Annotated in this window: 54 protein-coding genes and 3 tRNA genes (1 of these 57 cut by a window edge); 37 read left to right on the top strand and 20 right to left on the bottom strand. The window is 58.0% G+C overall.

Annotation, left to right across the window (positions count from 1 at the left end):
- Window positions 1-727: DNA-3-methyladenine glycosylase family protein (locus tag VNZ60_RS09235; protein ID WP_325658362.1), on the top strand; the 727-nt coding region annotated here is incomplete at its 5' end.
- 131 nt (window positions 728-858) lie between these two features.
- The gene (locus tag VNZ60_RS09240) at window positions 859-1,074 is read left to right on the top strand and encodes a DUF6434 domain-containing protein (RefSeq protein ID WP_325658364.1); all 216 of its coding nucleotides are present in this window, start codon (window positions 859-861) and stop codon (window positions 1,072-1,074) included.
- Between the two features lie 39 nt (window positions 1,075-1,113).
- Here VNZ60_RS09240 and VNZ60_RS09245 read toward each other — a convergent pair.
- Window positions 1,114-1,189: transfer RNA gene (locus VNZ60_RS09245), tRNA-Arg, on the bottom strand.
- A gap of 200 nt (window positions 1,190-1,389) precedes the next feature.
- Here VNZ60_RS09245 and VNZ60_RS09250 point away from each other — a divergent pair.
- Window positions 1,390-1,992 carry a c-type cytochrome gene (locus tag VNZ60_RS09250; protein WP_325658366.1) on the top strand — a complete coding sequence of 201 codons (603 nt, stop codon included), beginning with the start codon at window positions 1,390-1,392 and terminating at the stop codon, window positions 1,990-1,992.
- Between the two features lie 77 nt (window positions 1,993-2,069).
- On the opposite strand, the gene VNZ60_RS09255 is transcribed toward VNZ60_RS09250, so the two are convergent.
- The 7 genes from VNZ60_RS09255 to VNZ60_RS09285 form a co-directional block, all read right to left on the bottom strand.
- Entirely contained in the window at window positions 2,070-2,759 is a 690-nt protein-coding gene (locus tag VNZ60_RS09255) for a YiaD family glycine zipper/OmpA-like lipoprotein (protein WP_325658368.1), read from the bottom strand.
- Between the two features lie 60 nt (window positions 2,760-2,819).
- Window positions 2,820-3,203, bottom strand: coding sequence for a hypothetical protein (locus VNZ60_RS09260; protein WP_325658370.1), 384 nt, complete (start codon window positions 3,201-3,203; stop codon window positions 2,820-2,822).
- Window positions 3,204-3,217: 14 nt separating this feature from the next.
- On the bottom strand, window positions 3,218-3,604 hold the full coding sequence (locus VNZ60_RS09265; RefSeq protein WP_325658372.1) for a phage holin family protein: 387 nt from the start codon (window positions 3,602-3,604) through the stop codon (window positions 3,218-3,220).
- 24 nt (window positions 3,605-3,628) lie between these two features.
- A complete protein-coding gene (locus VNZ60_RS09270; RefSeq protein WP_061945473.1) occupies window positions 3,629-3,928 on the bottom strand; it encodes an ElaB/YgaM/YqjD family protein in 300 nt (99 codons plus the stop codon).
- Between the two features lie 202 nt (window positions 3,929-4,130).
- The gene (locus VNZ60_RS09275; RefSeq protein WP_325658375.1) at window positions 4,131-4,640 is read right to left on the bottom strand and encodes a hypothetical protein; all 510 of its coding nucleotides are present in this window, start codon (window positions 4,638-4,640) and stop codon (window positions 4,131-4,133) included.
- Window positions 4,641-4,745: 105 nt separating this feature from the next.
- Window positions 4,746-5,156, bottom strand: a complete 411-nt coding sequence (gene rnk / locus VNZ60_RS09280) for a nucleoside diphosphate kinase regulator (protein WP_325658377.1) — start codon at window positions 5,154-5,156, stop codon at window positions 4,746-4,748.
- Between the two features lie 163 nt (window positions 5,157-5,319).
- Complete coding sequence (locus VNZ60_RS09285) at window positions 5,320-5,790, bottom strand: energy transducer TonB family protein (protein WP_325658379.1); 471 nt, start codon at window positions 5,788-5,790, stop codon at window positions 5,320-5,322.
- A gap of 386 nt (window positions 5,791-6,176) precedes the next feature.
- Here VNZ60_RS09285 and VNZ60_RS09290 point away from each other — a divergent pair.
- A tRNA-Val gene (locus tag VNZ60_RS09290) sits at window positions 6,177-6,252 on the top strand.
- Between the two features lie 34 nt (window positions 6,253-6,286).
- Window positions 6,287-6,363 (top strand) — tRNA-Asp (locus VNZ60_RS09295).
- Between the two features lie 344 nt (window positions 6,364-6,707).
- Here the strand turns inward: VNZ60_RS09295 and VNZ60_RS09300 are convergent.
- Window positions 6,708-7,220 carry a hypothetical protein gene (locus VNZ60_RS09300; protein WP_325658381.1) on the bottom strand — a complete coding sequence of 171 codons (513 nt, stop codon included), beginning with the start codon at window positions 7,218-7,220 and terminating at the stop codon, window positions 6,708-6,710.
- A gap of 354 nt (window positions 7,221-7,574) precedes the next feature.
- Between VNZ60_RS09300 and VNZ60_RS09305 the strand changes: the two genes are divergently transcribed.
- Window positions 7,575-8,681 carry a GGDEF domain-containing protein gene (locus VNZ60_RS09305; protein WP_325658383.1) on the top strand — a complete coding sequence of 369 codons (1,107 nt, stop codon included), beginning with the start codon at window positions 7,575-7,577 and terminating at the stop codon, window positions 8,679-8,681.
- 55 nt (window positions 8,682-8,736) lie between these two features.
- On the opposite strand, the gene VNZ60_RS09310 is transcribed toward VNZ60_RS09305, so the two are convergent.
- The 3 genes from VNZ60_RS09310 to VNZ60_RS09320 all read right to left on the bottom strand — a co-directional run bounded on the left by VNZ60_RS09310 (window position 8,737) and on the right by VNZ60_RS09320 (window position 12,240).
- The gene (locus VNZ60_RS09310; protein ID WP_325658385.1) at window positions 8,737-9,636 is read right to left on the bottom strand and encodes a recombination-associated protein RdgC; all 900 of its coding nucleotides are present in this window, start codon (window positions 9,634-9,636) and stop codon (window positions 8,737-8,739) included.
- A 210-nt stretch (window positions 9,637-9,846) separates the two neighbouring features.
- Complete coding sequence (locus VNZ60_RS09315; RefSeq protein WP_325658387.1) at window positions 9,847-10,134, bottom strand: DUF4404 family protein; 288 nt, start codon at window positions 10,132-10,134, stop codon at window positions 9,847-9,849.
- Between the two features lie 42 nt (window positions 10,135-10,176).
- Window positions 10,177-12,240 (bottom strand): UvrD-helicase domain-containing protein, encoded by a 2,064-nt coding sequence (locus tag VNZ60_RS09320; protein WP_325658388.1) that lies wholly within the window; start codon window positions 12,238-12,240, stop codon window positions 10,177-10,179.
- Window positions 12,241-12,514: 274 nt separating this feature from the next.
- Between VNZ60_RS09320 and VNZ60_RS09325 the strand changes: the two genes are divergently transcribed.
- From VNZ60_RS09325 to VNZ60_RS09345, 5 genes are all read left to right on the top strand, one after another.
- Window positions 12,515-15,946 (top strand): non-ribosomal peptide synthetase, encoded by a 3,432-nt coding sequence (locus VNZ60_RS09325; protein WP_325658390.1) that lies wholly within the window; start codon window positions 12,515-12,517, stop codon window positions 15,944-15,946.
- Window positions 15,947-16,048: 102 nt separating this feature from the next.
- On the top strand, window positions 16,049-19,021 hold the full coding sequence (locus tag VNZ60_RS09330) for a beta-ketoacyl synthase N-terminal-like domain-containing protein (RefSeq protein ID WP_325658392.1): 2,973 nt from the start codon (window positions 16,049-16,051) through the stop codon (window positions 19,019-19,021).
- Entirely contained in the window at window positions 19,008-19,130 is a 123-nt protein-coding gene (locus tag VNZ60_RS09335) for a hypothetical protein (RefSeq protein WP_325658394.1), read from the top strand. The genes VNZ60_RS09330 and VNZ60_RS09335 overlap by 14 nt, the downstream gene beginning before the upstream one ends.
- A gap of 47 nt (window positions 19,131-19,177) precedes the next feature.
- Window positions 19,178-20,788, top strand: a complete 1,611-nt coding sequence (locus VNZ60_RS09340; protein ID WP_325658396.1) for a GMC oxidoreductase — start codon at window positions 19,178-19,180, stop codon at window positions 20,786-20,788.
- Between the two features lie 55 nt (window positions 20,789-20,843).
- Entirely contained in the window at window positions 20,844-21,323 is a 480-nt protein-coding gene (locus tag VNZ60_RS09345) for an SRPBCC family protein (RefSeq protein ID WP_325658398.1), read from the top strand.
- 58 nt (window positions 21,324-21,381) lie between these two features.
- On the opposite strand, the gene VNZ60_RS09350 is transcribed toward VNZ60_RS09345, so the two are convergent.
- Both VNZ60_RS09350 and VNZ60_RS09355 read right to left on the bottom strand, forming a co-directional pair.
- Entirely contained in the window at window positions 21,382-22,008 is a 627-nt protein-coding gene (locus VNZ60_RS09350) for a response regulator transcription factor (protein WP_325658400.1), read from the bottom strand.
- Complete coding sequence (locus tag VNZ60_RS09355) at window positions 22,001-23,365, bottom strand: cache domain-containing protein (protein WP_325658402.1); 1,365 nt, start codon at window positions 23,363-23,365, stop codon at window positions 22,001-22,003. Before VNZ60_RS09355 ends, VNZ60_RS09350 begins: the two co-directional genes overlap by 8 nt.
- Before the next feature lie 401 nt (window positions 23,366-23,766).
- Between VNZ60_RS09355 and VNZ60_RS09360 the strand changes: the two genes are divergently transcribed.
- The 5 genes from VNZ60_RS09360 to VNZ60_RS09380 all read left to right on the top strand — a co-directional run bounded on the left by VNZ60_RS09360 (window position 23,767) and on the right by VNZ60_RS09380 (window position 28,969).
- Complete coding sequence (locus tag VNZ60_RS09360) at window positions 23,767-24,168, top strand: carboxymuconolactone decarboxylase family protein (protein ID WP_325397140.1); 402 nt, start codon at window positions 23,767-23,769, stop codon at window positions 24,166-24,168.
- Window positions 24,165-25,463, top strand: a complete 1,299-nt coding sequence (locus VNZ60_RS09365; RefSeq protein WP_325658404.1) for an MFS transporter — start codon at window positions 24,165-24,167, stop codon at window positions 25,461-25,463. Before VNZ60_RS09360 ends, VNZ60_RS09365 begins: the two co-directional genes overlap by 4 nt.
- A 2-nt stretch (window positions 25,464-25,465) precedes the next feature.
- Window positions 25,466-26,461: an aKG-HExxH-type peptide beta-hydroxylase gene (locus tag VNZ60_RS09370; RefSeq protein ID WP_325658406.1), complete on the top strand. Its 996-nt coding sequence runs from the start codon at window positions 25,466-25,468 to the stop codon at window positions 26,459-26,461.
- A 224-nt stretch (window positions 26,462-26,685) separates the two neighbouring features.
- Window positions 26,686-28,758, top strand: a complete 2,073-nt coding sequence (locus VNZ60_RS09375; protein WP_325658407.1) for a carbon starvation CstA family protein — start codon at window positions 26,686-26,688, stop codon at window positions 28,756-28,758.
- A gap of 10 nt (window positions 28,759-28,768) precedes the next feature.
- Window positions 28,769-28,969, top strand: a complete 201-nt coding sequence (locus tag VNZ60_RS09380; protein ID WP_041742732.1) for a YbdD/YjiX family protein — start codon at window positions 28,769-28,771, stop codon at window positions 28,967-28,969.
- 69 nt (window positions 28,970-29,038) lie between these two features.
- On the opposite strand, the gene VNZ60_RS09385 is transcribed toward VNZ60_RS09380, so the two are convergent.
- The 4 genes from VNZ60_RS09385 to VNZ60_RS09400 form a co-directional block, all read right to left on the bottom strand.
- Window positions 29,039-29,569 carry a DUF6622 family protein gene (locus VNZ60_RS09385; RefSeq protein WP_414648804.1) on the bottom strand — a complete coding sequence of 177 codons (531 nt, stop codon included), beginning with the start codon at window positions 29,567-29,569 and terminating at the stop codon, window positions 29,039-29,041.
- Between the two features lie 152 nt (window positions 29,570-29,721).
- Entirely contained in the window at window positions 29,722-30,423 is a 702-nt protein-coding gene (locus VNZ60_RS09390; protein WP_325658414.1) for a GntR family transcriptional regulator, read from the bottom strand.
- Between the two features lie 279 nt (window positions 30,424-30,702).
- Complete coding sequence (locus VNZ60_RS09395; RefSeq protein ID WP_325658416.1) at window positions 30,703-31,209, bottom strand: hypothetical protein; 507 nt, start codon at window positions 31,207-31,209, stop codon at window positions 30,703-30,705.
- Complete coding sequence (locus VNZ60_RS09400; RefSeq protein WP_325658705.1) at window positions 31,206-32,333, bottom strand: MGDG synthase family glycosyltransferase; 1,128 nt, start codon at window positions 32,331-32,333, stop codon at window positions 31,206-31,208. The genes VNZ60_RS09395 and VNZ60_RS09400 overlap by 4 nt, the downstream gene beginning before the upstream one ends.
- Before the next feature lie 287 nt (window positions 32,334-32,620).
- Between VNZ60_RS09400 and VNZ60_RS09405 the strand changes: the two genes are divergently transcribed.
- Window positions 32,621-33,520 carry a DMT family transporter gene (locus VNZ60_RS09405; protein ID WP_325658418.1) on the top strand — a complete coding sequence of 300 codons (900 nt, stop codon included), beginning with the start codon at window positions 32,621-32,623 and terminating at the stop codon, window positions 33,518-33,520.
- A 60-nt stretch (window positions 33,521-33,580) separates the two neighbouring features.
- On the opposite strand, the gene VNZ60_RS09410 is transcribed toward VNZ60_RS09405, so the two are convergent.
- A complete protein-coding gene (locus tag VNZ60_RS09410) occupies window positions 33,581-34,177 on the bottom strand; it encodes a nitroreductase family protein (RefSeq protein WP_325658420.1) in 597 nt (198 codons plus the stop codon).
- 338 nt (window positions 34,178-34,515) lie between these two features.
- Between VNZ60_RS09410 and argS the strand changes: the two genes are divergently transcribed.
- The 5 genes from argS (at window position 34,516) to VNZ60_RS09435 (ending at window position 39,461) form a co-directional block, all read left to right on the top strand.
- Window positions 34,516-36,267 (top strand): arginine--tRNA ligase, encoded by a 1,752-nt coding sequence (gene argS, locus VNZ60_RS09415; protein ID WP_325658422.1) that lies wholly within the window; start codon window positions 34,516-34,518, stop codon window positions 36,265-36,267.
- A 101-nt stretch (window positions 36,268-36,368) separates the two neighbouring features.
- Complete coding sequence (locus VNZ60_RS09420; RefSeq protein ID WP_325658424.1) at window positions 36,369-37,076, top strand: SPOR domain-containing protein; 708 nt, start codon at window positions 36,369-36,371, stop codon at window positions 37,074-37,076.
- A 70-nt stretch (window positions 37,077-37,146) separates the two neighbouring features.
- Window positions 37,147-37,905 carry a thiol:disulfide interchange protein DsbA/DsbL gene (locus VNZ60_RS09425; RefSeq protein WP_325658426.1) on the top strand — a complete coding sequence of 253 codons (759 nt, stop codon included), beginning with the start codon at window positions 37,147-37,149 and terminating at the stop codon, window positions 37,903-37,905.
- 137 nt (window positions 37,906-38,042) lie between these two features.
- Window positions 38,043-38,828 carry an SDR family oxidoreductase gene (locus tag VNZ60_RS09430; protein ID WP_325658428.1) on the top strand — a complete coding sequence of 262 codons (786 nt, stop codon included), beginning with the start codon at window positions 38,043-38,045 and terminating at the stop codon, window positions 38,826-38,828.
- A 9-nt stretch (window positions 38,829-38,837) separates the two neighbouring features.
- Window positions 38,838-39,461, top strand: coding sequence for a LysE family translocator (locus tag VNZ60_RS09435; protein ID WP_325658430.1), 624 nt, complete (start codon window positions 38,838-38,840; stop codon window positions 39,459-39,461).
- 22 nt (window positions 39,462-39,483) lie between these two features.
- On the opposite strand, the gene VNZ60_RS09440 is transcribed toward VNZ60_RS09435, so the two are convergent.
- A complete protein-coding gene (locus tag VNZ60_RS09440) occupies window positions 39,484-40,548 on the bottom strand; it encodes an MBL fold metallo-hydrolase (RefSeq protein WP_325658432.1) in 1,065 nt (354 codons plus the stop codon).
- Between the two features lie 140 nt (window positions 40,549-40,688).
- Between VNZ60_RS09440 and VNZ60_RS09445 the strand changes: the two genes are divergently transcribed.
- From VNZ60_RS09445 to bioB, 15 genes are all read left to right on the top strand, one after another.
- On the top strand, window positions 40,689-41,093 hold the full coding sequence (locus VNZ60_RS09445; protein ID WP_325658706.1) for a MerR family transcriptional regulator: 405 nt from the start codon (window positions 40,689-40,691) through the stop codon (window positions 41,091-41,093).
- Between the two features lie 72 nt (window positions 41,094-41,165).
- On the top strand, window positions 41,166-42,350 hold the full coding sequence (locus tag VNZ60_RS09450) for an isovaleryl-CoA dehydrogenase (RefSeq protein ID WP_325658434.1): 1,185 nt from the start codon (window positions 41,166-41,168) through the stop codon (window positions 42,348-42,350).
- A gap of 65 nt (window positions 42,351-42,415) precedes the next feature.
- Entirely contained in the window at window positions 42,416-43,357 is a 942-nt protein-coding gene (locus tag VNZ60_RS09455; protein WP_325658436.1) for a pyridoxal-phosphate dependent enzyme, read from the top strand.
- Window positions 43,357-45,144 carry a bifunctional isocitrate dehydrogenase kinase/phosphatase gene (aceK, locus tag VNZ60_RS09460; RefSeq protein WP_325658708.1) on the top strand — a complete coding sequence of 596 codons (1,788 nt, stop codon included), beginning with the start codon at window positions 43,357-43,359 and terminating at the stop codon, window positions 45,142-45,144. Before VNZ60_RS09455 ends, aceK begins: the two co-directional genes overlap by 1 nt.
- A gap of 131 nt (window positions 45,145-45,275) precedes the next feature.
- Window positions 45,276-46,472, top strand: a complete 1,197-nt coding sequence (locus VNZ60_RS09465; protein ID WP_325658438.1) for an acetyl-CoA C-acetyltransferase — start codon at window positions 45,276-45,278, stop codon at window positions 46,470-46,472.
- A 155-nt stretch (window positions 46,473-46,627) separates the two neighbouring features.
- Window positions 46,628-47,233 (top strand): 2-hydroxychromene-2-carboxylate isomerase, encoded by a 606-nt coding sequence (locus tag VNZ60_RS09470; RefSeq protein ID WP_325658440.1) that lies wholly within the window; start codon window positions 46,628-46,630, stop codon window positions 47,231-47,233.
- 8 nt (window positions 47,234-47,241) lie between these two features.
- Window positions 47,242-47,637 (top strand): YchJ family protein, encoded by a 396-nt coding sequence (locus tag VNZ60_RS09475; protein ID WP_325658442.1) that lies wholly within the window; start codon window positions 47,242-47,244, stop codon window positions 47,635-47,637.
- 69 nt (window positions 47,638-47,706) lie between these two features.
- On the top strand, window positions 47,707-49,401 hold the full coding sequence (locus tag VNZ60_RS09480) for an AMP-binding protein (RefSeq protein ID WP_325658444.1): 1,695 nt from the start codon (window positions 47,707-47,709) through the stop codon (window positions 49,399-49,401).
- Window positions 49,402-49,466: 65 nt separating this feature from the next.
- On the top strand, window positions 49,467-51,089 hold the full coding sequence (locus VNZ60_RS09485) for a carboxyl transferase domain-containing protein (RefSeq protein ID WP_325658446.1): 1,623 nt from the start codon (window positions 49,467-49,469) through the stop codon (window positions 51,087-51,089).
- A gap of 199 nt (window positions 51,090-51,288) precedes the next feature.
- Window positions 51,289-52,074, top strand: coding sequence for an enoyl-CoA hydratase/isomerase family protein (locus tag VNZ60_RS09490; RefSeq protein ID WP_325658448.1), 786 nt, complete (start codon window positions 51,289-51,291; stop codon window positions 52,072-52,074).
- A 63-nt stretch (window positions 52,075-52,137) separates the two neighbouring features.
- On the top strand, window positions 52,138-53,412 hold the full coding sequence (locus VNZ60_RS09495) for a cytochrome P450 (RefSeq protein ID WP_325658450.1): 1,275 nt from the start codon (window positions 52,138-52,140) through the stop codon (window positions 53,410-53,412).
- Window positions 53,405-54,613, top strand: a complete 1,209-nt coding sequence (gene bioF / locus VNZ60_RS09500; protein WP_325658451.1) for an 8-amino-7-oxononanoate synthase — start codon at window positions 53,405-53,407, stop codon at window positions 54,611-54,613. The genes VNZ60_RS09495 and bioF overlap by 8 nt, the downstream gene beginning before the upstream one ends.
- On the top strand, window positions 54,606-55,979 hold the full coding sequence (gene bioA, locus VNZ60_RS09505) for an adenosylmethionine--8-amino-7-oxononanoate transaminase (RefSeq protein ID WP_414648805.1): 1,374 nt from the start codon (window positions 54,606-54,608) through the stop codon (window positions 55,977-55,979). The genes bioF and bioA overlap by 8 nt, the downstream gene beginning before the upstream one ends.
- Window positions 55,972-56,742 (top strand): dethiobiotin synthase, encoded by a 771-nt coding sequence (gene bioD, locus VNZ60_RS09510; RefSeq protein ID WP_325658453.1) that lies wholly within the window; start codon window positions 55,972-55,974, stop codon window positions 56,740-56,742. Before bioA ends, bioD begins: the two co-directional genes overlap by 8 nt.
- Window positions 56,743-56,774: 32 nt before the next feature.
- On the top strand, window positions 56,775-57,193 hold the 5' end (the start) of the coding sequence (gene bioB / locus VNZ60_RS09515; protein WP_325658455.1) for a biotin synthase BioB. It continues 640 nt past the right edge of the window; the window shows 419 of its 1,059 coding nt (coding positions 1-419); it begins with the start codon at window positions 56,775-56,777; the stop codon falls past the right edge of the window.

The following is a 57,193-nucleotide window of genomic DNA, read 5'->3' on the forward strand; positions in this document are numbered from 1 at the left end:
GCTGGTGCGGCAAGGCGCCGGCCACGCCTTGCAAGTCACCATCCGTTTCCCGCGCCTGGCATCGCTGGCGGCCATCATCGCCCGTCTGAGAAGAATGTTCGATCTCGCCGCCGACCCGCAAATCATCAACAGCCAGCTCGGGGAAGATCCGCTGATGGCGCGGCTGACGGCCGCCAGGCCTGGATTGCGCATACCGGGCGCCTGGGACGGCTTCGAACAAGCCATGCGGGCAGTGCTGGGGCAGCAGATTACGGTAAGCGGCGCCATCAGACTGGCCGGCAAGCTGGCGGCGCAGCATGGCGTCGCCTTGAAAGAAACCTGCGCGGATCGTCCCGGACTAAGCCATGTGTTTCCCGAGCCGGCAAGCGTAGCTGCAGCCGACCTGGCGGCGCTCGGCATGCCGAAGTCGCGCGCAGCCACGCTGTCAGCGCTGGCCGCCGCGCTGGTGGCGGATCCGCACTTGCTGGACAGCCGCGCCAGCCTAGTCGAAGTCGTGCAGAAATTGTGCGAGTTGCCTGGCATTGGCGACTGGACCGCGCAATACTTCGCGCTGCGCCATCTGCGCGAACCGGATGCCTTTCCGGCGGCCGATGTGGCTTTGATGAATGCGCTTGCGCTGCATGAAGGAGGGCCGCGACCAAACGCCAAAGAGCTCAGCGCGCGGGCGGAAGCGTGGCGGCCTTGGCGCGCTTATGCGGCGCAGCATCTTTGGACATCGCTAGTCTGATCTGTCTTCCGGCCGTCTTACAAACCTGGCCTGGGCCACTGTGCCAGGTCAGAGCCAATTTGTCCTGCGCTATCTCATGCAGGGATTGGCTTGGACTGGTCATTCGTATCGTAACTTGAAGGAGAGCATAGATGGATTTTGACTGGCACAGTAGTCGCATCATGCGCACGACTACCGTCGACGCCAATTATAGGAATACGCAAAACGTACGTCGCTTCATGGTTGAGCAGTGCGGCGACGGCTTCAAGTTCGACAGCGATTTCATGGCGTGGATACGCAATGGTGCAAGCAAGAACATGGGCGAGGTGGTCGACGAGTGGCGCAGACGGCGCTACGGCGAGAGCTAACCAGGAATCCGGTAACTCTCTGATTTGAAAAGAATTTTATGGTGCGGCTGGCTGGAATCGAACCAGCGACCCTTGGCTTCGGAGGCCAATACTCTATCCACTGAGCTACAGCCGCATAAGAGGAACGGTGAAGAGGCATGAAGGATACCGTTTTTCTGCGTGCGCGTCCATTTAAAGCAACTGTTGTTCGTTCCAAATAGTATTTATTGCGACTATAATCAAGGGTTTGGCGAGGGATCGTGAGCTGTTCAGGCAGTGTGAACGGTTTTTTGGCGCGTATCCGGCTATGGCTTTGAAAATTGCACTGAGGGAATTATGAGCGACGCACAAAACGAAGAACATCAATCCGCGATCAAGACGCCTAAGCAACTGATCATTGCTATTGCAGCCGGTTTTCTAGTACCTATCATCTGTATCGTATTGCTTGTGCAATATGTCACCGCCGGCAAGAAAGTCGGCGCCGGTTCGGAAGGACAGACGCCGGAAGCGATTGCGGCCCGTATCCAGCCGGTCGCCGATGCCGGTTTCACCTTCAAGGACGTCAACGCGCCGAAGCAGCTGCTGTCGGGCGAAGAAGTCTTCAAGTCCACCTGTGCCGCATGCCATGCAACTGGTGCTGCCGGCGCTCCCAAGGTCGGCGATGCCGGCGCCTGGGGCCCGCGTCTGGCTGACGGCTACGACAAGGTCGTCGGCTATGCGCTGCACGGTTTGCGGGCGATGCCGGCCAAGGGCGGCAATCCTGATCTCGACGATATCGAAGTGGCGCGCGCGGTGGTCTACATGGCCAATCAGTCGGGCGGCAAGTTCAAGGAACCTGAAGTGCCGGCGCCAGCTGCACCGGCTGCTGCCGCTGATGCTTCGGCAAGCGCGGCGGCCTCTGCTGCAGCCAGCGCTGCTTCGGAGCCTGCAGCAAAGTAATGCAGCGCGGCCAGTCGTAAAAAAAGCCAGTCAAGAAATTGACTGGCTTTTTTTTGCCCAAGACTTCGGGTCAGAGATCAATAAGCCTGTGCCTGAGGCTGGCCTTGGGCAGGAGCCGGTTCGCGGACATAGATTTCAGCACGGCGGTTGATCGCACGGTTGGCAGCCGTATCATTGGCGACCAGTGGCTGCGTCGAGCCGAGGCCATCCATGGTGATGCGGTTCGGTGCAACGCCGCGGCTGGTCAGGTAGCTGCTGACATTCTGTGCGCGTTGGCGCGACAGCGGGCCATTGATGGCATCCGTGCCGGTGTTATCCGTATGGCCGTAGACTTCCACCAGGGACGTCGGGCTTTGCACCAGCGTGGTTGCCAGCTGGTCCAGGATCGGACGCAGGGCCGGATTGAGGTCGGCACGGCCGGTAGCAAAACCGGTATCGGCCGGAACGTTGACCTTCAGGCGGTTGTCGGCGGTCTGGGTAACCTGGACGTTGGTGCCGGCAGTTGCCCGTTCCATCGCCATTTTCTGGTCTTGCTGACGCTTGCCCCAGATATTGCCGCCAACCGCGCCGATTGCAGCGCCGATGGCCGCACCGGCGGCTGTCCGTCCGGCGCCGCCAGGGCCGGCAATGCCGCCCACCAGGCCGCCGAGAACCGCGCCCGCGCCTGCGCCATAGGCGGTGCCTTTTTGCGTTTCCGACATGTCGGCACAACCTGCAGTGGCCATGGTCACTGCCAGAACCAGGGCGCCTAATTTGAATGTATTCATGGTCTTTCCTCTCGAAGGTTGAGACAGCATCAGCAAAAAAACCGCAATCCCGGATGGGGATTACGGTAATTCGTCATCCGTTGTTTCTCTACTGTTTCTACTGCTGACAAAAACGGCGCCGCCGATCGCTGCGATCACGGCCGCACCGATTAAAAGGGGTTTGCGGGAACAACGCTTGGAGAGCCAGGAGACGCCGGTCACCAGCAGCGGCAGCATGGCCGGCAGGTTGCTGCCCTTGAGGCCGCTGGAAGTGCTGAACAGCGACGAAGCGATGCCGCTGGCGCGCCCCAGCAGCACGGTGGCCAGCGATTTGCTGTTCAGGTTGGCGCGCACGATATCGCGCGAATGCAGCATTTCAGCGCGAAACAGCGCGCCTTCGGCCAGCAGTTTCTGCTTGCGCTCGGCGGGTGATAATTGGCTGTCCAGTCCTGCGTGTCGGCTCATCTCGGGTTTCCTGCTCAAAGTAAGGCGTCGCGATCTTTGCGCAGCTCGGCCATCGTGACCGGCAGGCCGAGCCGGCCCTGGCGCAAGACGCTGCGTACATACAGGGCCGAGCCGAGCGCCAGCAAGGTGAAGAAAGCGCCCAGGATCACCAGTATCTTCCAGCCCATGCTTTCCCATGCCAGCACTACCACCAGCGCGCTCCAGAAGGCCAGCGCAAACCACAGCGCGACAATGCTGAGGGCGCACACCAGGAACAGTTTCAGCAGATGGGCGCCGATTTCGGAGAATTCCAGGGCGGCCAGTTCGATGCGGCTGATCACCAGCGCAAACATGTTCTTGGCAGTGCTGACCAGGCCGGACACCAGACCCGGACTGCTGTGCTTGGGTTGTTGTGGGTTCATGCGTGCCTGACGGTTATGCTGCGTTTACTTGCGGGAAATGGCCAGGCCGAGCAGCAAGCCGACGCCGGCGGAAATGGCGATTGCGCGCCATGGATTTTCCTGGACATAGTCATCGGCGGTGGCGGCGATATCCTTGCCGGCTTCGATCGCTGCTGCCTGCACGTCTTGTGCTTTAGATACAGCGGCGTCAAGTAGTTCCAAACCTTTTTGACGCAGATCCTCGGCTTTTTCGCCGGTCGTGGCTGCGGCCTCGCGGAACAGCTCCTGCGCATCTTCGACCATGCTACGCATATCGCTGCGGGTTCTCAGGGTGGATCTGTGCATTGTGTGACTCCTAGATTCGTGATTTTTTCAGTATAGCCAATACAAGCCATGACGATTGTGGCCGAGCCAGCTTAGGCAATATCGCCGATGATACAGGCTACTATGCCAATCTGCCAACATGGTGTTTTTGTCCGCAAATGTGCACCGGCTGCCGCCGGTAACAGGCAAATTGCCGCTTCGCCGCCGCTGGCGCAGTTCGCGCTTATTTGCGGTCGCGCAGTTCCGCGATCTTTTCCAGATTGCCGATCTGGATCACGATCGGCCGCAGTCCGATGGTCGCTTGCGCAGGGCGCCAGGCAAACAGCCATTCGTGCTGGGCGGCGTCGCGCTTGGGTTTGGTAAACGTGGCGCCGAGCGGACTCGGCTGGCCGTAGCAGATGGCGGCGTCGATGCCAGCCCAGTTGGGCAGCACGCGCTGCACCGCGCGATGGACCATTTCGCCGAAATGTTCGGTGTCGTGGATCACCAGGCAGCAGTCGGACGGCGCAAAGGCGCTGAACAGGCTGGCGTCGTCGCTGCTGCTCAGGCTCAGGGTCAGCAGCTGCGGCAAGGTCTTGGCGCCAGAGCTGCGCGGATGGTGGAGGTTGCTGATCTGCAGGCTTTCCGCCGGCGGACGCAGGCGGAATTCGCCGAGCGCCAGGGAGCGCTCCAGCCATTGCCGCTCCGAATAGCGGTACAGCTTGGGAGGGCGTTGATAATCTGCGCTTAACATGATGATCTGTCTTTACTTTTCTGTGTAACGGACGCGATGGTTCTGCGTCTTGAAAACGTGCAGCAGCATGGCCGCTGCTGCATACGATGGCGATTGCGGAAGCGCTTAAAGGTGAAAAGCGCCGTTGGCTTCCGGCTGGTAAGTCACGTCCAGGATGCGCAGCTGCAGCGGACGGCCGCCCGGACCTTGCCAGGAAATCGATTGTCCCACCGACAGGCCGAGCAGGGCGCTGCCGACCGGCGCCAGGATCGATACCGCATCCGGCGGATTGGACGGGCCGGGGTAGGCCAGCGTCATGTCGTATTCGACCTTGCTGACGTCGTCGATGAAGCGCACCGCCGAGTTCATGGTGATCAGGCCGGGCGGGATCTGTTCCGGGTCGACTACCGTGGCGCGCGCCAGTTCCTGTTCCAGGGCATCGATGCCCGGCAGGTTGCGGTAGGCGGCCGATGCCAGCAATTGTTCAATGCGTTCCAGGTCGAAGCTGGAAATGGTGATTGGCGGCTTGATATCCATTACTGTGCGTCTCGTATAAAAAGGGGGGTAGGTGCGGACGCGGCGCGATGAAGAGTCGCGCGGGTGCTTCCTGGCGTCCTGGCTGGTAGCTCGATGGTAGGCGAGAAGCGCGCGCGAAGCAAGTTTCGCCGGCCATGCCGGGAGCATGCGCTGCGGCCTGCCGTTACTGGTCCATCTGTTGTTCGGCGATCGAGCGCAGCTGGTAGCGGCCGTCGTCATTGAACAGCCAGCTTTCCGCGATCTCGACTTCGCCACGGCGCAGGAATTTGCTGTCCGGCTTGGGGAAGGGCGCGGCACGGCGTACCGCCGCCAGGGCGCTGGCCTCGGCCTTGCGGTCCTTGTTGGTGCGCAGGATTTCGGCGCGCAGCAGCTGGCCGTCGGCGTTCACATAATATTTCACCACAATCACTGCGCGCAGCAGCGCCTGCGGCCGGCCGACATACACCTCGGTAGAGTTGACGGCGACGATTCTTTGCGCCAGTCCGCGCTTGTAATCGTCCAAGGTGGTGGCGGTCGAAGTCGCATCGGGCGTGGTGGCCGGCACCGGCACCGGCGGCACGGCCGGCTTGAGATTGCAGGCTGCCAGCAGTAATGCCGCCGCGCAATACAAGCCTGAGTTAATCCTAGCGTTCATCGCATTCTCCGGACTGGACAGCTTAAGGCAAGCTATAAACCATTTTAGGGCGAGAGCGGGCGCCGCGACAAACAAAAAAGCGATTGGCCGCTGCAGATGGCTTTTGCGCGGGCAAACGGACGCCAGGTCGCTTGCTTTGCGGTAGCCTACGCCGCAGCCATTTTCGTGGCAAAAATCATAATGAAAATCATGTTTATTGACGGCACTAGTTATATTTCTGCGAGTGATATCCACCGTATTTGCAGAGGGAATGACGGGGCTGCCAAAAACTTTTTAAACAATTTTTGGCGAAGCGCTGGTTTTTTTAAAAAAACCGTTGTACAATCTGCCCCCTTCAGGCGTAGTGACATACGCACCGAAAGATAGTCTGACTAAGTGTGCAATTCGGGTGCTTAGCTCAGTTGGTAGAGCGGCGCCCTTACAAGGCGTAGGTCGGGAGTTCGAGCCTCTCAGCACCCACCAAGCAGATTATCTGGCGGCAATGAAGAGCGGTTTAGGAGTGGTAGTTCAGTTGGTTAGAATACCGGCCTGTCACGCCGGGGGTCGCGGGTTCGAGTCCCGTCCACTCCGCCAAGAATACAAATGCCCGCGCAAGCGGGCGTTTTTATTTGTACTTCCAATTTCATATCCCCGCTTGCGGGGATATCGCTATGCGGAGTGGAGGAAGCCGCCTGCGCGGCTTCCGGCGGGAATCGAAGGGCTGCGCCTGCAGGCGCAGCAGCGGCCTGCAGCATGTAGGCGAGTCCCGTCCACTCCGCCAAGAATACAAATGCCCGCGCAAGCGGGCGTTTTTATTTGTAAGTCCAGTTTGCTTGAAAAAAGACGACGTAGGGTGGGCAGATTTTCTGCCCACGCTGCATTCGCTCCTCGAACGATCGAGGTGGGCACAGGTGCCCACCCTACATTTCCTGTTGGTCCTAGAAGCGATCGCCGATAGTCCTGGTAATCGCCGTCCCCTCGGATTTCTGCAGCATTACCTTGCCATTGCGTATCACCAGCGTCTCCACGCTTTTATCCCGGGTCTCGGCCACCCTGCCGATCGGCCCGATCGCCATGCTGACATTGGTCGCCAGTTTCACCTCGGCGCTGCGCTTGTCCTTGCTCAGCTCGATATGCTCGATGTAGACCTGGTAATTGGTCGACATCATGCCGCCGGTGCGGGCCATGGAATCGAACATCTTGCTGTATTTGTCGCAGGTTTCCTGTTTGTCGGCGTTTTCCTGGATCCGTCCCTGGCTGGTCGAGTTGATCCCGCTGCGCGTAAAATCCTTGGTCAGCATGGCGCACAGTTCCTGGCCGCGGCCGTTCAGGACATGTTCGGTGGCGGTGTCGTAAAAGCGCGTGACGCTGGCTTCATCGATAGTATTTTGACGATTCCAGTACCAACCGCCTATCCCGACGGCAACTAATAGCAAAATAATGACTCTCATACTCCCCTGACCCCTTTAAAACATTCAAGACATTCCATTTTTACGGTCCCATTTGCGCCGATCTGCTTCTACACCTTTGCCAGGATTGACAGATGCGGCTTAAATTTCCGATAAGCTATAGAATATCTGTTGTGCAACAATTTTGATACATTACTCAATCCCGCATCCGTGCGAAAGCCAAAACATGGCATTATTGTTCCCCTTTAGTGTCATGTCCTGCATCCATTTCTCCCAAAAAAATGAATTGCTGTCTGTCATGCGTGGCTGCTTGTTGCCAATCGGGCTGAAGAAACCAGTGGCAACCAAGGCGTGCAAAGGGAATTCGGGGACATGAAAGCGCAACGACGGAAAAAAATGAATGCGATGGCACTGGGCATGCTGGGACGCGTCGCCCTGAGCGGCGTGCTGGATGCCTTGCTGCTATGGGGATTCGTCCATGCCGGCGTGATTCAGTCCGATATTGCACTGTTTTATGGCATGGCAGTGGTCGTGGTGACCCTGGTCTTCTACCTGCTGATCAGAAGCGGCTACCAGCGCCGCTCCAAGGATCCCGGCCTGACTTTTCCGCAAGTAGTGACGGCATTGCTGATGCAGACTGGATTCCTGATCCTGGCGCCGCAGGTCGGCTACCTGTTCCTGATCAATTTCTTCGTGATCTACGCCTTCGGCGCGCTCGGCCTGAGTACCTTCTGGAATGCAGTGAGCTGGCTGATCGGTTCGCTCGCCCTGGTGCTGGCCTTCAGCCTCTCCAGCGCACACTTGCAGTTCCCCGTGGGAAATAATCTGAGCCAGCTGCTGGTCTGCCTGTCCTTCATCATGACCCTGGGCCGCTGCATCTACCTGGCCAACATGATGAGCCGCATGCAGCGCAAAATCACCGAACAGAACCAGCAACTGGTGAAAGCCATGAAACGGGTGCAGGAGCTGGCCACCCGCGACGAGCTCACCAATATCGAAAACCGCCGTTCGCTGATGGAAATCCTGGCGGTCGAGCAGAAACGCTTCCAGCGCGGCGGCACGCCGTTCTGCATCGCCATCCTGGACCTGGACGGCTTCAAGGCGGTCAACGACAACTTCGGCCATGCCGCCGGCGACCTGGTGCTCAAGACCTTCGTCGAGATCGTCCGCAACGAGATGCGCCTGAGCGACCATTTCGCCCGCTACGGCGGCGACGAGTTCGTGCTGGTGCTGACCGGCACCACGGTGCAGGAAGGCGTGACGGCGCTCGACCGCATCTGCGCCGAGACGGAAATGTACGACTGGAGCAAGTTCGGCAAGGATATTATCCTGACGGCGTCGATCGGGATTACCGACTTCCGCCCCGGCGAAAGCATCGATGAAGCCTTCCAGCGCGCCGACATGGCCCTCTACGGCGCCAAGGCCGCCGGCCGCAACCGCGTCATGATCAGCCCGGATACCTTCGAGTCTTCCGACGGCGGCACTACCATCCGGGCGTTTTAAGAGTAGACGCGCTGCTTCAGCATGCGTGAAGCAGCGCCATTCGCAGTGTTAAGCCTTAGACCGCGGGTTCGCCGCCCAGTGCAAACACCAGGTCGTTGAGCAGCTTGTTGAGCTCGCCGGTCATCAGCATCATGTCGGAATCGAAACGTTCGTCGTCGTTCTTGCTGCTGGTGTCGTTGCCTTCCTTCAGAACGTCGAGCGGCGCGATGCGCTTGATCGCCAGCGATTCGGTCAGCACGAAGGAGATATGGTCGGCCCAAGTCATCGCCAGCCGTGTGCATTGCTTGCCGGAAGCGATATGGCGGCGCACGTCGTCGGCTTCGATGGTATGGCGCACATAGCGCACGGTGGCCTTGCTTTCGCCGGCGGCGCGCAGTTCGGTGTCCTGGTCGACGGTGAAGCCGTGCGGCGCTTCATCCGAGGCCAGCCAGTTGGTCATCGAAGTCAGCGGCGAATGCGCCGTGCGCAGGCCGGAAATCTGCAGTTTGTCGACCGAACCCAGCAGCAGCTTGAGGATTTCCTCGGCCTTGGTCGGGCTGGCCGCATCGATCACCAGCCAGCCGTTGACCGGATCGATCCAGACCCAGGTATTGCGCTGGATGCTGAAAGCGCGCGGCAGCAGCTCGTCGGTGACTTGTTCCTTGAGATCTTTCAATTGCTTGCGGCCGGGCGCGTAACCTTGCTGTTCTTCGATTTCAGCCGCGCGCGCCTTGGTAACCTGGTTGACTACCGTGGCCGGCAATAATTTCTTTTCCGTGCCCAGCAAAATCATCATCTGGCGATTCACGCTATGCACCAGCATGCCGTTCTCGCGCGGCGACAGCCAGCCCTGGCTTTGCAATTCCAGGCTGCTGCACTTGGCAAATGCCTGCGGCGCCAGAAACGCTTCTAGTTGTTCGGCCGAAATGGCCCATGGTGCGGGGATACGGTAGATCTGCAGATTTTTAAACCACATGGCGTTCCAATAAAAAAAATAACAATCGCTGCATTCCCAAGCGGTTACGCAGGGGAGTTCGAAGCAATTACATAAGAGGGGTAAGACAAGCAGGACGGATGAGCGCAGCGATATGTCTTGCAGCTGTCGCCAAACTTGCCAAAGAGGTGTGCAGGATGGGAGGCGCTATCCTTTCTGTCCTGCCAAGCGATACTTTTGATCAAATCCCGATCAAATACCCATATTGGTCAGGGTATCGGCAATTTCACGCAATACAGGTTGCAGATGCGGATGACGTACTGCCAGCCGGGCTGAAATGACTTGGGCGCGTTCCACCAGCGCGGAGCGGAGGTCGGAAGCAGGTGCTGCAGCCGTCGTCGCCTCGGACGATTTCAGCAGGTCCTGGATATCGGTATCCAGCGATTGCAGCAAGGTTTTCAGCTCGGGATCGACCGTGCCGCTGCTTTCCAGCGTGTTGCGGAGTTTTTCCAGCGATGTCTTGATGTTGTCTATGCTCATGGTGTTACTCCTGGATAGGGGGTTACTCTAACGCTCATCATCTCACGCAGCTCTCGGCTTCTGCAACAAAGCCTTCAAACTGGCCAGGCGATTTTGCGGGGTGATCTGTTCAGCCTCAGTCGGCACGGCGTCGCCTTCGTCGAGCCGCATTTCCTTGACGAAGCGGGATATTTCACAAACGACAGACTCGCCGGCGCGCTTGCGCTTCTTGCACCAGCTGACGTGCAAACTGCGCTGGGCGCGGGTGATGCCGACATACATCAGGCGCCGTTCTTCCTCGATACGGGCGGCGATGGTCTCGGGCGGCGCATCCGGATCGCCCTTGTGCGGCAAGATGCCTTCCTCGACCCCGATCAGGAACACATGCGGATATTCCAAGCCTTTGGAGGCGTGCAAGGTCGACATGCGCACCGCATCGGGCTCTTCGTCGCGGCCTTCCAGCATCGACATCAACGCCACCATCTGGGTCAGTTCCAGCAGGTTTCTTTCATCGCCGGCGCCATCTTTGCCGCCAGTACCTTTTTCCTTCAGCCAGTTGGTGAAGTCCAGCACGTTCTGCCATTTGCCTTGCGCTGCGCGGTCGTCGAAGCTGTCGTACAGATAATGTTCGTAGTTGATTTCCTTCATCATGTCGTCCAGCACGGCGGCCGCATTCTCGCCGCTGCCGGCAGGGCCGACACGGCTGGCGCGGGCTTCCAGCTGGTTGATGAAATGGCAGAATTCGCGCAGCGGGTACAGCTGGCGGTCGGTCAGCTTGGCTTCGATGCCGCCCTTGAATACCGCCTCGAACAGCGAACATTGCCATTGCCCAGCCACCGTGCCCAGCACTTCCAGCGTCGCCTGGCCGACGCCGCGCTTGGGGGTGGTGATGGCGCGGATGAAAGCCGGATCGTCGTCTTCGTTGGCGATCAGGCGCAGGTAGCTGATGATGTCCTTGATTTCGGCGCGATCGAAAAAACTTTGGCCGCCCGACATCGAATACGGGATGCGCTCGCGGCGCAGGGCTTTTTCAAAAATCCGCGCCTGGTGATTGCCGCGGTACAGGATGGCGTAATCGGAAAACTTGGCGCGCCGCTCGAAACGATGGGCCGACAGCATGATGGCCACCTGTTCGGCTTCTTTCTCGTCATCCTCCATGCCCATCACCTTGATCGGATCGCCCAAGCCGTGTTCCGACCACAGTTTTTTGTCGAACAGCTTGGGATTGTTGCCGATCACTGCGTTGGCGGCTTGCAGGATACGAGTTGAAGAGCGGTAATTCTGTTCCAGCTTGATGACTTTCAAGTCCGGGAAATCGACCTGCAGCGTTTTCAGGTTTTCGATGGTGGCGCCGCGCCAGGCGTAGATCGCCTGGTCGTCGTCGCCGACCGCGGTGAACATCGGTTTCTTGCCCAGTCCGGTGACCAGCAGCTTGACCAGTTCGTACTGGCAGGTATTGGTATCCTGATATTCGTCGACCAGCAGATAACGCAGCCGCCGCTGCCACTTGTCGCGCACCGTCTCGTTGCTGCGGAACAGCTCCACCGGCAGGCGGATCAGATCGTCGAAATCGACCGCCTGGTAAGCCGCCAGCGTCGCCACATAACTGCGGTAAATCCGCGCTGCCTGCGCTTCATCCTCGGTGACGGCTTGCTTGATGGCTTGTTCGGGATCGATCAGGCCGTTTTTCCAGAGCGACATGGCGGTCTGGATACGGCGGATCAGTTGCTTGTCGGTGGTGATCGCCAGATCTTGCACAATCGAGAAGCAGTCATCGCTATCCATGATCGAGAAGCGATCTTTCAAGCCCAGTTCGCGCGCTTCCTGGCGCAGGATCTTGACGCCCAGCGAGTGAAAAGTACTGACGGTGATGTGCTTGGCTTGCTTCGGATCTTTCAGCAGCTTGGCGATCCGTTCCTGCATTTCGGTCGCCGCCTTGTTGGTAAAGGTCAGCGCCGCGATATGTTTGGCGTCATAACCGCAGTCCTCGATCAGATGCTGGATTTTCTGCGTAATCACGCGCGTCTTGCCCGAGCCGGCGCCGGCCAGCACCAGGCAGGGGCCGTCAAGATATTTGACGGCTTCCCGTTGGGGAGCATTGAGACCGAAGTTGGGAGTGGACGACATAAGTTACAGCGCAGCGACTGACTGGAAAGGAGCAAAGCGCTGTATTTTAACAGTGCGGGGGAGTGCGCATGGCAGCAGCTTGTCCGTTTGGGAAAAATGGCGTGGGTTTTTGTAGCCGCCATCCGCCTGCCGTCCAGGAAGTTGTAGTGCGGCATGCAAACATTGTCTTTATTGCCACAAATTACCATGTTGTACAACTGTCATCTTTGCCACTTGATAGTTATCAAAAATACCATATAGTAGGGGCCGCCAGCTCGGCTTCAAAAGTATTTTCTTGTTCCGCGGGGCCTGGGGATGGGGCTTTCTCGAGCTTTTAACGACGAACCTTAATCAAGAAGGTGAAACAACGATGACTATGATGGGTGCTGCTGCGCAAAAGAGGCCGATGGCGGTGGCTTGTGAACAAAAAATGAAGCATGGCCTTCACGACGGCGAATTTGATTGCTTTCCACTGACTGCTGCGCAGCGCAGCCTTTATCTGTTTCAAAAACTTCACCCGGAAAACCCGGCGTTCAATTTGGGCTTTGCTTGTGAAATCAAGGGTAACGTTGACATCGCGCGCTTGCAGCGGGCGATAAAGTCGGTTCTGGATGCCACGCCCGCATTCCGCACGGTCTTTATCGATCCGAATCAGAAAAACGTTGCACGCACCGATTCCAGCATCCCTGGCATCAATGCTTATGCCCAGGTCTACAGGCATGCACAGCATGTGGTCCCGCTGCGCAGGATTTCGGCTGCAAGCGCTGAGGAAGAGCGCACACTCGTAGCGCAGGCATTTGAGCCGGCAATAGAAACTGCTTTGGTGCCCGATACTTGGCCGCAGGGAGAAGTGGTCTTGTATCAAGGGACGCACGGCAATTACCTGATTTGTACATGCTCGCATCTGATTGCCGATGCCTATTCAATGAATCTGTTATTTGATACCTTTGCGCGGGTGTATGCCGATGACCAGTTGCCAGCGCAGTTGCGTTCACAATTGGCCTTGCATCCTGCATTACTGGTCAAGGACACGCGGGTTGAACAGCGTGCCTATGATTGGTACGCAGAATTGTTTGACGGCTTTGGCGCCAATGCGCATGCCGCAGGGGTATTGACGGCACAGGCGTCGGATCAGGCGGCGACTATCACCGAAGCGCTACCACCATCGCTAGTGAGCGGCGCGAACGCCGGACAGGGTGCGGCCCGCCATGGCGTTTTTCCGCTTTTCCTGGCCGCGTACCTGCTGACGCTGTCCGCTTTGACGGGCACTGACGAACTGGTCGTGGGCATTCCCGTGGCCGGACGGGTTGGACGGGAGGCGAAACAGTCGTTGGGCTATTTTGTGCATACCAACCCGCTGCCGGTCAATCTTGCAAAATTCGCTAGCCTTGATGCCTTATGCAATTGGCTGGCCCGCACGGTCTTTGGCATGGTCAGACATCAGGACTTCGATTTCTGGAACCATGCATCAAGCCTGGCGCCAAGCCTGATGCAGTGCCCGCCAGTACTGACCAATACATTCACTTATTACGACCGAAATGTTGCATTTACCTTGCCTGATGCACAGGTATCTCTTTTCCCGTCAGCCCGGCGCAATCTGAAATATCCGTTTTCGGCCAATGTGGCAATGAGTGAAGAGGGTTTTGTCCTGACGATCGAATGCGCTGAGCGATTTTTCGCGGGGCAGCCGGGCCGAATTTATCAGAACGCCGTACATGCCCTGCTCCATCAACCTGCCTGCAGACCGGTCGATGTGCGTCTGTTTGCCGGCCAGTTGACAGATATTGCTCATTCGATCATTGAGGCTCAAGTTGCTTCTCCGGTGCAGGGTACGCTAACCGAGGAGCTGCAACGCGTTGCCCGCCAATATCCCGCCAGCATTGCGCTCGAAGACGACCAGCACAGCCTCAGTTACCAAGCCCTGTATCAACGGGTCGACGCCTTGGCGGAACACCTTGTCAGCAAGGTGCCCGGTGGGTTTGTCGGCGTCTCGTTCCAGCCGGGTATCGATGCCATTGTGGTGATTCTTGCCGTCTTGCAGGCTGGCAAAGCTTATGTGCCGCTTGATCCCAATGCGCCGCAAGCTCGTCTAGCCCATATCTTGAGCGTGGTACAGGAATCCGCCTCCGCGCCGCTATGTATCCTGGCCGATCATCACAACATCCCGGTCACGAACATGTGCCAGAGTTTGACGGTCGCGGAATTGATTGCGCGCGAACCGCTGGCCGCCGCCGTATCTGCTGCCATACCTGCCGGCGTGCAGGATGAAAACCCGACTGCCTATGTCATCTTTACTTCGGGGTCCACCGGTGAGCCCAAGGGTGTGGTGATCGGTCATGCCAACGTGCTGCGCTTGTTGCATACGGCGGCGCCTCGTACCGGCATCAAGGCAGGGGATCGCTGGTGCCTGTTCCATTCGATGGCGTTTGATGTCAGTGTCTGGGAGATATTTGGCTCACTGCTGACCGGAGCAACCCTGCTGATTCCCAGCCGTCAGGTTTTGGCAGACCCGTTTGCTTTCCTGGCATTCCTGCAAGAGTCACGCATCAGCGTATTGAATCAGACCCCTACGGCTTTCCGGCGCTTGCTGACGACCGTTGCACTTCGTCCACAAGCCCTGCCGGCCTTGCAACGCGTCATTTTTGCCGGCGAGTCTCTTGAAGCCGGCATGCTGGACGATTGGTGGAGGCGCTTGGGTCGAAAGACTCGGATGATCAATATGTACGGCATCACCGAGATTACCGTGCATGGCACCATCTGCGTGATTGAGCCGGACCATCCGCTGAAGTCGCGCAGCATCATCGGCCGCCCGTTGGAGGACCTGGGCATGAGCGTCGTGGATCAGCACCTGCGGCCCGTACCGCTTGGCTGTGCGGGCGAGTTGTTGGTCTGGGGGCCAGGACTGGCCAAGGGCTATCTCAACCGCCCACAATTGACGGCGGCGCGCTTTGTCGAAGACACCGGCCTGGCTGCCGTGGCATATCGCAGCGGCGATAAGGCCCGTCTTTTGCCTGATGGCGAGCTGGAATACCTTGGACGCCTGGATCGCCAGGTGCAGTTAAGAGGCTACCGCATCGAATTGGGTGAAGTGGAGGCGGCATTGCGCGCACATTCGAGCGTGCATGATGTAGTCGTCAAGGTGTTCGCCGATGGTCAGCATGAGCCAATCCTGGCCGCGTGGATCATTCCCGCAGCAACGGGGTTTTCCAGAGAAGGGTTGCAATCGGCCATGGCATTGAGCTTGCCGATCTATATGCGCCCGGCGGCGCTGATCGAGGTGAATGCTTTCCCGATGACGGTCAACGGAAAAATCGATGAAGCCGCCTTGCCTGTTCCTACGCAGCCAGCCGGACAGCGCCAGGTATCGAGAACATCAGGAACCACGAGCAAGGAAGAAGGCATCGCCTCGTTATTTGCTCAGGTGCTGGGGGTGGAGCACGTGGGTGTGGATGAGCGCTTCTTTGAAGTCGGCGGCACATCGATGCATCTGCTGGCGCTATTGCCGAAAATCAGCGCCGCTTTTTCACTCCCGTCGCTGACGGTGATAGACCTATTTGAGAACCCGACTGCAAGAAATCTGGCGCATCACATAGAGGCGGTTGCCAAGCAGGGGATCGCGAACAACCCGGCTGCACAAGCACGCGAGCCGGTGGCGCCTGCCCGGCAACCAGCCAGCCGTCCACAGCGTAGCCGGGATGTCGGTGAACTGGAGGAGTACTGGCAATAATCGCTGCCGGGGACGTCATGGCCAGGTCGGCTGCTTCTACCGTTCACCGTTTCCCTGGCAATCCAAATACGCATGATCCGATATCAGAGAGATTCGCCTTACATGACTGCTGCTGTTAACAACACACGAACGACACAAACGACACAATCCACACAAACGCAAACTGCCTCATCCGAAGCATACGGGGGGGATTCGTCCCAAGCCACCGATATTCCGGCCACCGACATTGCCATCATCGGTATGGCCGGCCGCCTGCCGGGAGCGGACAATCTGGATCAGTTCTGGCAAAACCTGTTGCACGGGCAGAGCGGCATTCGCGAACTGTCTGAGCAAGAATTGCAGGAAGCCGGGGTGCCGCAGGCATTGATCGATCACCCCTACTATGTACGGGCTTGCGCAACGTTGCGCCAGGCCGAATATTTTGACGCTGCATTCTTTGGCATCAGCGATGCCGAAGCCCAGATGATGGACCCGCAACAACGGATGTTTCTGGAAACCACCTGGCGCGCGCTGGAAGACGCCGGCCATGCGGGCGATGTGTCGCGGCTGAGGATTGGCGTGTTTGGCTCGACTACCGGCAGCAGTTATGCGGCGCAAGTGGCGCCGCTTGGGGTGTGGGGTCCGCAAGGCGTGGATTACGCTGCGCTGATCGGCAATGACAAGGATTTCCTGGCCACCCGCACCAGCTATTTCCTGGGCCTGACCGGCCCGTCGCTTACGGTGCAGACTGCCTGCTCCAGTTCCTTATCGGCGTTGCATATCGCCCGCGCCGCCTTGCTGGCGCGCGACTGCGACCTGGCAGTGGTGGGCGGGGTCAGCATTACCTTTCCGCAGCAGATGGGTTATCTGTACAAGGAAGGGGGGATCTTTTCGCCCGATGGCGCATGCCGGGTCTTTGCCGACAATGCACAAGGCACCCTCAAGGGCAATGGCGTCGCCGTCGTGGTGCTGCGCCGCTACCAGGATGCCGTGGCGGACCGAGACCAGATCATTGCCTCGATTGCCGGCAGCGCCATGAATAACGATGGTGCAGATAAGGTCGGCTTCACTGCGCCTAGCCCTGGCGGGCAGGTGGAAGTCATCAAGGATGCGCTGGCGGCCGCGCAGATGGATAGCAACCGTATTACTTACGTTGAAGCGCATGGCACCGGCACCCATTTGGGCGATCCGATAGAAATCCAGTCCTTGGCCCGAGCCTATGGCCGCGAGGAAGCACATGAGGTCAGGCCTGACACAGGACATGCCGCAATCCCTACCTGCTATCTGGGCAGCGCCAAAGCCAATATCGGGCATCTGGACGCTGCCGCCGGCGTGGTGGGGCTGATCAAGGCGGTGAAAGTCCTGCAGCATCAGCAGATTCCCCAGCAGATTGCTTGCCAGCGCACTAACCCGGTATTGCAGCTTGAGAAACGGGGTTTTGCGGTCAGGCGGCAGACCATCGCCGCCGATCCGCCGGTACAGGTGGCGGCGGTCAGCGCTTTTGGCATTGGCGGCAGCAATGTGCACGTTATTCTCCGGCGCGCGCCCCAGATCAAGCGGCCCGCAGTGCCTGCCAGTGAGTTTGCCTTTGTCGTAAGCGGCAAAGACCATGGGGAAATCGCCAGCCTGGCGCTCCAGTTAATCACGTTTGTCGAGGCCAATCCAACCGCCAGGCTCGACGACATGGCCCTGACGCTGGGCATAGGGCGGCGCCGTCTGGATCGGTGCGGCGTGGTCCGGGCGGCCAGTCACGCCCAGCTGGCCGAGCGTCTGAGCGTGCTTGCCGCCGGTACGATCGAGCTGGCGCCCTTGCCGCAAGGGCATGCCTTGTCGTGGCTGGGCGATATCCGATTCGCGCGGCGTATGTCGATGCCGGGACAGCCGATGCAAGCGCGCCGCTACTGGCCGGATCAGAGTCCGGCACAAAGCTCGGCGCAATATACCGCATCGCCCGCCAACGGCGTCCGCCCGACAGCAACCGCTGACCCGCTGGTGCAAGAGCAATGGGCAACCGTGATTACCGAGATTTTCTCCGGCTTGCTCAACGGCATAGCGCTGGGCCGTGACGACGATCTGACCGACATGGGGCTTGATTCAATGGGGGTGGTCGAGGCCGCAACCCAAATACGCGATCGCTTGCAGGTCACGATCGGGCTGGAAGACATCGAAGCCGGGCGCACCGTGAACCAGATCGTGCAGCGCTTGCAGCGCGAAGCCAAGCCGCAGAGGGCGCCGGACCCCGGCTTGCAGGTCCAGACCCACAGCAGCGTAAGCAGCGAATCCAACTCATACGGCGCTCGCCTGCTGATGCCGTTGCGCCCGGGACCGGGGACCAAAGTTTGCCTGATACATCCAGCCGGCGGCTCCGTTCTCAACTATGTGCCGCTGGCCCGGCAACTGCCGGATGAGTACGATATTTACGGTATCGCCTATCCAACCCGCAGTAGCCAGCAGTGGTCGATCCGGCAACTGGCAAGCCGTTATCTGGATGAAATCAGAGAACTGGGCGATCCTTCTTCGCTGATTCTGGGAGGTTATTCATACGGCGGCAATATGGCATTTGAGATGGCGCTGCAGTTGCAGGCGCAGGGGCAGTCGGTACGCAAGGTCTTGTTGCTCGATTCGCATCCGCCAGCGGCTTATTTGAATTGCAACCATCTGCCGATGGATTACCCCAAGGCATTCGTGAGCCTGCTGCCAGAGATTTTCCCGGGATTTGAGGTGCCCGCCGCAGATTTTGCCGGCTTATCCATACGCCAGATCCTGGCGCGGATAGGTGAAGGCCGCTGGTCTGCGGCGTTTGAGCAGGAGCTGTATCGCTTCTTCGAGATCTGGCGTGAGAACTACCTGGCGCTGAAACACTGGCACCCGGCCGAGGTGCTGCAGGCGCCTGCCGTGATGATCGAAGCGCAAGAACCGGAAAACGCCGAATTCCTGGAGAGTTTGCATATCGGCCGGCACGGCTCGGAAAACTGGCGCCACCTGCTTTCCCAGGAACTGAAAGTGGTGCCGACCCCGGGCAACCATCTCTCGATGATTCGTAACGTCAAATATATGGACAAGCTGGCCGAGGCGATTGCCGATGCTCTGGAATGAATTGCCGAATGAATTGCCATTAACGGCGATACAGCACGAGGTCTGGCTGGCCATGTTGCTGGCGCTGTTGTTTGGCCGTGCAGTGTCCGAGATGCTGTCAAAGGAATAGCGCTCCGGATTTGAAATTTTATCCAGCAGCCCGCGTGAGGAAGAGTCGTGGATCGTCGTTCGTTTTTCAAAGCATCGAGTGCAGGAGCTATCGCATTGGCCGTGCCGCAGGCTGCCAATGCAACCATCAATATCGGTTCGCCGGAGCTCTATAAGCGACTGGTTCCCGAGTTGTTCACGCCGGAGGAACGGCCGCCAGCTTATACCAAGGCGGTGGTCATCGGTTCCGGTTTCGGCGGCGCAATTTCAAGCTTGCGTTTGGCGCAGGCAGGAATTCCGGTCACCGTTCTGGAGCGCGGTTTGCACTGGCCCAACCATCCACTGCGGCCGATCTTTGCACATGAACCGTTGCCGGATGGCCGCGGCTATTGGCATCGGCGCCGCGCCAAGCTGCTGACCGGATTTACCGTCTTCTTTGACGACTTTGCCGGCGTCTTCGATATTTGTGAATATCCGAATATCGATGTCTGGCGAGCCGCCTGCGTCGGCGGTGGGTCAGTGGTTTTCACCGGCGTGATGATCGCGCCTGAACGGCGCTATTTCGATGCGCTGTTTGGTGGTTTGGTCTCGTATGACGAGATGCAGCGAATCTACTATCCGCGGGTGCGTTCAATGCTCAGGCTGGATGCTATGCCTGCCGATATCTATAACGCCAGATCGTTCGGACATTCACGGGCATGGGATATGCAAGTGCGTAAGGCCGGCTATCAAACCGCCTCAAACGACGGCATCTGGAATTGGGATGTAGTACGCGCTGAACTCAACTGGAAATCGCGGGCGTCTTGCATTGTTGGCGAAAGTAATCTCGGCAACAGCAACGGCGCGAAATACGATCTGAATCAAAACTATCTGAAGCTGGCGCAAGCCTCGGGCAATGCCAAAATCTATGCAAGCCAGCAAGTGCTGGATATCTCCTATGACGGTAGACGGTACAAGCTCGATGTCGCCCGTTTGGACCACGCCGGCCGGCAAGTCGAACGCTATGTGCTGTCATGCGATTACCTGTTTCTCGGCGCGGGTTCCATCGGCACCTCGGAATTGCTGGTGCGCGCGCACGCCAAAGGTACGCTGCGCAATCTGAATGAACACATCGGCCAGGGCTGGGGCACCAATGGCGACGCCATAGCGGTTCGATCATTCGCGCAGTGGGACGGGCTGACGCAGGGGGCCGCGAGTGCATCACGGATTCACGATACGAAGCGGATGCCGACCACGCTGGAGAATTGGTATGTGCCAGGGCTAAGGTTGAATCTGGGCATGCTGGGATCGCTGGCAATGGGCTTCGATACCGCCAACCGAGGTCATTTCGCCTATAACCCGGGCACCGACAAGGTTGACTTGCGCTGGGCGGCTGATGGCAATGCCGATGCGGTCGCCGCGGCACGGGAAATCAACAATCGGATCGCGCACGCGACCAACACCATTCCCGGCGCCTGGCCATTCTCGCCGGACGTCCACGCATCGTTCACCGCCCACCCTTTAGGAGGCGCGGTGCTGGGGCGCGCGACGGATGCCTATGGGCGTGTCGCCGGGCATCCTCGTTTGTATGTGATGGACGGCGCGATGATTCCTGGCAGCACCGGCGCAGTCAATCCTTCCCTGACGATTTCGGCATTGGCGGAGCGCAACGTTGAACGGATCATCAAGGAAGATTTTTAGCTTGAACGCCGAATATGGGACAATCGAGGCATCAACTTTTTTTGCCGGACAAACCATGAAATTCAGCCACCTGATCGAAATCAACGATCCCCTCAACCCGCTGATCGATCCGTTGACGCGCGAGCAGCTATGGCGCGGGCTGGTGATGCGGGCCGAGCAGCCGATGTTGTTTGTCGAGCATCTGGACGATTGCCGTTTGTCCGATCAATCGATGCAATCGGTCACGCGTGAACTGCGTTACGGCAAAGTGACGATAAAAGATGTGGTCAGTTACCTGCCGCTGTTGCAGGTGCGTTACCAGGTGCCGAAACAGCAAGATATAGCCGGTTCCAGCCTGATCATGACGATTGAAGAACCGGGTCCGGAAATGCTGTTCGTACGGTTTGAATATGAAGACGAGGCGGTAGAGCGGCAACCGGCGGCGCAAGCCGAGCAGGAATTTTATGATGAATTCCGGCGCTCGGCTTATGAGGAAGCCGACATCGACACCATCCGCATGATCCGCGAACTGGCGGCAGAGGGAAAGCTGGGGTAACCGTCTTTAACTCGGCGGGTGTTGATCAACGCCTCGACCAAGACCTTGATTTGCGCCCTCAGCGGAAATTATTCTCCACCGCGAACTTGATCAGCTCCGCCTGGCCGTCGATATCCAGCTTGCGCTTGATGTTCAGCCGGTGGGTTTCGACGGTGCGCACGCTCAAATCCAGTTCACGCGCGATCTGCTTGTTCGATTCGCCATTGGCAATGTGCTGCAATACCTGGCGCTCGCGCACCGTCAGCAACTGCCCCGGCGTCATCGGCCGCGCCAGTTTTTGCGCCAGCGCTGCGCTGTAGTACATGCCGCCGGAAATCACCGTCTCTATCGCCTGCACGATGTCTTTGCCGGGCGCATCTTTCAGTACATAACCGCGCGCCCCGGCCTGCACCGATTGCATCAGGTACTCGGTCTTGTCGTGCATGCTGAGGATCAGCACCGCGATTTCCGGGAAGCTGACGTGAAAGCGCGCAGTCAGATCGATGCCGTTGATGCTGCCGCGCAGATTGATATCCATCAGGATCAGGTCGATCGGCTGTTGTTCGGCGCGCTGCAAGGCTTCGTCGGCGCTGCTGGCTTCGGCCACGATGGCGAAAGTCGGCACCGCTTCGAGCCGCGCGCGCAAGCCGTCGCGCACCAGCGGATGATCGTCGACCAGCATGATTCTGGTAATTGTCTCAGGCATAAGATGTATGGGGAATGGTAGCCAGCACCGTGGTGCCGGCCGCTGACGAACTGACTTTGAGATTGCCGCCGACCGCTTCCAGCCGTTCGACCATATTGCGCAGGCCGATGCCGTGTTTCGGATTGCCGTCGATCTGATCGACATCGAAACCGACGCCGTTGTCGTGCACGGTCAGGGTAATCGCTTGCGCATCGCCTTGCAACAGCACTTTGATCCGCGTCGCCTGAGAGTGGCGGGCGATGTTGGTCAAGGCTTCCTGGGCGATGCGGAACAACACCGTATTGGCGACCGCCGGCATGCCGTCGGTGCTGCCGCTGTGGCGGAACTCGATCGGAATGCCGGCGTGTTCCAGCCACTCATGGGTCAGGTGGGCCAGCGCCGCCGCCAGGCCGAGGTCATCCAGGATCGCTGGCCGCAAATCGTGCGAAATGCGGCGCACTTCACCCAGCACGTCGTTGAGCTGGCCGGCAGTGCGCTCGAAAGTTGCGCGGGCGGCGGCGGTCTGCTGCGGCCCGCTATCGAGTTTGGCGATACCGGCTTCGATTTGCAATTTGATCGACACCAGCCACTGGCTGATGCCGTCATGCAGGTCACGCGACAATCTCGCCCTTTCCTCTTCCTGCGAACGCACTACGCGCTGCGCCAGGACTTTCAGCTTGGCGTCGGCCACCCGATGTTCGCTGATATTCAACACCAGTCCCGACATGCCCACCACCAGCGCACTCAGGATCGCAATGCCGGCAATCCACCACATGGTGTTGCGGATATTGCCGGATACCTGGGCGTCGATCTGGTTCAACGCCTCATCGACATCATCCAGGTAAATGCCGGTGCCCAGCATCCAGCCCCAGTTGGGCAGCGCCACTACATAACCGAGCTTGGGCGCGACATGGTGGCTGGATGGCTTTTCCCACAGATAGCGTTCAAACCCGCCGCCGCTCCTGGCCCGTTCTATCAGATGCTGGATGGTGAGGCTGCCGTTGGCGTCTTTCATGTCCCACAGATCGCGGCCGACCAGTTCCGGCTGGCGCGGATGCATCAGGTTCTTGCCCTGCATATCGTAGATAAAGAAATAACCGTCGTCGCCATACGAGAGCTTGGCCAGGACCGCTTTGGCTTCGTCCAACGTGGCCTGGTCGTTGCGGCCGGAATCGTACAGATGGGCGATCGAACGCGTCGCCAGCGCGACATAGTGTTTCAGCTCGGCTTCCTTGCTGGCCAGATAGGCGGCCTGGATCGTCGCCCGTTGCTGCTGGCCAAGCGAAATGGCCTGGTGGCGCACCGCCAGCGCGATCGCGCACAGCGCCAGAATCAAGGGGACGATAGCCAGGAAAATGATTTTTTGGCGTAATTTCATGGCGCTACTTTACCCGGAATCGAAAATGGTTAGGTGGGGGCTATTAGCGGATATCTATATACGGTAATCGGAAGGATCAGCACGTCCATTGTAAGTAACATCTTGGAAAGCGAACTAGACGATTTGTTAACTAGCCAAAAAACCAACATCCAATTAGGCTGAATTGTCTCCGGAGCAATCAGTCTGTATTGACTGGACGGGGATGAGACAGAAATTTTTCAATTTTATGGAGAAGCACATGAAACTCGTAAATCGCATGAAGCTGAAGTCTAAAGTTGCAATGTTGAATGTCCAAACCATAGGTACTGACGACGAATAGCTATTTAAGCAAAAGTAAGTAATGCACGGCGGACGCAAGTCCGTCGTGCTGGTAAGGCACTTCCTACTTGAATGGAATTGATATGACCCCCTCACAGAAAAACGCGGATTTACTCGAAAAATTCGCAGAGAATGCCGTGGAATGGGGGGAGCGAGAATTTCGCCCCGTCTTTCCAGATCTCGTGGATCATTTAATTCAGGATATCTATGGTTTCGCTTACAGGCGCGGCGGGATAGAGATTGGCGTTCGGCACCTCATAAGTTTAGGCATCTTAGCTGCGATGGGCGATTGCACCAATCAACTTCGATTTCAGCTGCGAGCTGGGCTGAATCTGGGTTTGACTGAGGAGCAGATCAAAGAAGTGTTTATTCAGGTTGCGGTATTCGCAGGTAATGCACGAGCCGTCAACGCAGCACAGATCTTTAACGATGTACTAAAAGTGCGGGTCGAGGAGTTCAATCAATCCAATGCGGTGAAACAATGAATCACAGTGCCGCAGCCAAAATTTGGTTATATATCGCGGCAGACACGTTTGCAGGAATAGGATTCAGAGTCTTCCAAGTGTTTTGTACCTGGTTATTCATCCAAAACCTAAAACGCGAAGACCAGTTATCAAATCTACTGATCGCAATTTGGCTTACCACAACTTTTCTGTTGCCGGTAGCTGGAGTGTTTGCGGAACGCTTCAGAAAGACCCGAATATTGTTTATATCTTGCCTATTAGGTACTTTAAGCACGATATTGCTGGTCAGTTTCATGCCTTCTTTCACAGAGCCAGAACAGTCTGCCAGATTCGTGCCAATTTTGGTAGTCGCCGGAGTGTTTCTAAGTGGCTTTCAAGCAACGATCTTTCCACTAGGTGCCGCACTCATCCCGAATATAGTTTCTAACGAGTCTGATATTCAACAGGCATACAAAATCAAATCATCGATGTTCATCGTCAACCTGATTTTCGGGCCGACATTGGGTGGACTTATCATCGGAATATATGGCGGCGAAGCATCGTTAATACTCGCCATGACGTCCTATTTTCTTGCGACGGTCTGCGCGATGACTTTCTTACGATGGTTTAACGAAGACTATCCGCCAGTCCATGCGAGCAAAGGGTTTTCTTCACTTTTAACCGATCTCGGCAACGGTTTTATGCGAATAGCCCATATTGCAGAAGAACGAGTCATAGCGATAGCTTCCTTACTGACAAACATGTTGTTGACACCTTTTATTTTTGTAATTCTCCCTGCAAAAATCGTCGGGCGCGGTATGACAATGCTAGACGTAGCCATGGTCGAGCTGGCGCTAGGCGCAGGTATTTTATTTTCAACGATGTTTCTAATATCTCGACTGCAGAAGCGTTGCGGGCATCACGCTATTGCGTCATTTTCTACCGCAATATTATCTATCACGATAGTTGGATTTGGGTGCACGAATAATTTGCATGTGATGTATTTCCTGGCATTTTTTCTCGGCGGATCCCTTTCAATATTCAATGTGACGATCAACGCGAGGAGGGCTATTTCAATACCTGACGGTTATCGCGCTGTGATGGAATCGAGCTTATTGTTTTTATGCACTGTCTCAATTCCACTCGGATTATTTCTCACCAAATTTCTGTTCCGTCATTTTGATCCAGATACCACGATTTTATGGTTAGCAATATTGGTTATTCCACCAGCATTTCTGATTTTCTATTCGCGTCCGCTCAGGAGCATGTTGAATGCCGAGAAGGATACCGTTCCATATTACGTCCGCCGGTATGGCGCTCTTTTTAACAGAGGGTAAAGATGACTTACACTTTCCTGCCGAACAATTTGACTGCGCGAACATTGAGACTTGGGTACAAGACGGAACTCAAAGACAGCTACATCGAAATGCTCACGCAGCTCGTTGAAACAAAGATGCCCCAATTTCCCGAAACATTGATTTCATATTTCTCTAGCTTATCCGTTGAGAGCTACAACAGTTTTTTTAGCTTTATTTACCATAAATCGATTGAGCTGCTAGAAGAAAGCAGATTCGACGAGACGTCGCGATTTCTTCAATTCCTCATGGAACCCAAGATACTGAGCGCTACAGGATTAGTTCAAGCGGAGACGATAAGCAGAGAAATAAGGGAACTTATTTATGAAGAATGCAGCAACAGCAAATATTCCATATCAATTGGAACACTCGATCGAGAGATCGAAGCCGCCGCATATCAGCGGCTTGCATTTGGTCGAACGGTGCTTACGCATGCTCAACCCGAGTTGGCGCAAGAGATTGATGAGCTGGTCCAATCGGTCACCTTTTTCGTGTCCAGACGTGACAACAAACATAAGGCGTTTTCAGTAACAAGCAATCGAATTCAAGGGCTTATCCTAATAAACGGCGACATAGATCCAAGCTGGATTTTTTTACTAGACAAATGGATTCATGAAGCGGCACATACCTATCTATTCGCCATAAATTTATCGGAAGAACTGGTTTTGAACGATGAACATGAGGGTTTTAGTTCGCCCCTCAGGCAAGATAAAAGAACGATGTTGGGTGTATATCATGCGACTTTTGTCATACAGCGACTCATCCTGGCGTTTTCGGCAATCATGGAAAAGTCAAGCATGGAAGAAAATGATCGGCAGAAAATTGGCAAGCTGCTGACGAATTATTACTCTCGCCTCGAGGATGGAATATCAACAGTTCGCCAACACGGGGAGCTATCAGTACTAGGAAAGCGTCTGATAGAAGAGGGTTACCGATATGCGCAGGAAATCAGCAGGTCCCCGCGCAACATAACTACGTGAATGGCATTTCCAGCTATGCTGACGCATCAGTTTGATGTTTTCAAATAACAGGTAATTCAAATCTTCTGCGTAATACTACGTAAAAACGCTGCGTAGTACCTCGCTTGTTCTCCGATCCCATATGCCAAATACTTGGCCCGCTGCCTTTTAGTAGTTCGGCGGCGCGATCCGCTATCCAATAAAAACAATATCCAAAAATATTCATCCCACCCGGGAGGAGAACAATGAATCGTCTATTTTCAAAAATGGGCTGGCTTGCGCTGGCCCTGCTCGGTGCATTCGCGTTTGGCTATATCGGCCTGCAGCGCGGCGAATCCATCAGCGCCATCTGGATCGTGATTGCCGCCGTTTGCGTCTATCTGATCGCCTACCGTTTCTACAGCCTGTATATTTCCGACAAAGTGCTGGGCCTGGACGCCACCCGCATGACGCCGGCCTATAAGTACAACGACGGTCTGGATTACGTGCCGACCAACAAGAACGTCTTGTTCGGCCACCACTTTGCGGCGATTGCCGGCGCCGGCCCGTTGGTGGGCCCGGTGCTGGCGGCGCAGATGGGTTATCTGCCGGGCATGCTGTGGATCCTGGCCGGCGTGGTGTTTGCCGGTGCGGTGCAGGATCTGATGGTGCTGTTCATCTCGACCCGGCGCGACGGCCGTTCGCTGGGCGACCTGATCAAATCGGAGCTGGGCACGGTGCCGGGCGTGATCGCTTTGTTCGGCACTTTCATGATCATGGTCATCATCCTGGCGGTGCTGGCGCTGATCGTGGTGAAAGCGCTGGCGGAATCGCCCTGGGGCACTTTCACGGTGGCGGTGACCATCCCGATCGCCTTGTTCATGGGCGTGTACACCCGCTATCTGCGGCCGGGACGTATCGGCGAGATTTCGCTGATCGGTTTTGTGCTGTTGATGCTGGCGATTGTCGGCGGCCAGTATGTGCAAGAGCATCCGGTATTGAGCGCGATGTTCACTTTCACCGGCAAGGAATTGACCTGGCTGCTGATCGGCTACGGTTTCATCGCCTCGGTGCTGCCGGTCTGGCTGTTGCTGGCGCCGCGCGACTATCTCTCGACTTTCCTCAAGATCGGCACCATCGTCGGCCTGGCGCTGGGCATCGTATTCGTCGCGCCGGAACTCAAAATGCCGGCGTTCACGCAATTCATGGATGGCTCGGGCCCGGTCTGGTCGGGTAGCTTGTTCCCGTTCCTGTTCATTACCATCGCTTGCGGTGCGGTATCCGGTTTCCATGCATTGATCGCTTCCGGCACTACGCCGAAACTGCTGGAGAACGAGCGCCACGCGCGTTTCATCGGCTACGGCGCGATGCTGATGGAATCGTTTGTCGCCATCATGGCGCTGATCGCGGCGTCCTGCATTGAACCGGGCGTGTATTTTGCGATGAACAGCCCGGCCGCACTGATCGGCAGCACCGTCGATACGGCCGCGCACGCGGTATCGCAATGGGGCTTTTACGTGACGCCTGAAATGCTGACCCAGGTGGCCAAGGATGTCGGCGAGCACAGCATCATTTCCCGCGCCGGCGGCGCACCGACGCTGGCAGTCGGCATGGCGCACATCTTGTCGAGCGTAGGCGGCGGTAAAGCGATGATGGCGTTCTGGTATCACTTCGCGATCCTGTTCGAAGCCTTGTTCATCCTGACCGCAGTAGACGCCGGAACCCGTGCCGGCCGTTTCATGCTGCAGGATTTGCTTGGCACTTTTGTGCCGTCCATGCGCAAGATCGATTCGCTGCCGGCCAGCTTGATCGCCACCGCCTTGTGCGTCTCCGGCTGGGGATATTTCCTGTATCAAGGCGTGGTCGATCCGCTCGGCGGCATCAATACCTTGTGGCCCTTGTTCGGTATTTCCAACCAGATGCTGGCGGGGATTGCGCTGATTCTGGCGACTTGCGTACTGTTCAAGATGAAGCGCGACCGCTTTGCCTGGGTCACCATCGTGCCGACCGTCTGGATCCTGATCTGCACCCTGACCGCCGGTTGGCAAAAAATATTCGACGCCAATCCGCGCGTCGGTTTCCTGGCCCATGCCAGCAAGTATCAGGCCGCGCTGGCAGACGGCAAATTGCTGGCGCCGGCGAAATCGATCGCGCAGATGCAACAGGTGATCTTCAACGATTACCTGGATGCAGGCCTGGCCGGTTTCTTCATCCTGGTGCTGCTGAGTATTCTCGGCTTTGGCGTCAAGACCGTGCTGGCGGCGCGCGCCGCCAACCGGCCGAGCGCCAAGGAAACCCCGTTTGAATCACTGCCGGCGAGCGCTTTACCCTCCGCCTGAAAGGTCGTCCATGCTGGAAGAACTATCGAAAGCCGGGCGCTATCTCGGGCAAACCATGCGGCTGATGGTGGGTTTGCCTGAGTACGGCACTTATGTGACGCATATGGAAAACACCCATCCAGGCGAACCGATGATGAGCTACGAAGAGTTTTTCAAGGAACGCCAGGAAGCGCGATACGGCGGCAATGGCCGGGTTGGGCGCTGCTGTTAACTGCTTAAAAATTAAGCGTCCTATAGGGGATGTTGCTGCCGACCGGTCCGCCGGTCGGCATTTTTTTGCCTAGCCGTTCAGTTGACCGTTATAGGCGCCCTGCGCCGGCTGCGCATTATGGTAAAGGCTGACGACGCGCAGCAGGCGGCCGATGAACATGCCGTTGAAGACACCGTAAAGCGCACAGACAACGGCCGTAAATGCGGCATCGTGCGCCAGCCCGGGATGCATTGCCAGCGTTACGCCTACCGCATATTTAGTCAGGAAAATCCCCATCATCAGCATCAACGGCAGCCAGCTGCCGCGCTGGAACACCACGCCGCGTTCCGGATAGGCAATCACGCGTTCCTTCCGGAACAGGCGCCAGTTCAGGGTCGCCGCGACGGCGGCCGCCAGCAGCCAGCACAACATGGGCAACGGCGTGACGCCGAATACGGTCGACACGCCCTGCCAGGACAGCGCCAGCATTATCAGCGGCATGATGGATAGTTTTTTGAGCGTCACTTCGCGGTCAACGCTGGCCAGGACGCCGCGATAGATCAGGAACGCCAGCAGAGCCCAGACCCAGGTTGGTGTGTGTGAAATGATTTGCATAAACATGGTTTTCTCCCGTTGAGTGATCTGCGGCGATTATCTGGGCGCCGCAGAGGCAGGAGAAGCGGGATGCGACGAAATGCAGGAATACGTCGTGAATCGACTGCCAGCGAGGATGGCGCGTTGCGGGTTTGTCCCCTGCCTCCCCCGCCCCGCTGCTAGCGGATTTCGGCGGAGTATTGGAAGCGCTCGGCCGGCACAAAGGAAGTGCGCCATTCGACCGGTTCGCCGGCGTGATCCAGCATCAGTCGCTCGACACAGATCGCCACGGTCTTGGTTTTCAGCTTGAACACGGCAGCATTGGCCCGGTTCAAGGGCTTTGCCGTCAAGTCATCGATGGCGCGCGAGACCAGCACATCGCATTCGCTCTCATAGACGGGATACAGGGATGGCGGTGAATTGCTGTTTAGATATTTTTGCAGTTTCCTGAAGCGCGCCAGCGGCAGCCAGATATGTTCCGACAGCACGATTTCATCGTCCAAAGAACGAGTACGGTGCAGATACAGCGCTTTGTCGCGCGGCTTGAGCTTGAGTTTTTCTGCCACCGTGACGGGAGGTATGGTGGTCGTCATCGAACGGATATGAGCTGTCGGCAGCTGGTTTTTAGCTTTGCCGTGGATACGTACAAAACGCAGCATCGAAGAGCGTTCGGCAGCGCGCGCGACAAATGTTCCGCGTCCCCGCACGCGATCGACGACGCCGTCGGTGACTAGCGCGTCCAGCACCTTGCGCATGGTGCCGACTGCAATTTCATATTCGGCGGCTAGTTTATCTTCGGACGGCAGCGCTTCATCAGCGGCCCAGCTACGCAAAGCGATCCTTTGCAGCAAATCGTCACGGACTTGCAGATAGCGCGGCAAGCGCGGATCAGACCCGTTTTCTGGCGGGAGAGGCGCATTTTTTTGCGAGAGAGGCGGGTTTTTTTGGGAGAGAGACGTGTTTTTTTTCAGGAGAGGCGTGTTTTTTTTGGAGAGAGACGCGTTTTTTTTCGGGAGAGACGCTTTTTTTGCACTTTTTTTGATCAGCATTAACAACATTTCAAACTTGGAAAGGGTCCGCAATTTACCAAGTTCCCATTGTTTTTACAATACATATGTGAATCTCTACTTCTATACAGAACCAGAGATTCACATATGGGTTTAGCTCTGGCTCAGCGCGACGCCTACCGTGCGCGGCTTGCGTTCGGCCAGCCATAGCAGCAGGATCGCCATCGCCGAATAAATCCAGTAGTCGACCGGCACCGCGCCCAGCCAGTGTTTGTGCCACGGCACATCAAGCGGATTGAAGCGCGCCAGGCCGTAGGCCGGATTGAGGACAAACCACAGCCAGTCCTCGCTGATCCAGAACACCATGATGGAGGCCATGATGCGGCATTCGGCACGCCAGTCCCAACTGCCGTTGAACCAGACCGGATAGTGAAACATCAGGGCGATGAAGGGAAAAATCCAGGCGTGGTAACCGGTCATGGCGCGGCCGCCCCAGAAGATGTCGAGCAGCCAGTGATGCTCGATGCGCCAGGTTGGCAGGTTGGCGGCCCAGCCGGCGGCGCCCTCGATCTGGATTTCGACATTGGCGAAAAAAAAGGCAGTCAGCACGGCCCAGAACAACATGCCGGCTATGCGGCGATAAGGTGTAGCGGCAGTCATGTGGATGGCGAATGAAATTGAGAATTGAGTTGAGAGTCGAGCCGAGAATCGAGTTTGCTGAGGACAGTGTTTAATACGGCGCGGCCGGCATGCGGGCGCCCCAGCGCCAGGCTGCGTTGCCGCAAATTTTGCAGCTGTTGCGGTTGCTGCAGCAGCTGCTGGACCCGGAACGCCAGCGCGGTCAGGTCGATCGCCTTGAGCGCCGCGCCTTGTTCCAGCAAATAGTCGGCGTTGCGTTCTTCCTGGCCCGGAATCGGCGAGTGGATGATCATCGGCACGCCCATCGCCAGGCATTCGGAAGTAGTCAGGCCACCGGGTTTGGTGATCGCCAGATCGGCGCAAGCCATCAACTGTTCCACCTGGTTGGTAAAACCGAAGGGAAACAGGCGGCCGGGATGGGCAGCTGCCAGTTGCTGCAGATTGCTCAGCAGCGTGGCGTTCTTGCCTGCCAGCGCCAGCAGCTGGAAATCGTCAGGCAACGCCAGCAGCCGTTGCACCGTTTTATCGAGATCGCCGATGCCGGCGCCGCCCGACATCATCAGGATAGTCTTGCGCTCCGGATCCAGGCCGAATTGCTGCGCGCACTGCCGGCGTTGCAGGCTGTGTCCGAACCCCGGCATGATCGGAATTCCGGTCACGTGCACCGCATCGGCGGCCAGTCCGCGCGCCCGCATGCGGTAGGCGATTTCTTCGGTGGCGGCAAAATAGCCCTGCATCAGCGGCTGCAGCCACATGCTGTGCAAATCGAAATCCGTGACTTGCACCCAGACCGGGCAGACTACGCGCTGCTTGCCGATTTCCCGCGCCAGCAATTCCGCCGGCAGGAAGTGGGTGCAGATGATTGCGTCTGGCGCCGCCGCCCGGATCGCGGCGCGCAAGGGGCGGGTGCTGATGCGTTCGATTGCGCGCCGCAGTTTCTGTGTGGGCGAACTGCTCAACGCCTTGTCGCTCTTTTGGTACACATAACCCCACAGCGCAGGATGGCGATTCACCAGATGCAGATAAAAATCGGTATATACCGCGCGAAATCCGGCCGGCACAAAATCCATTGCATCCAGATGGATCGCCTCGGTATCGGGGAATTCGGCGGCGGCGTAGGCCTTGAGCGCCTCGGCGGCGCGCATGTGGCCGGCGCCGGCGGACACGCTTAACAACAGTAATTTGCGAGGGCGTGGCGGTTTGGCGATGGCGCTCGAAGGCAGCGCATTTTCTAACTTATGAATAATAGGCTCCGGCCGTCATGGGTTTGCTGCCGGCAATGCAAAAGTGACTACTTTCAAGCATACTCCTGGCAATCTGCATTCGGATTTTTACACTAGGCGACTGCCCAATTCGCTGATGATAGGGATAAATCAGCGCTGAGTAAAATGACATTTATGACAAACAATCCCTGCTTCTGAAAGATCGTAATATGCCCGCCACTCGCAAACCGCTGGACGGTTTGGCCATGAGCCTGATGTTAATCCTCTGCCTGTGCTGGGGCTTGCAACAAGTCGCGATTAAAGTGGCGGCGCCGAGCATCTCGCCGATTTTGCAAAACGGCCTGCGTTCGGCTGTGGCTGCGGTGCTGGTGAGCGGCCTGATGTGGTGGCGCGGCAGTAAATTCTCCCTGACCGACGGCACCTTCTGGCCGGGCCTGGCGACCGGTTTGTTGTTTGCCGGAGAATTCCTGTGCGTCTCGGTCGGCTTGAATTACACCACCGCTTCGCACATCTCGGTATTCGTCTACACCGCGCCGATTTTCACTGTGCTGGGCCTGCATTGGCTGGTGCCGGGCGAGCGTTTCGGCGTCACCCAATGGCTGGGCGTGATCGCCGCATTTGCCGGGATTGCGGTGGCGTTTGCCGGCGGCTTTGAAGCCGGCGCCGGTTTCAGCCGGGGCTTGATCGGCGATGCACTGGGCGTGCTGGCCGCTGTGTTCTGGGCCGCTACCACCATAATGATCAAGCGCAGCGTCCTCACCAATACCGCCCCCAGCATGACCTTATGGTATCAACTGGCGGTTGCCGCGCTGACGCTGCCATTGGTGGCCTTGGTCTCGGGGCAGACCGAAGTAGCGCCGCTGACCGGCATCATGTGGGTGAGCCTGGTGTTCCAGTCGCTGATCGTCGCTTTCGGCAGCTTCCTGGCCTGGTTCTGGATGTTGCGCCGTTACCTGGCGTCGCGGCTGACGGTGTTTTCTTTCCTGACGCCTTTGTTCGGCGTCAGTTTCGGCGTGTTGTTGCTGGACGATCCGATAGGTTTGCCGTTTGTATTTGGTGCGTTGCTGGTGTTGAGCGGGATTGTGTTGGTGAACTGGCAAAATAAATAAAAATGCGGATTAACAGCTTCCACTGTTAATCCGCATTAAATTTGGTAACCGCAAGGTTGTTCAGGCCTTGAAAGTCCCTTCAGAAACCAAGGCTTGCAAAGGCAAGCGTGGGCTTGGTTCTTCCTTGGCGCGCAAACCTTCCGGCAACATGGCTTTATCGCCGATCTTGCCGATGGCTACTGCGGCTTCAATCGCGAAATTGGCCGGTACGCCCAGTTCGGTACGGGTTTTTTCCTTGTCGAAACCGGCCATGCCATGTGCGTGCCAGCCGGACAGGCTGGCTTGCAGCGCCAGGTAACCCCAGGCTGAACCGGCGTCGAAAGAGTGGGTTGGCGCTGGCAATTCTTCGCTGCTGCCTGGTGGCGCAAAGGTGGTTTTCGACAAAACGATCACCAGCGCCGCTGCATTTTCCGCCCAGCTGCGGTTGAAATCGTTGAGCAAGCCCAGCAACTTGGTCCAGTGCGGTGTGCCGCGTCGGGCGAACACGAAACGCCAAGGTTGCGAGTTGTAGGACGATGGCGCCCAGCGTGCTGCTTCCAGGATGGTCAGCAGTTCTTGCTCGGAGATTTGGTCATTGGCATAGGCGCGTGGCGACCAGCGGCTGAGGAATTGCGGGTGGGCCGGATGATCGGCTACGCGTGGTGTGGACTGGGTCATGAGGATTCCTGTATATAACTATACGTAAATAAGTGTATGTAAATAAGCAACGTAAAATCGGTGCGGCCAGAAGTGCGCCAAAAGCGCTCCGGCCGCGACGTTGCATATTAGCAGCAGTTTTTGATGCTTGCAGTGGCGGCCGGATTTATGGATTGTCATGTTCTGTCCGGGCAAACCGGGTGAAGATTGCAACGCCAAGCCGGTATAATCGGCAATAATCAAGACCGCTTGCAAGCCGTCCAAGAAATTGAACTGCTGCATAAATATTTCGCACTAATCCAGTACGGCCTCCGTATTACTCTTTATTACTACTCTTTGTACTACTGACTACCTATCCTATGCTTGCACCACAGAAACAACAGATCATCGACCTTTTCAACGCTGCCTTGCAGCCGATTATTGCCGGCACCGAGCTGCAGCCGACGGTAACACTGGAGCGCCCGCGCGATCCTTCGCACGGCGACGTCGCCTGCAATATCGCCATGCAACTAGCCAAGCCGCTGAAAAAGAATCCGCGTGAACTGGCGCAAGCCCTGGTAGCGGCCGTGCTGGCCGGCGCCGAGAACGGCAATCTGATCGAAACCGCTGAAATCGCCGGCCCTGGTTTTATCAACCTGCGTCTGACCGCAGCGGCCAAGCAGCAAGTGGTCAAGACCGTGCTGCAAGAGGGCGCCGACTACGGCAAGAGCACGCTTGGCGCCGGTAAAAAGGTGCTGGTCGAGTTTGTTTCGGCCAATCCGACCGGGCCTTTGCATGTGGGCCACGGCCGCCAGGGCGCGCTCGGCGACGCCATGTCGGCCCTGTTCGAAATACAAGGTTTCGATGTCACCCGCGAGTTTTACTACAACGACGCCGGGGTCCAGATCGCCACCCTGGCGACTTCGGTCCAGGCCCGCGCCAACGGCTTCAAGCCGGGCGACGCCGAGTGGCCGGAGAGCGCCTACAACGGCGATTATATTGACGATATTGCACAGGATTTCCTGGCCCGGAAGACGGTTGCCGCCAGCGATGGCGAGCCGGTTACCGCCAGCGGCGACATCGGCGATATCGAGTCGATCCGCAAGTTCGCCGTTGCTTACCTGCGCCGCGAACAGGATCTGGATTTGCAGGCCTTCGGCGTCAAATTCGATAACTATTACCTGGAATCGTCGCTGTACAAGGACGGCAAGGTCAATGCCGCCGTCGAGGCCCTGATCGCCGCCGGCGTCACGTATGAGCTGGATGGCGCATTGTGGCTGCGCACCACCGACTACGGCGACGACAAAGACCGCGTGATGCGGAAAACCGACGGCACCTATACCTACTTCGTGCCCGACGTTGCCTACCACATCGTCAAATGGCAGCGCGGCTTCGGCCAGGTCATCAATGTCCAGGGCAGCGATCACCATGGCACGATTGCACGGGTGCGCGCCGGCCTGCAGGCCGTCAACATGGGGATTCCGCAAGGTTACCCCGACTACGTGCTGCACAAGATGGTGACCGTGATGAAAAACGGCGAGGAAGTGAAGATTTCCAAGCGCGCCGGTTCTTATGTGACAGTGCGCGACCTGATTGAATGGTCTTCCGGCGAGGACGGCGCCGATGGCGTCGACCTCACCCCGGACACCCCGCGCGACCTGACCCGCGGCCGCGATGCGGTGCGCTTTTTCCTGATTTCGCGCAAGGCCGATACCGAATTCGTGTTCGATGTCGATCTGGCGCTGGCCAAATCCGACGAAAATCCGGTCTACTACGTACAGTACGCCCATGCCCGCATCTGCTCGGTGCTGGCGCAATGGACTGGCGACGAAGCCAGCCTGAGCACGGTCGACCTCAGTCCGCTGACCGCACCGCGCGAGGCCAGCCTGCTGGCCAAGCTGGCCGAATATCCGGAAATGCTGCAGCACGCACTGGAAGAACTGGGCCCGCATCAGGTTGCGTTTTATCTGCGCGATTTGGCGGGCGAGCTGCATAGCTACTACAATGCTGAGCGGGTCTTGGTGGACGATGAGGCGCTCAAGATGGCGCGCCTGGCCTTGATGTACGCAACCCGCCAGGTGTTGCGCAACGGCTTGGCGCTGATCGGTGTATCGGCGCCCGCCCGTATGTGATCTTATGTAATGTGAATCTAGAATCGGCGATCTCTGGCCTGCCACGCAGCTGCCAAGTAGTTGCCAGAGACGGTCAGTAACCAGGATGTCATTGGGGAAGTATGAGCAAACTTAACAACAAGCAAGCTGGCGGTACCTTACTGGGCCTGATTTTCGGGCTGATTATCGGATTGGCGATTGCCGTCGTGGTGGCGATCATGATCACCAAGACGCCGACACCTTTTACCAACAAACCTGCAAAGACCGACAAAGCGCCAGACGCCATCACAGCACAAACCGCAACGCCAGCAGCGCCGGCTGCGCCGTCGAACCCGGATCAACTGCCGGATCCGAACAAGTCGCTATACGGTAACAAGGATGCAGCCAAGGAAGCCGCCAAGGCATATGCCCCGCCGGTGCCGACAGCCGAAGGCGCTGCGCCAAGCCCGGCCGCCGAGAAAAAGCTGGACGCCCTGGTCGCCAAGGCGCAGGACAAACCGGCGCCTATCGTCGACAAATCCACCGCCGACAAGACCAAGAAAGCCGCCGGCGACATCGCCGAAGCCAAAACCAAAGCTACGGCTGCCGACGACAACTGGATTTATTTCCTGCAGGTCGGCGCCTTCCGCGAGCAGACTGAAGCAGAAAATACCAAGGCCAGATTGGCTTTGATGGGTTTTGAGGCCAAAATCAGCGAACGCCAGGCCGATACCGGTTCTTTGTATCGGGTCAGGGTGGGGCCGTTCAATCAGCTGGAAACAATGAACCGGATACGCAGCAAGTTGTCAGATAACGGCGTTAATGCAGCAGTTGTGCGGGCTGCAAAATAGAAGACCCCTGGCAGCAGGTTCTGCTGCATAGGAAAAAAATCAAACATTTTTCATTTTGATAGGATATTTCATGCGTTTTTTTCAAAAAGCCTTGGCTGTCGCTGGTCTTAGTCTGAGTTTCGGCCTGCTCGCCGCCAGCGCCGGCGCATCGCCGGCTAGTCCGGTTGCCGGCACAGAATACAAAGTTCTCGACAATCCACAGCCGACCGATTCCGGACTGGGGAAAAAAGTCGAAGTGACAGAATTTTTCGGCTATTTCTGCCCGCATTGCAACGCGCTTGAACCTACGCTGGAAGATTGGATAGCCAAGCAAGGCGACAAGATTTCCGTGAAGCGCGTGCCGGTCGACTTCGCTATCGATCCTGCGAATCCGAACCAGCAACAGCCAAAGTCGCCGTATATCCCGCAGAAAAAGCTGTACTACACGCTGGAAGCCATGGGCAAGCTGCCCGAGATGCACAAGAAGGTTTTTAACGCGATCCACGTGCAACACCAACGGCTGGATAAAGATGACGCTGTCGTCGATTTCGCCGTCAAGCAAGGTCTCGATAAAGCCAAATTCCTGGATGTCTACAATTCATTCGCAGTGCAAACCAAAGTGACCCGCGCCTCGCAGCTGCAAAATGCTTACAAGGTGGACGGCGTGCCAATGCTGGTGGTTGACGGCCGTTACGTAACCTCGCCATCGATAGTCAGCGCTACTGCCGGCGCTGGCGGTAGCGAGGAGGCTTTGTTCAAATCGACCCTGCAAGTGATGGATGGACTGGTGGCCAAGGCTGCTGCGGAAAAGGGCAAGACGGCAGCGCCGGTAGCGACGGCCAAGAAGTAAGCAAAAAAAGGAAGTAAGCAAGCTACAAGCCAGCCGACCGCCACGGTCAGCTGGCAGCAGATGCCGAAAAGTCCGCCACTCGCAAGAGGGCGGGCTTTTTTATCGCGGTTTGGCCAACATTCAGAATGAGCGCTTCCATGAAACGTGTATTCATCACCGGCGCTTCGAGCGGCATCGGCGCCGCCCTGGCGCAATACTATGCAGGGCAGGGCGCCACATTGGGACTGGTGGCCAGGCGCCAGGCAGTGCTGGAGCAATTGCTGGCGGGTTTGCCGCATCCGGAGCGGCATCGCCTGTATGCGCTGGATGTCAACGATCATGCCGCATTGACCGCTGCCGCCGAAGATTTCATCGCGGCCGGCGATGGTGTCGATGTGGTGATCGCCAGCGCCGGAATTTCACACGGCACCTTGACCGAGCATGCCGAGGATCAGCCGGTGTTCGAACAAGTCTTTGCCACCAACGTGCTGGCCACGGTTGCCACTTTTACGCCGTTCATCGCCACTATGAAACGTCAGGCCAAAGCCGGACAAACCGATTTGCGGCTGGTCGGAATCGGCAGCGTGGCCGGGATTCGCGGTCTGCCGGGGGCGGGCGCCTATAGCGGCTCCAAGGCAGCGCTGATCAGTTATTGCGAGTCGCTCAGGGTGGAGCTGCGCGCCAGCGGCATCAAGGTGGTTACCATCGTTCCGGGTTATATCGACACCCCCATGACGCAAGTTAATCACTACAAGATGCCGTTCCTGATGCCGGCCCGGCAGTTCGCCGCTAAAACCGGCGCTGCGGTCGCGCGCGGCAGCAGCTATCGGGTGATCCCGTGGCAGATGGGCGTAGTCGCCAAGTTGCTGCGGCTGCTGCCGAACTGGCTATACGATCTGGTGTTTTCAAAAGCACCGCACAAGGCACGCAAAATAACCAACTGATCAGAGCTCATGGACTTTCACAATTTTTTCTTATTCGTACTGACGGAATTCGCGCTGTCGGCGTCGCCGGGGCCGGCGGTCATGCTGGTGGTTGCCTACGGCATCACGGTCGGCTGGAACAAGGCGATCTTTGCCATCTTGGGCATACTCACCGCCAATGCGATTTATTTCACCATTTCGGCAACCGGCTTGGGCGCCCTGATCGTCGCCTCGCATACCTTGTTCAGCGTGGTCAAATGGCTGGGCGTGGCTTATCTGGCCTATCTGGGTTTGTCCGCGATCTTCGGCCGGCCTTCGCCGATAACCGCCTCCAAACTGGATAGCCGCAACGCCTCCGGCTGGAAAATCTGGTTCAGCGGCTTGACTCTGCAACTGGCCAATCCCAAGGCGCTGATTTTTTTCATCGCCATCCTGCCGCAATTTCTCAACCCCGCCGCCAATGTGCCGTTGCAAATGATCTGGCTGGCGGCGGGTTCGATTATTCCAGAGTTCTTCATCCTGATCGGCTACGCCGTGTTGGCGGGAAAAATGCAAACCATCGCTACCCGCCCCAGTTTTGCCCGGATTACCGACCGCGTCGCCGGCAGCCTGATGCTGGCGGTGGCGATGATTGTGGCGGCGATACAGCAATAATCAGGGGAGAATCAGGCGAAAATCAAGCCAGGCTGAAACGGTAAACCTGGTCAGCATCCAGCCGCCGTTTCAGCGCGCCGTCAAACCACAGCTTATGCAAATGCGCCAGCGCCTCGCCCAGCGCGAACGTCATTTGATGCGCATCCAGCGGACGGCGGAACATGATCGGCACGATATCGCTGGCCGAACGCGGCGTGGCGCAAGCTTCCAGCACTTCCGCCAGCCGCTCGCGGTGATGTTGCTGCAACTGGTCGATGCGGATCTGCAAACCACGGAACGGCTTGCCGTGCGACGGCAACACCAGCGTCTCCGTGGGCAGGGCGCGGTATTTTTCCAGCGAATCCATGTATTGCTGGACCGGGTTCGATTCCGGCTCGATGGCGAACACCGAGACATTGGTGGAAATCCGCGGCAACACCATATCACCGGAAATCAGCAAGTCCAGATCGGCGCAATGCAGCGCCACATGCTCTGGCGCATGGCCGAAGCCGGTGATCACGCGCCATTGATGCTGGCCGATGCGCAGCTGTTGCTGGTCGGCCAGCCGATGATAGGCCTGCGGCACCGTCGGCACCATGCTCGGATAATAGGATTTACGTTGAGCCACCTTGGCGATGACTTCCGGATCGTGCATGCCATGCCGCTGGAAATGCGGCAAGGCCGCGCTGCCGTCGGCGCCGGGCAGCGCCGCCGACATGATGCGCGCCGAAAAATATTCGCCGCCGCTCATCCATAACGGCGCTTGCCAACGTGTGCACAGCCAGTCAGCCAGGCCGACGTGATCCGGATGGCAATGGGTGACCAGCACCCGCAATACCGGCAAGCCGCGCAGTTGAGTGGCAAAAATGACATCCCATGCGGCGCGCGTGGCATCGTTGGCAATGCCGCAATCGACGATGGTCCAGCCGTGCTTGATACCGTCGTCGGTTTCTATGCTGTCTTCCAGCAACCATAAATTGATGTGATCCAGCGCAAATGGCAAAGCCATCCGCAGCCAGCGCACGCCGGGCGCGACTTCGAGGGTGGCGCCGCCGGCTGGCAAGGTGTCGCCAAAGGCATAGCTGAGCTGGGCTTCGAGTGGATTCATCGGAAATTCTTTCTTTTCTAATAACGCCAGTAGTTTTTCGGTGTTTTCATTTTCCGCCAGCGCGCCTACAATGTGCTTTACGTTAACGTTAACTGCGATTGTACCTAAACCAGAATTTCTTGTTCCGCCAACCTGACCTTATGCCGACTTACACCATCACTGAACTTGCCCGCGAATTTGACATTACCCCGAGGGCGATCCGTTTTTATGAGGATCAGGGTTTGCTGAGCCCGAAGCGGGATGGCGCCGGTGGCCGTAACCGGGTTTATGCCCCCCGCGAGCGCACCCGGCTGAAACTGACCTTGCGCGGCAAGCGGCTGGGGCTGACCTTGTCGGAAATCAAGAGCCTGGTCGATATGTACGACAGTCCGAAGGATTCCGCGCCCCAGTTGGAACTGTTCCTGCAGGTGCTGGCGCGGCATCGCGAGCACCTGGAACAGCAACGGGAAGATATTGAAGTGACCTTGGAAGAAATTACCGCGCACGAAGACGAATGCCGGCGCTTGCTGAGCAGCGGCGAGTTGAGCGATCAGGTCGCGCCATGACTCGCCCTGACTCGTCCTGACTTTTCCCCACAAAATCTATTAAACACACGCAAAAATAACGAAGGAGACAATATGATCCATTTACCAGGCCTAACGTTCGATCACGGCGAAGATATCGCCGCATTACGCAGTGCAATCCAGGAGTTTGCCGCAGTGGAGATCGCCCCACGCGCCGCAGAAATCGACCGCAGCGATCAATTCCCCATGGATTTATGGAAAAAAATGGGCGATCTGGGCTTGCTCGGCATCACCGCTGAAGAACAATACGGCGGCAGCGGCATGGGCTACCTGGCGCACATCATCGCCATGGAAGAAATCTCGCGCGCCTCGGCTTCGGTCGGCCTGTCTTACGGCGCCCACTCCAACCTGTGCGTCAACCAGATCAAGCGCAACGGCAGCGCCGAGCAAAAAGCCAAATATCTGCCGAAGCTGATCTCGGGCGACCATGTCGGCGCCTTGGCGATGTCCGAGCCGAACGCCGGTTCCGACGTCGTCAGCATGAAGTTGCGCGCCGAATTGAAGGGCGATCGCTGGATCCTCAACGGCACCAAGATGTGGATCACCAACGGCCCCGATGCCGACGTGCTGGTGGTCTACGCCAAGACCGACCTGGAAGCCGGCGCCCGTGGCATGACCGCTTTCCTGATCGAAAAAAGCTTCAAGGGCTTCAGCGTGGCGCAAAAACTCGACAAACTCGGTATGCGCGGCTCGCACACCGGCGAGCTGGTATTCCAGGATTGCGAAGTGCCGGCCGAAAACGTGCTGGGCGGCCTCGGCCAGGGCGTCAATGTGCTGATGTCGGGGCTGGATTACGAGCGCAGCGTCCTTTCCGGCGGTCCGCTTGGTATCATGCAAGCGTGTATGGATGTAGTCGTCCCTTACGTGCATGACCGCAAGCAGTTTGGCCAGTCCATCGGCGAATTCCAGCTGATGCAGGGCAAACTGGCCGATATGTATTCGACCATGATGGCTTGCAAGGCGTATGTGTACGCGGTTGGTCAGGCCTGCGACCGAGCCAAGACGCCGGCTGCGGCCAGGGCCTTGCGCAAGGATGCCGCCGGAGCGATCTTGTATTCGGCGGAAAAGGCGACCTGGATGGCGGGCGAAGCGATCCAGGCGCTGGGCGGCAACGGCTATATCAACGAATATCCGGTGGGACGCCTGTGGCGCGACGCTAAATTGTACGAAATCGGCGCCGGCACCAGCGAGATCCGCCGGATGCTGATCGGCCGTGAATTATTTGCCGAAACTTGTTGATGAAATGCTGCCGTAATCGCTTAGACTAACGGCACAATTGATATAAAGGCAATAGCGTCAAGAACATGACTTCACTGCATATTCGCACCGCATTACTGCGACACCCGCAACTTTCCGTCGCACTCGACAAGCAAGTTTTGCTGAAGATGGAAAACACCCAGCCGGCCGGCTCCTTCAAGCTGCGCGGGATAGGTTTGTTATGCCAGCGTGCAGTTGCCGCCGGCGCCAGCCATCTGATTTGCCCGTCGGGCGGCAACGCCGGTTTTGCGGCGGCGTTTGCCGGCGCCGCGCTGGGCGTCAAGACCACCATCCTGGTGCCGCAGACCACCAGCGCAGAGGTTGGCCGGCGCATCAGTGAAATCGGCGCCGAGGTAATCGTCCACGGCAGCGTCTGGGATGAAACCAACCAGCGCGCGCTGCAACTCTGCGAGCAGCCCGGCAGCGTCTACATTCCGCCCTTCGACCACCCCGATATCTGGGATGGCAACGCCACCATGATCGACGAAGCGGTGCTGCAGGCGCGCGAACTAGGTGTCGACTTTGACGTTGTCATCTGCTCGGTCGGCGGCGGTGGTTTGATGAGCGGCGTGCTGAGCGGCTTGCATCGCAACGGCTTGCCGCACATCCCCCTGATCGCGGTAGAAACCGAAGGCGCTGCTTCACTGCACGCCGCCGTGCAGGCCGGCGAACTGGTGACGCTGCCGGCAATTACCACGATTGCAGGCACTCTCGCCGCCAAGCGCGTGGCCGCAGAATGTTTCGCCTGGACCCAGCGCCATGAAGTGCATAGCGTGGTGGTCAGCGACGCCCAGGCGGTGGCTGCGGCACTGGCCTTCGCCGATCAGATGCGCACGCTAGTCGAACCGGCTTGCGGCGCGGCTCTGGCGGTTGCCCACGAAAAATTGCCGGTGCTGGCGCCATACCAGCGCCCATTGATCGTGGTCTGCGGCGGCATCGGCGTCAGCCTGGCGATGCTGGCCAACTGGAAGGCGCAATTCTCGCTATGATTACGTCGGCCAACTTTCCAAAATTATTGTCGTCGCAGATCGCTTTCGATACTGCGCGCATGATCTTGGACGGTTTCGACAAGCATTACCGTTTGTTCCGTGCGGCCAGCGTGCTGGCCAAGCAGCATTTCGAAGACGCCGACTGGAAAACCGCGCAACTCGCCGCGCGCGAACGGATCGGCTTCTACGACGCTCGTGTGCATGAATGTGTACAGGCGCTGGAAGACGAATACGAGCAAAGCGATCTGACCGACGAAGTCTGGCGTGAAGTGAAGCTGCACTACATCGGTATGCTGACCGATCACAAGCAGCCGGAGCTGGCCGAGACTTTCTTCAACTCGGTCTGCTGCAACATCCTGCATCGCACCTATTTCCACAACGATTTCATTTTTGTGCGGCCCGCGGTGTCGACTGAATACATCGACACTGATGAAGCCCTGCCCACCTACCGCGTGTATTACCCGGCCAAGGACGGCTTGCATTACACGCTCAAGCGCCTGATCACCAACTTCCAGCTGCAGCGCCCGTTCGCCGATCTGGATCGCGATATCGCGTTGGCGGAACAACGCATCGCACAAGCTTTCGACGCCGCGCCGCTAGAGCCGAATCACCAGATCCAGGTGCTGTCGAATCTGTTCTTCCGCAACAAAGGCGCTTATGTGGTCGGCAAGATGATCAACGGCTCGCGCGAGTACCCTTTCGTGGTGCCCATCCTGCATGACCGCGACGGCAAGCTGGTGCTGGATGCGGTGCTGTTCGATAACAAGATACTGACCGTGCTGTTCTCTTTCACCCGCGCCTACTTCATGGTCGACATGGAAGTGCCGTCAGCCTACGTGCAGTTCTTGCGCAGCCTGTTGCCGAACAAGCCGCGCAGCGAAATCTATACCATCCTGGGTTTGCAAAAGCTGGGCAAGGCGCTGTTTTACCGTGATTTCCTGCGCCATCTGCGGCACTCCTCGGATCATTTTGAAATCGCCCCCGGGATTCGCGGGCTGGTGATGGTGGTATTTGCCTTGCCGTCATTCCCGTACGTGTTCAAGGTCATCAAGGATTATTTTCCGGCGCCCAAGGAAACCACCAACGCGCTGGTCAAGGAAAAATACCTGCTGGTCAAGCATCACGACCGCGTCGGCCGCATGGCCGATACCCTGGAGTATTCCAGCGTGGCCTTTCCGCGCGCGCGTTTCTCCGAAGAGCTGCTGGCCGAACTGAAACAAGTCGCGCCGTCGGTAGTCGAAGAAGACGGCGACGAAATCATCATCAAGCATTTGTATATCGAACGGCGCATGGTGCCGCTGAATATCTATCTGAACAATGCCGAGAAAAATAACGACCAGGCCTCGCTCGAACATGGTGTCGCCGAGTACGGCAACGCCATCAAGGAACTGGTGGCGGCGAATATCTTTCCGGGCGACATGCTGTACAAAAATTTTGGCGTGACGCGTCACAACCGTGTCGTGTTTTACGACTATGATGAGATCGAATACATTACCGACTGCAATTTCAGGACTATCCCGCAGCCGCGTAACGAGGAAGACGAAATGTCGGCCGAGCCCTGGTATTCCATCGCCAAGAACGATGTCTTTCCAGAACAATTTGGTGTATTCCTTCTCGGAAATCAAAACGTGAAGAAATACTTTATCAAACATCACGCAGATTTATTGACCCAACAATATTGGCAGCAACGCAAGCAACACATTCTTGAAGGGCATTTCGACGATGTTTTTCCCTATCCGCAGGAATGTCGTTTTACCTATAAGTTGATTGATAAGTTGATTGAATAGCAGCAGGTGCAACAAAACAGACCGTTTTATTTTTTTACCAACCAGGCAGCAGAGCCGCTTCCGGGCACCGCAGGAGAGTGCAGAGCGATTCCCGGAGCTGCTTATAAGTTGTCGTAATCTGGAGAAGCAACATGAATGACCCAATCGTTATCGTCGGTGCAGCACGTACTCCAATGGGTGCGTTTCAGGGTGATTTTTCGGCGTTGACCGCCAGCGACCTGGGCGCCGTGGCGATCAAGGCCGCCGTTGAGCGCGCCGGCCTGAAGCCGGAGCAGGTCGACGCTGTGTTGTTCGGCAACGTATTGCAAGCCGGCCAAGGTCAGGCGCCAGCGCGCCAGGCAACCATCAAAGCCGGTTTGCCGGTCGCCACCAATGCAGCAACCATCTCCAAGGTATGCGGATCGGCGATGCAAGCCACCATGTTCGCCTTCGATTCCTTGCTGGCAGGGACCAATGAAGTGGTGGTCGCCGGCGGCATGGAATCGATGACCAATGCGCCTTACCTGATTCCGAAAGGCCGAAGCGGCTATCGCATCGGCCACGCCACGATTTTCGACCACATGATGCTGGACGGCCTGGAAGATGCCTACTCCAAGGGCGACAATGGCGGCGGCCGTTCGATGGGTACTTTCGGCGAAGAGTGCGCCGCCAAATACCATTTCAGCCGCGCTGACCAGGATGCGTTTGCGATCGCTTCGGTGCAGCGCGCGCAAGCCGCTACCGCCGACGGTTCCTTCAAATGGGAAATCGCACCGGTGACCGTCACCAGCCGTGCCGGCGAAGTCGTGATCGACAAGGATGAAGGTCCGCAAAAAGCCAAGCTCGACAAGATCCCGTCGCTGCGCGCCGCGTTCAAGAAAGACGGCACCATTACCGCCGCTTCCTCGTCATCCATCAACGACGGCGCTGCCGCCCTGGTGCTGATGCGCGAATCGACCGCCAAGAAACTCGGCTGCACGCCGATTGCCCGCATCCTGGGCCATGCCAGCCATTCGCAAGAACCGGAGTGGTTCACTACCGCACCGGTAGGCGCGATTGAAAAGCTGTACAAGAAAGTCGGCTGGAGCGGCGCCGATGTCGATCTGTATGAAGTCAACGAAGCCTTTGCGGTAGTGCCGATGGCCGCCATGAAAGAACACAACATCCCGCACGACAAGATCAATGTCCACGGCGGCGCTTGTGCTCTCGGCCATCCTATCGGCGCTTCCGGCGCACGCATCATCGTCACTCTGCTGGGCGCCTTGAAGGCTAAGGGCGGCAAGCGCGGCGTGGCGTCGTTGTGTATCGGCGGCGGTGAAGGCACTGCGATTGCTGTTGAACTGGTTTGATCGAAGACAGCAAGTCTTAGCTAGCGCAACACTGTAGTCAGAAGTAGTCAGCAGTAAAACGGATCAGCGTCTTTCCGCAGCATTCCCGCGGATTCACGCTGATCTTTGTTATTGATCATCGTTAATTGCGATTTAAACAATTAGGGTAAAAAAAGATGGCCGCCGCAATTGATTTCTACTTTGATTTTTCCTCACCGTACGGTTATTTCGCCGCCACAAAAATCGATGAGTTGGCAGCAAAGTACAAACGCGATGTCGAATGGCATCCGATCCTGCTGGGGCCGGTATTCAAGACCACCGGCTCGGTGCCCCTGGCGCAGGCGCCGATGAAGGGCGATTATTCCTTCCACGATTTCGAACGCAGCGCGCGTTTCCACGGCATTCCATACAAGCGTCCCGGCGCTTTCCCGATCTCCACCCAGGCAGCGGCGCGTGCGGTGCTGTGGGTACGCGGTAAACAAGGCGAAGACAAAGCTATCAAATTCGCCAAGCAGGTTTACAAGGCTTATTTTGTCGATGGCGTCAACATCGGCGAGCCCTTGCATTTGCTCGAAATCGGTCATCACAGCGGCATTGACACTAACGGCCTGACCGACGGCATCAACAGCTTGCCGATCAAGAATCAATTGAAAGCGGAAGTCGATCTGGCGATGGCGCGTGGTGTATTCGGTTCGCCGTTTGTGATGGTCGATGGCGAATCGTTCTGGGGTTTCGATCGCTTCGATCAGCTCGAAGCATTTCTGAGGGATGGCAAGATTTGAAGGACAAGGTGAACGATTGCCCCTGCGGCGGCGGCAAGTATGCGCAGTGTTGCGGCCGCTATCACAGCGGCGCAGAAACGGCGCCGACTGCAGAAGCGCTGATGCGTTCGCGCTACAGCGCCTACGTCATGGACCTGGGGGCATATCTGCAAGCGACCTGGCATCACAGTACCCGTCCGGCCGAACCTGTCGTCGCCGAAGCGGGACTGAAATGGCTGGGTCTGGAGCTGCGTAAGCATGAGGCTGAAGGCGATAGCGCCAAGGTGGAATTCGTGGCCCGTTACAAGATCGGCGGCCGCGCAGAGCGCCTGCACGAGATCAGCCGCTTTGTGCGCGAGTGTGAACCCGGAACAGAAGGCCAGCCACGCTGGTTCTATGTCGATGGCAGTTTCCCTGAAAAATAAAAATCAATGCGGGAAACATCAACCAGCCTAACAGCGGGCCTGGCAACGGGCTCAACAGGAGACAAAACCATGACGCAACTGAATTCCAGCATCGATCGCGGCAGCCAGGACATGCCGTTGATCGAACAGACTATCGGCCGCTTTTTCGACGACATGGTGGAGCGCGTTGCCGACAATGACGCACTGGTATCGCGGCATCAGCAGATCCGGCTCAGCTATCGGCAATTGCAAAGCCAGGCCAAGCAGCTGGCCAGCGCAATGCTCAAGCTTGGGCTGCAGCCGGGCGACCGCATCGGCATCTGGTCGCACAACAATGCCGAATGGCTGCTGACGCAATTGGCCACGGCTTATGCCGGCGTCGTGCTGGTGAATATCAATCCGGCGTATCGGGTCAGCGAGCTGGAGTACGCGCTCAACAATGTCGGTTGCAAGGCGCTGATTTCGATGACCAGTTTCAAGACCAGCGACTACCTGGAAATGATCCGCGCGCTGGCTCCCGAGCTGCAAAACGCGGTTCCGGGTGATTTGCAAGCAGCGCGCCTGCCGACGCTGAAAACCGTGATCCAGCTCGGCCGCGATGAAGTGCCGGGCATGTTGCGCTTTGCCGATCTGATGGCCAGCGGCGATGCGGCCGATCCGCAGCTGGCCGCCATCGCTATGCAATTGCAAGCCAGCGATCCGATCAACATCCAGTTCACCAGCGGCACTACCGGCTTTCCGAAAGGCGCAACGCTGACTCATCGCAATATCCTGAACAACGGTTTTTTCATCGGTGAAGCGATGAAGCTGAGCGCGCAAGACCGGCTGTGCATTCCGGTGCCTCTGTATCACTGCTTCGGCATGGTGCTGGGCAATCTGGCTTGCCTGACGCATGGCGCCACGATTGTCTATCCGAACGACGGTTTCGAACCGCTCTCGGTATTGCAGGCAGTGCAGGAAGAACGTTGCACCGGCCTGCACGGCGTGCCTACCATGTTCATTTCCGAGCTGGATCATCCGCGTTTTGCCGAATTCGATTTGTCGACCCTGCGTACCGGTATCATGGCCGGTTCACCATGCCCGATCGAAGTGATGAAACGGGTGGTACGCGATATGCATCTGGAGCAGATCACCATCGCCTACGGCATGACTGAAACCAGTCCGGTCAGTTGCCAGAGCATGACCGATACGCCGCTGGAAAAGCGCGTCTCCACCGTCGGCAAGGTGCAGCCGCATTTGCAAGTAAAAATCGTCGATCCGGAATCGGGCGCGATCATGCCGATCGGCAGTTCCGGCGAATTGTGCACCCACGGTTATTCGGTGATGCACGGCTATTGGGGCGACGTAGAAAAAACCCGCGAAGCGATCGACAGCGAAGGCTGGATGCATACCGGCGACCTGGCCACCATGGATGACGAAGGTTACGTCAATATCGTCGGCCGCATGAAGGACATGGTGATTCGCGGCGGCGAGAATATCTATCCGCGCGAGATTGAGGAGTTCTTATATCGGCATCCGGCGGTTCAGGATGTGCAGGTAGTCGGCGTGCCGGATCAGAAATACGGCGAAGAATTATGCGCGTGGATTATCCTGCGGCCCGGCCAAACCGCAGATGAACAAGCCATCCGCGATTTTTGCCAAGGCCAGATCGCGCACTACAAGGTGCCGCGCTATATCCGCTTTGTCGATGCATTCCCGATGACAGTGACCGGCAAGATCCAGAAATTCAAGATCCGTGAAGCGATGAAAGATGAGTTGAAGATCAACGACATCGACACTGCATAAAAGACCGTTCCAAAAGCAAGAAATTAAATACAAGAAATCAAATACAAGAGACCAAGGACATAACAATGCCTCAGTTAGAAAGCAAGCTGAATCCACGCAGCGAAGAATTCCAGCAAAACGCCAACGCACTCAATTTGCTGGTTGACGATTTGCGTCAGAAGGTCGCACAGATCGCTGAAGGCGGCGGCGAGGCCGCACGTAACAAGCATGTGGCGCGCGGCAAATTGCTGCCGCGCGAACGGGTGCAGATGCTGCTCGATCCCGGCACGCCCTTCATGGAATTCTCCCAACTGGCCGCCTATCACGTCTACAAGGACAAGGACGGCAGCGACGCCGCACCCGCCGCTGGCGTGATTACCGGCATCGGCCGCATCGCCGGCCAGGAATGCGTGGTGGTCTGTAATGACGCCACCGTCAAGGGCGGCACCTACTATCCGCTGAGCGTTAAAAAACATTTGCGGGCGCAGGAAATCGCCGAGCAAAATAATCTGCCTTGCATCTACCTGGTCGACAGCGGCGGCGCCAACCTGCCGAATCAAGACGAGGTGTTCCCCGACCGCGACCATTTCGGCCGCATCTTCTACAATCAGGCCAACCTGTCGGCCAAGGGCATTCCGCAAATCGCGGTGGTGATGGGGTCGTGCACCGCCGGCGGCGCCTATGTGCCGGCGATGAGCGACGAATCGATCATCGTCAAGAACCAGGGCACGATTTTCCTGGCCGGGCCGCCGCTGGTGAAAGCCGCGACGGGCGAAGTGGTCAGCGCGGAAGACCTGGGCGGCGGCGATGTCCACACCCGCTTGTCCGGCGTGGCTGACCATCTGGCGCAAAACGATATGCACGCATTATCGCTGGCGCGCACCATCGTCTCCAACCTGAACCGGCAAAAACCGCCGGGCCCGCTGCTGCGTCCAGTAGTCGAACCCAAGTACCCGGCGCAGGAACTGTATGGCGTGATCCCGCTCGATACCCGCAAGCCTTTCGACGTACGCGAAGTGATCGCACGCATCGTCGACGGCAGCGAATTCGACGAATTCAAGGCGCGCTACGGCACCACGCTGATTTGCGGCTTTGCCCATATCTACGGCATGCCGGTTGGCATCGTCGCCAACAACGGCATCCTGTTTTCTGAAGCGGCCCTGAAAGGCACACACTTCATCGAACTCTGCTCGCAACGCAAGATCCCGCTGGTGTTCTTGCAAAACATCACCGGCTTCATGGTCGGCCGCCGCTACGAAAACGAAGGCATCGCCCGCAATGGCGCCAAGATGGTGACCGCGGTGGCGACCACTGCGGTGCCCAAATTGACGGTGATCATCGGCGGCAGTTTCGGCGCCGGCAACTACGGCATGTGCGGCCGCGCCTACTCGCCGCGTTTCCTGTGGATGTGGCCGAATGCACGAATTTCCGTGATGGGCGGTGAACAGGCCGCCGGCGTGCTGGCGACCGTCAAGCGCGACGGCATCGAAGCCAAGGGCGGCAGCTGGAGCGCTGCTGAGGAAGAAGCTTTCAAAAAACCGATTCGCGATCAGTACGAACACCAAGGCCATCCGTATTACGCCTCCGCCCGCTTGTGGGACGACGGCGTGATCGATCCGGCCGATACGCGCCGGGTGTTGGGGCTGGGTTTGAGCGCCGCTTTGAATGCGCCGATTGCGGAAACAAAGTTTGGCGTGTTCAGGATGTAAAGCGTGGATGTAAAACCAGACAGAGTCATCTGGGGTCAGAGTCAACTTGGGTCAGTCAATTTCTGCAGCGCTTCATCGCGAAACTTGACTCTGACCCCAGTTAGCTGCGTTTGTTAGGCACAACCAGGCACGGGCATTGTCATGTTTTATGAAACCCTCAACGATCTTATCTGTATATGTTGCAAGCGGAGATGAACAAGTGACTTACCAAACTTTAGCAGTACAGCATGCGTCTCAGGTGGCTACCATCGTCCTCAACCGGCCCGAAGTACGTAACGCCTTCAACGAGACCATGATTGCCGAAATCACCCACGCTTTTGCTGCACTGGGCAGCACCGCGGAGGTGAGGGCGATCGTGCTGGCCGCCGACGGCGCCGCGTTTTGCGCCGGCGGCGACCTTAACTGGATGAAGGCGATGGCGGACTATACGCCAGAGCAGAACCGCGCCGACGCCGCGCTGCTGGCGACCATGCTGCGCACCATTTACCAATGTCCCAAGCCGGTGATTGCCAAGGTACAAGGTGATTGTTACGCCGGCGGACTCGGCCTGGTGGCCGCCTGCGATATCGTGGCGGCGGTGGATACGGCGCAGTTCTGCCTGTCGGAAGTGAAGATAGGCTTGATCCCGGCGACCATCTCGCCTTACGTCATCAAGGCCATCGGCGAATCGGCGGCACGTCGCTACTTCATTACCGCCGAACGATTTTCTGCCGAGACCGCGCAGCGGCTCGGCCTGGTGCATGAAGTGGTGGCGGCAGAGAAACTCAATGAAAGCGTGGCATCGTTGCTCAAGGCACTATTGGCGGCCAGCCCCAATGCGGTCACTGAAGCCAAGCGTCTGGTGCGCTCGATTGCGGGCCAGCCGCTGACCGAAACGCTGATTGCCGACACGGTCGAAGATATCGCCAAAATCCGCGCTTCCAGCGAAGGCCGCGAGGGCGTGCGTGCCTTCCTGGAGAAGCGCAAGCCGTCCTGGTTACTGTGATCACATACAATCACGTCCTGGCGCAGGCGATTTTGCCGAAGCACGCGCAGAAAAAGATATTAAATGATTAATGAAGCATTTTTAAACGACCCTTACCCCGCCTACCACGCCCTGCGCGCCGAAGGCCCGCTGCACTGGAGCCCGGAGTTCTGCGGCGGCGCCTGGCTGTTGACCGGCCATGCGGATGTCGCCAGCGTGTTGCGCGATCCGCGTTTCTCGGTGCGGCGTGCCGGCGGCTGGGCCAATAGCAGTGGTCCGGAAGCGCTGACAGAGTTGCGTGAATTCAAACGGATTTTTTCGCGTTCGCTGCTGTTTGTGGACGCGCCGCAGCACACCCGCTTGCGCCAGGTGATGAACGCCGGCTTCAAACCGGCCGCGTTGCAGGAGCTGGCGCCGCAGATACAAACCATCGTCGACCGTTTGCTGGATCAGGTATTGGCCAAGGCGGCCGGCAGCGCGTCGGGGCAGTTTGCTGAATTCGACTTCATGCGCGATTTCGCCCGTCCCCTGCCAGCGCTGGTGATCGCCAGCATGCTCGGCATCGCGGCCGAAGACCGCAGCGAATTCGTGGCCTGGTCCGACGATATCGCCGCTTTCATCGGCAGCCCGACGCCGACGCTGGATATCGCCCGTGCGGCGCAGACCAGCCTGATCGCCATGAACGAATATTTCCGCCAGTTGTTGCCGCAGCGCCGCGCCGCACTGGGCGGCGATCTGATGAGCCAGCTGATACGCGCCGAAGCCAGCGGTGGCATCATCACCACCAAGGAATTGCTGGCGCAGTGCTGCACGCTGTTGTTCGCCGGCCATGAAACCACGCGCAACCTGCTTGGCAACGGTATGTTGGCTTTGTTGCAACATCCGGCGCAATGGCAGGCTTTGCAAAACACGCCAGCGCTGCTGCCATCCGCCTTAAAAGAATTACTGCGTTTCGACAGTCCGGTGCAATACACCGGACGCCGCCTCAAGGTCGATGTCGAGATGCATGGCCGATTGATGAAAAAAGGCGATCTGGTGATCCCGCTGATTGGCGCCGCCAATCGCGACCCGGCCAAATTCATCGATCCGGACCGACTCGATATCGAGCGCAACCAGGGCGCGCATCTGTCCTTCGGCTACGGCCCGCACGTCTGCATCGGCGCCACGCTGACCTATCTGGAAGCAGAAATCGCCATGCGCAGCGTGATGCAGCGCTTGCCGCAATTGCAGCTGGCCAGCGCCACTCAATCATGGGGCGGCAATGCGGTATACCGCAGCCTGAACCAGCTGCCGCTGCAATTTGCACGGCCGGCGGCGACGGCTGCAGCAGCGCCGCAAGTGGAAGCGCAATATGCCTGAGCTGCTGACCCAGATCCGCGACCAGCTGGCTGCGCTGCAAGAGCAGAAGCTGCTGCGCAAGCGACGCATCGTCGACGGCCCGCAAGGGCCGCTGCTGGAGGTAGACGGCCGCCAATACCTGGCCTTTTGCAGCAATGATTATCTCGGCCTGGCCAACCATCCAGCCTTGCATGCCGCAGCTCAGGCCGGATTGGACCAATACGGCGTCGGCGCCAGCGCCTCGGCGCTGATCAGCGGCCACACCAGCGTGGTCGAGGAACTGGAGCTGGCGCTGGCAGCATTCGTCGGCATGCCGCGCGCCTTGCATTTTTCGACCGGCTACATGGCCAACATGGGAACCATCCCGGCGCTGGTCGGCCCCGGCGATATCGTCTTCTCGGATCGCCTCAACCATGCCTGCCTGATCGACGGCGCGCGCTTGTCGGGCGCGCAGTTCCGCATCTACCCGCATGCCGACGTGGCGCGGCTGGAACAATTGCTGGCCAAGAGCGAGCATCCGCGCAAGCTGATCGTTACCGATGCGGTCTTCAGCATGGACGGCGATATCGCACCGTTGCCGGAATTGCTGGCCCTGTGCGAGAAATACGACGCCTGGCTGCTGGTCGACGACGCCCACGGCTTCGGCGTGCTGGGTCCGCAAGGACGCGGCAGTCTGGCGCATTTCGGCCTGCAGTCGCAACGCATCCTGTATATGGGAACCCTGGGCAAGGCAGCCGGGGTGGCCGGTGCTTTTGTCGCCGGCGATGCATTGCTGATTGAATGGCTGCTGCAACGGGCGCGCACTTACGTGTTCACCACTGCCAGCCCGCCCATGTTGGCGAGCGCCTTGCTGGCGGCAGTCGAGTTGATGCAGGCAGAAGACTGGCGGCAGCAGCATTTGCGGGTATTGATCGCACACTTGCGCAACGGGCTGGCCAGCTTGCCTTGGCCTTTGCTGCCATCGGAGACGCCGGTGCAGGCTTTGATCGTCGAAGACAATCAGCTGGCGCTGGACCTGATGGCTGGCTTGCGCGAGCAGGGCATCTGGGTGCCGGCGATTCGGCCGCCAACCGTGCCCAAGGGCACTGCGCGTTTGCGGATATCGTTGTCTGCGGCGCACAGCATCGAACAAATAGATCAGTTGGTCAGCGCTTTGCATGCGCTGACAAAAAATTATGCCGACGCGGATTCGCGACGCATATCAAGGAGTGCAGTTGAGTAAGAAAAATACACCCGCACCGCAGTCAGACCTGATTCAGCGCAGCCTGAACAGTGTCTGGCATCCGTGCACGCAGATGCAACACCATGAATCGCTGCCGCTGATCGCAGTCAGCCGCGGCCGTGGCGCCTGGTTGTACGATAGCGACGGCAAACGTTACCTGGATGCGATCAGCTCCTGGTGGGTCAACCTGTTCGGTCACACCAATCCGCGCATCAACGCCGCATTGAAGGATCAGCTCGACCAGCTGGAACACGCGATGCTGGCCGGCTTCACGCATGAACCGGTAGTGCAGCTGTCGGAGCAACTGGCGGCGCGCACCGGCAATGTGCTGGGCCATTGTTTCTATGCCTCGGACGGCGCCTCTGCAGTTGAGATCGCTCTGAAGATGAGCTTTCATGCATGGCGCAACGCCGGTTACGCCGACAAGCAGGAATTCGTTTGCCTGAAAGGCAGTTATCACGGCGAAACCATCGGTGCGCTGGCGGTGACCGATGTACCGCTTTTCCGCGACGCCTACGGCCCGTTGCTGCGGCAGGCGCATGTGGTGGCGTCGCCCGATGCGCGCGCTGCACGTGAGGGCGAGAGTGCCGCCGACGTCGCTCACCGCGCCGCCGCCACGCTGGAAATATTATTGCAACAGCGTGCCAGCCATATCGCCGCCATCATCGTCGAACCGCTGGTGCAATGCGCCACCGGCATGGCGATGCACGATCCGGTTTACCTGCGCGAATTGCGTGCTTTATGTGATCGCTACAAAGTCCACCTGATCTTTGACGAGATCGCCGTCGGCTGTGGCCGCACCGGCACTTTCTTTGCGTCGGAACAGGCGGCCGCACCAGGCGAAGCGGCGATCTGGCCGGATTTCCTGTGCCTGTCGAAAGGCATCAGCGGCGGTTACCTGCCGCTGTCGCTGGTGATGACGCGTGATGAAATCTATCAAGCCTTCTACGATCACGAGCTGGCGCGCGGTTTCCTGCACTCGCATTCCTACACCGGCAATCCGCTGGCTTGCCGCGCCGCACTGGCGACGCTGGCGATTTTCGAAGAAGACGATGTACTCAATGCGAATCGCCAGCGCGCAGAGCGCATCACGGCGGCGCTGGCGCCATTGGCGCAGCATCCGCAAGTGCGCCATTTCCGTCAGCGCGGCATGATCTGGGCGTTCGACGCCGCCATCGACAACAAGGCCCAGGCCGCGACTTTCTCACGCCGGTTTTTCGCCAGCGCGCTGGAGCATGAATTGTTATTACGGCCGATAGGCAAAACCGTCTATCTGATGCCGCCGTATATTCTCGACGACGAAGAAATCGCCTTGCTGGCGACGCGTACCGCCGCAGTTTTCGAAAGCGTGATCCACCATGAATGACGCCACCGTGCATCCACCAAAGGCAGCCTGGTTTATCGCCGGCACCGATACCGAAATCGGTAAGACGCTGATCGCCGGCGCCCTGTTGCATGAACTGACCAAAACCGGCGTGCGCAGCGCAGGCATGAAGCCGGTTGCCGCCGGCGCTGTATTGCGCGACGGCGTCTGGCACAACGACGATGCTGACATACTGGCCGCAGAAGCCAGCGTCAAGCTGCCGCAGGAATTGAGCACACCGTTCCTGCTGCGCCAGCCGACCGCGCCGCATATCGCCGCAAACCAGGAACAGCGCACGATAGAGCTGGCGCATATCCTTTCCTGCTATGGCCAGCTCGCGGCCTTGGCCGATGCGGTGGTGGTGGAAGGCGTCGGCGGCTTTCGGGTACCTCTCAACGATATCCACGATACTGCCGACATGGCGCAGCAACTCGGCTTGCCGGTGGTGCTGGTAGTGGGTTTGCGGCTGGGTTGCATCAGCCACGCGCTGTTGACCGCCGAGGCGATCAGCGCGCGCGGATTGCGGCTGGCCGGCTGGGTCGCCAACACGGTCGACGCCGCCATGCTGAATGCCGACGCCAACGTTGCAGCACTGAAGAGCCGTATCGATGCACCATTTTTAGGCCTGGTGCCGCGCATGAGCAGATTGCCCGCCAAGGCACTGGTCGCAGCCGCTGCCAGCCATTTGAATTTTTCATGTTTGCCGGGTTGGCCTGCCGCATTTGCTGCGGCATTTCCTGCCAACCCCGCTGTTAACCCTATCTAACCGTATTCCCTCAACACAAAGGAAGTCAGATCATGTCATCGCAACCAATTACATTCCAGCCAACCGCCAAGCCTATGGTCTTGCCGACCGACGCCAAATGGCCGGTACAAGCCGTACTGGACCTGTTCAACCTGCCGTTCAACGAATTGTTGTTCAAGGCACAGCAAGCGCACCGCGAAAATTTCGACCCCAACGAAGTCGAACTGGCAACGCTGTTGTCGATCAAGACCGGCGGTTGCCCGGAAGACTGCGGTTACTGCCCGCAAGCGGCGCGTTACGACACCGGCGTCACCGCGCAAAAAATGCTGCCGCTGGACACCGTACTGGAAGCCGCACGGCAAGCCAAGGCGCACGGCGCAACCCGTTTCTGCATGGGCGCAGCATGGCGCGAGCCGAAAGACCGCGATCTGGAAAAAGTCGAAGAGATGGTGCGCGAAGTCAAGGCGCTGGG

The sequence above is a fragment of the Collimonas sp. genome, from assembly GCF_035566375.1.
Classification (GTDB): domain Bacteria; phylum Pseudomonadota; class Gammaproteobacteria; order Burkholderiales; family Burkholderiaceae_D; genus Collimonas.

Excerpts from the sequence above, each read along its gene's own strand:
- VNZ60_RS09240 (WP_325658364.1), top strand. The coding sequence starts at position 859 with ATGGATTTTGACTGGCACAGTAGTCGCATCATGCGCACGACTACCGTC.
- VNZ60_RS09250 (WP_325658366.1), top strand. The coding sequence starts at position 1,390 with ATGAGCGACGCACAAAACGAAGAACATCAATCCGCGATCAAGACGCCT.
- VNZ60_RS09255 (WP_325658368.1), bottom strand. The coding sequence starts at position 2,759 with ATGAATACATTCAAATTAGGCGCCCTGGTTCTGGCAGTGACCATGGCC.
- VNZ60_RS09260 (WP_325658370.1), bottom strand. The coding sequence starts at position 3,203 with ATGAGCCGACACGCAGGACTGGACAGCCAATTATCACCCGCCGAGCGC.
- VNZ60_RS09265 (WP_325658372.1), bottom strand. The coding sequence starts at position 3,604 with ATGAACCCACAACAACCCAAGCACAGCAGTCCGGGTCTGGTGTCCGGC.
- VNZ60_RS09270 (WP_061945473.1), bottom strand. The coding sequence starts at position 3,928 with ATGCACAGATCCACCCTGAGAACCCGCAGCGATATGCGTAGCATGGTC.
- VNZ60_RS09275 (WP_325658375.1), bottom strand. The coding sequence starts at position 4,640 with ATGTTAAGCGCAGATTATCAACGCCCTCCCAAGCTGTACCGCTATTCG.
- rnk (WP_325658377.1), bottom strand. The coding sequence starts at position 5,156 with ATGGATATCAAGCCGCCAATCACCATTTCCAGCTTCGACCTGGAACGC.
- VNZ60_RS09285 (WP_325658379.1), bottom strand. The coding sequence starts at position 5,790 with ATGAACGCTAGGATTAACTCAGGCTTGTATTGCGCGGCGGCATTACTG.
- VNZ60_RS09300 (WP_325658381.1), bottom strand. The coding sequence starts at position 7,220 with ATGAGAGTCATTATTTTGCTATTAGTTGCCGTCGGGATAGGCGGTTGG.
- VNZ60_RS09305 (WP_325658383.1), top strand. The coding sequence starts at position 7,575 with ATGAATGCGATGGCACTGGGCATGCTGGGACGCGTCGCCCTGAGCGGC.
- VNZ60_RS09310 (WP_325658385.1), bottom strand. The coding sequence starts at position 9,636 with ATGTGGTTTAAAAATCTGCAGATCTACCGTATCCCCGCACCATGGGCC.
- VNZ60_RS09315 (WP_325658387.1), bottom strand. The coding sequence starts at position 10,134 with ATGAGCATAGACAACATCAAGACATCGCTGGAAAAACTCCGCAACACG.
- VNZ60_RS09320 (WP_325658388.1), bottom strand. The coding sequence starts at position 12,240 with ATGTCGTCCACTCCCAACTTCGGTCTCAATGCTCCCCAACGGGAAGCC.
- VNZ60_RS09330 (WP_325658392.1), top strand. The coding sequence starts at position 16,049 with ATGACTGCTGCTGTTAACAACACACGAACGACACAAACGACACAATCC.
- VNZ60_RS09335 (WP_325658394.1), top strand. The coding sequence starts at position 19,008 with ATGCTCTGGAATGAATTGCCGAATGAATTGCCATTAACGGCGATACAG.
- VNZ60_RS09345 (WP_325658398.1), top strand. The coding sequence starts at position 20,844 with ATGAAATTCAGCCACCTGATCGAAATCAACGATCCCCTCAACCCGCTG.
- VNZ60_RS09350 (WP_325658400.1), bottom strand. The coding sequence starts at position 22,008 with ATGCCTGAGACAATTACCAGAATCATGCTGGTCGACGATCATCCGCTG.
- VNZ60_RS09355 (WP_325658402.1), bottom strand. The coding sequence starts at position 23,365 with ATGAAATTACGCCAAAAAATCATTTTCCTGGCTATCGTCCCCTTGATT.
- VNZ60_RS09360 (WP_325397140.1), top strand. The coding sequence starts at position 23,767 with ATGACCCCCTCACAGAAAAACGCGGATTTACTCGAAAAATTCGCAGAG.
- VNZ60_RS09365 (WP_325658404.1), top strand. The coding sequence starts at position 24,165 with ATGAATCACAGTGCCGCAGCCAAAATTTGGTTATATATCGCGGCAGAC.
- VNZ60_RS09370 (WP_325658406.1), top strand. The coding sequence starts at position 25,466 with ATGACTTACACTTTCCTGCCGAACAATTTGACTGCGCGAACATTGAGA.
- VNZ60_RS09375 (WP_325658407.1), top strand. The coding sequence starts at position 26,686 with ATGAATCGTCTATTTTCAAAAATGGGCTGGCTTGCGCTGGCCCTGCTC.
- VNZ60_RS09380 (WP_041742732.1), top strand. The coding sequence starts at position 28,769 with ATGCTGGAAGAACTATCGAAAGCCGGGCGCTATCTCGGGCAAACCATG.
- VNZ60_RS09385 (WP_414648804.1), bottom strand. The coding sequence starts at position 29,569 with ATGTTTATGCAAATCATTTCACACACACCAACCTGGGTCTGGGCTCTG.
- VNZ60_RS09395 (WP_325658416.1), bottom strand. The coding sequence starts at position 31,209 with ATGACTGCCGCTACACCTTATCGCCGCATAGCCGGCATGTTGTTCTGG.
- VNZ60_RS09400 (WP_325658705.1), bottom strand. The coding sequence starts at position 32,333 with ATGCGCGCCGCCGAGGCGCTCAAGGCCTACGCCGCCGCCGAATTCCCC.
- VNZ60_RS09405 (WP_325658418.1), top strand. The coding sequence starts at position 32,621 with ATGCCCGCCACTCGCAAACCGCTGGACGGTTTGGCCATGAGCCTGATG.
- VNZ60_RS09410 (WP_325658420.1), bottom strand. The coding sequence starts at position 34,177 with ATGACCCAGTCCACACCACGCGTAGCCGATCATCCGGCCCACCCGCAA.
- argS (WP_325658422.1), top strand. The coding sequence starts at position 34,516 with ATGCTTGCACCACAGAAACAACAGATCATCGACCTTTTCAACGCTGCC.
- VNZ60_RS09420 (WP_325658424.1), top strand. The coding sequence starts at position 36,369 with ATGAGCAAACTTAACAACAAGCAAGCTGGCGGTACCTTACTGGGCCTG.
- VNZ60_RS09425 (WP_325658426.1), top strand. The coding sequence starts at position 37,147 with ATGCGTTTTTTTCAAAAAGCCTTGGCTGTCGCTGGTCTTAGTCTGAGT.
- VNZ60_RS09430 (WP_325658428.1), top strand. The coding sequence starts at position 38,043 with ATGAAACGTGTATTCATCACCGGCGCTTCGAGCGGCATCGGCGCCGCC.
- VNZ60_RS09435 (WP_325658430.1), top strand. The coding sequence starts at position 38,838 with ATGGACTTTCACAATTTTTTCTTATTCGTACTGACGGAATTCGCGCTG.
- VNZ60_RS09440 (WP_325658432.1), bottom strand. The coding sequence starts at position 40,548 with ATGAATCCACTCGAAGCCCAGCTCAGCTATGCCTTTGGCGACACCTTG.
- VNZ60_RS09445 (WP_325658706.1), top strand. The coding sequence starts at position 40,689 with ATGCCGACTTACACCATCACTGAACTTGCCCGCGAATTTGACATTACC.
- VNZ60_RS09450 (WP_325658434.1), top strand. The coding sequence starts at position 41,166 with ATGATCCATTTACCAGGCCTAACGTTCGATCACGGCGAAGATATCGCC.
- VNZ60_RS09455 (WP_325658436.1), top strand. The coding sequence starts at position 42,416 with ATGACTTCACTGCATATTCGCACCGCATTACTGCGACACCCGCAACTT.
- VNZ60_RS09465 (WP_325658438.1), top strand. The coding sequence starts at position 45,276 with ATGAATGACCCAATCGTTATCGTCGGTGCAGCACGTACTCCAATGGGT.
- VNZ60_RS09470 (WP_325658440.1), top strand. The coding sequence starts at position 46,628 with ATGGCCGCCGCAATTGATTTCTACTTTGATTTTTCCTCACCGTACGGT.
- VNZ60_RS09480 (WP_325658444.1), top strand. The coding sequence starts at position 47,707 with ATGACGCAACTGAATTCCAGCATCGATCGCGGCAGCCAGGACATGCCG.
- VNZ60_RS09485 (WP_325658446.1), top strand. The coding sequence starts at position 49,467 with ATGCCTCAGTTAGAAAGCAAGCTGAATCCACGCAGCGAAGAATTCCAG.
- VNZ60_RS09495 (WP_325658450.1), top strand. The coding sequence starts at position 52,138 with ATGATTAATGAAGCATTTTTAAACGACCCTTACCCCGCCTACCACGCC.
- bioF (WP_325658451.1), top strand. The coding sequence starts at position 53,405 with ATGCCTGAGCTGCTGACCCAGATCCGCGACCAGCTGGCTGCGCTGCAA.
- bioD (WP_325658453.1), top strand. The coding sequence starts at position 55,972 with ATGAATGACGCCACCGTGCATCCACCAAAGGCAGCCTGGTTTATCGCC.